Source organism: Acidithiobacillus ferrivorans, from assembly GCF_016250455.1.
GTDB lineage: Bacteria > Pseudomonadota > Gammaproteobacteria > Acidithiobacillales > Acidithiobacillaceae > Acidithiobacillus > Acidithiobacillus ferrivorans.
In genome coordinates this window covers 827,719-884,784 of record NZ_CP059488.1, presented here as the reverse complement: position 1 = coordinate 884,784, position 57,066 = coordinate 827,719, and the positions used below count along the sequence as shown (strand labels likewise).

At 58.3% G+C, this 57,066-nt stretch carries 54 protein-coding genes and 3 tRNA genes (2 of these 57 cut by a window edge); 17 read left to right on the top strand and 40 right to left on the bottom strand.

What is annotated here, in order from left to right:
• From rpoD to rpsU, 5 genes are all read right to left on the bottom strand, one after another.
• Positions 1–1,266 carry the 5' portion of an RNA polymerase sigma factor RpoD gene (rpoD, locus tag H2515_RS04530; RefSeq protein WP_304363960.1) on the bottom strand. It extends 603 nt beyond the left edge of the window, so 1,266 of the gene's 1,869 nt are visible here — the first part of the coding sequence; the start codon lies at positions 1,264–1,266; its stop codon lies off the left edge, out of view.
• Between the two features lie 132 nt (positions 1,267–1,398).
• The gene (gene dnaG / locus H2515_RS04525) at positions 1,399–3,141 is read right to left on the bottom strand and encodes a DNA primase (RefSeq protein WP_198660994.1); all 1,743 of its coding nucleotides are present in this window, start codon (positions 3,139–3,141) and stop codon (positions 1,399–1,401) included.
• 3 nt (positions 3,142–3,144) lie between these two features.
• Positions 3,145–5,481, bottom strand: coding sequence for an endonuclease MutS2 (locus tag H2515_RS04520; RefSeq protein ID WP_198660993.1), 2,337 nt, complete (start codon positions 5,479–5,481; stop codon positions 3,145–3,147).
• Positions 5,481–5,927 carry a GatB/YqeY domain-containing protein gene (locus tag H2515_RS04515; protein ID WP_014029731.1) on the bottom strand — a complete coding sequence of 149 codons (447 nt, stop codon included), beginning with the start codon at positions 5,925–5,927 and terminating at the stop codon, positions 5,481–5,483. The genes H2515_RS04520 and H2515_RS04515 overlap by 1 nt, the downstream gene beginning before the upstream one ends.
• A complete protein-coding gene (gene rpsU / locus H2515_RS04510; RefSeq protein WP_035195145.1) occupies positions 5,927–6,142 on the bottom strand; it encodes a 30S ribosomal protein S21 in 216 nt (71 codons plus the stop codon). Before rpsU ends, H2515_RS04515 begins: the two co-directional genes overlap by 1 nt.
• Positions 6,143–6,435: 293 nt before the next feature.
• On the opposite strand from rpsU, the gene H2515_RS04505 reads away from it, so the two are divergent.
• The gene (locus H2515_RS04505) at positions 6,436–7,293 is read left to right on the top strand and encodes a sigma-70 family RNA polymerase sigma factor (protein WP_035195147.1); all 858 of its coding nucleotides are present in this window, start codon (positions 6,436–6,438) and stop codon (positions 7,291–7,293) included.
• Here the strand turns inward: H2515_RS04505 and rdgB are convergent.
• Together rdgB and rph are read right to left on the bottom strand one after the other, a co-directional pair.
• A complete protein-coding gene (rdgB, locus tag H2515_RS04500; RefSeq protein WP_065413221.1) occupies positions 7,260–7,883 on the bottom strand; it encodes an RdgB/HAM1 family non-canonical purine NTP pyrophosphatase in 624 nt (207 codons plus the stop codon). The genes H2515_RS04505 and rdgB overlap by 34 nt on opposite strands.
• Complete coding sequence (gene rph, locus H2515_RS04495; RefSeq protein WP_065413222.1) at positions 7,880–8,608, bottom strand: ribonuclease PH; 729 nt, start codon at positions 8,606–8,608, stop codon at positions 7,880–7,882. The genes rdgB and rph overlap by 4 nt, the downstream gene beginning before the upstream one ends.
• A gap of 129 nt (positions 8,609–8,737) precedes the next feature.
• Here rph and H2515_RS04490 point away from each other — a divergent pair, with 129 nt between their 5' ends.
• Complete coding sequence (locus tag H2515_RS04490; protein WP_035195153.1) at positions 8,738–9,232, top strand: Crp/Fnr family transcriptional regulator; 495 nt, start codon at positions 8,738–8,740, stop codon at positions 9,230–9,232.
• 9 nt (positions 9,233–9,241) lie between these two features.
• Here the strand turns inward: H2515_RS04490 and H2515_RS04485 are convergent, their stop codons facing one another.
• Entirely contained in the window at positions 9,242–9,787 is a 546-nt protein-coding gene (locus H2515_RS04485) for an LON peptidase substrate-binding domain-containing protein (RefSeq protein WP_223306896.1), read from the bottom strand.
• 34 nt (positions 9,788–9,821) lie between these two features.
• Between H2515_RS04485 and hemW the strand changes: the two genes are divergently transcribed.
• On the top strand, positions 9,822–10,979 hold the full coding sequence (gene hemW, locus H2515_RS04480) for a radical SAM family heme chaperone HemW (protein ID WP_014029738.1): 1,158 nt from the start codon (positions 9,822–9,824) through the stop codon (positions 10,977–10,979).
• Positions 10,980–10,993: 14 nt separating this feature from the next.
• Here hemW and H2515_RS04475 read toward each other — a convergent pair whose 3' ends face one another.
• Positions 10,994–11,305 carry an encapsulin-associated ferritin-like protein gene (locus H2515_RS04475; protein WP_014029739.1) on the bottom strand — a complete coding sequence of 104 codons (312 nt, stop codon included), beginning with the start codon at positions 11,303–11,305 and terminating at the stop codon, positions 10,994–10,996.
• Positions 11,306–11,328: 23 nt separating this feature from the next.
• Between H2515_RS04475 and H2515_RS04470 the strand changes: the two genes are divergently transcribed.
• Together H2515_RS04470 and H2515_RS04465 are read left to right on the top strand one after the other, a co-directional pair.
• Positions 11,329–12,123, top strand: a complete 795-nt coding sequence (locus H2515_RS04470) for a pseudouridine synthase (protein WP_051984941.1) — start codon at positions 11,329–11,331, stop codon at positions 12,121–12,123.
• A gap of 231 nt (positions 12,124–12,354) precedes the next feature.
• Positions 12,355–13,881, top strand: coding sequence for a DHA2 family efflux MFS transporter permease subunit (locus H2515_RS04465; RefSeq protein ID WP_198660992.1), 1,527 nt, complete (start codon positions 12,355–12,357; stop codon positions 13,879–13,881).
• A 10-nt stretch (positions 13,882–13,891) separates the two neighbouring features.
• Here H2515_RS04465 and H2515_RS04460 read toward each other — a convergent pair whose 3' ends face one another.
• The gene (locus H2515_RS04460) at positions 13,892–14,845 is read right to left on the bottom strand and encodes a D-alanyl-D-alanine carboxypeptidase family protein (RefSeq protein ID WP_198660991.1); all 954 of its coding nucleotides are present in this window, start codon (positions 14,843–14,845) and stop codon (positions 13,892–13,894) included.
• A gap of 166 nt (positions 14,846–15,011) precedes the next feature.
• Between H2515_RS04460 and H2515_RS04455 the strand changes: the two genes are divergently transcribed.
• The 4 genes from H2515_RS04455 to H2515_RS04440 all read left to right on the top strand — a co-directional run bounded on the left by H2515_RS04455 (position 15,012) and on the right by H2515_RS04440 (position 17,395).
• Entirely contained in the window at positions 15,012–15,773 is a 762-nt protein-coding gene (locus tag H2515_RS04455) for a sulfite exporter TauE/SafE family protein (RefSeq protein WP_198660990.1), read from the top strand.
• 15 nt (positions 15,774–15,788) lie between these two features.
• Positions 15,789–16,796, top strand: coding sequence for a class I SAM-dependent methyltransferase (locus tag H2515_RS04450; RefSeq protein ID WP_014029744.1), 1,008 nt, complete (start codon positions 15,789–15,791; stop codon positions 16,794–16,796).
• A 71-nt stretch (positions 16,797–16,867) separates the two neighbouring features.
• Positions 16,868–16,943 (top strand) — tRNA-Ala (locus H2515_RS04445).
• A gap of 224 nt (positions 16,944–17,167) precedes the next feature.
• Entirely contained in the window at positions 17,168–17,395 is a 228-nt protein-coding gene (locus tag H2515_RS04440; RefSeq protein WP_198660989.1) for a hypothetical protein, read from the top strand.
• A 181-nt stretch (positions 17,396–17,576) separates the two neighbouring features.
• Here the strand turns inward: H2515_RS04440 and H2515_RS04435 are convergent, their stop codons facing one another.
• From H2515_RS04435 to H2515_RS04425, 3 genes are all read right to left on the bottom strand, one after another.
• The gene (locus H2515_RS04435; RefSeq protein WP_014029745.1) at positions 17,577–18,002 is read right to left on the bottom strand and encodes a type II toxin-antitoxin system VapC family toxin; all 426 of its coding nucleotides are present in this window, start codon (positions 18,000–18,002) and stop codon (positions 17,577–17,579) included.
• Positions 17,999–18,253, bottom strand: coding sequence for a FitA-like ribbon-helix-helix domain-containing protein (locus H2515_RS04430; RefSeq protein WP_035195166.1), 255 nt, complete (start codon positions 18,251–18,253; stop codon positions 17,999–18,001). Before H2515_RS04430 ends, H2515_RS04435 begins: the two co-directional genes overlap by 4 nt.
• Positions 18,254–18,343: 90 nt before the next feature.
• The gene (locus tag H2515_RS04425; protein WP_198661404.1) at positions 18,344–18,532 is read right to left on the bottom strand and encodes a BrnT family toxin; all 189 of its coding nucleotides are present in this window, start codon (positions 18,530–18,532) and stop codon (positions 18,344–18,346) included.
• Between the two features lie 379 nt (positions 18,533–18,911).
• Here H2515_RS04425 and H2515_RS04420 point away from each other — a divergent pair, with 379 nt between their 5' ends.
• The 3 genes from H2515_RS04420 to H2515_RS04410 all read left to right on the top strand — a co-directional run bounded on the left by H2515_RS04420 (position 18,912) and on the right by H2515_RS04410 (position 23,170).
• Positions 18,912–19,235, top strand: coding sequence for an HVO_A0114 family putative DNA-binding protein (locus H2515_RS04420; RefSeq protein ID WP_014029747.1), 324 nt, complete (start codon positions 18,912–18,914; stop codon positions 19,233–19,235).
• Between the two features lie 66 nt (positions 19,236–19,301).
• Complete coding sequence (locus H2515_RS04415; protein ID WP_198660988.1) at positions 19,302–22,034, top strand: type I restriction endonuclease subunit R; 2,733 nt, start codon at positions 19,302–19,304, stop codon at positions 22,032–22,034.
• 47 nt (positions 22,035–22,081) lie between these two features.
• Positions 22,082–23,170 carry a virulence RhuM family protein gene (locus H2515_RS04410; protein ID WP_198660987.1) on the top strand — a complete coding sequence of 363 codons (1,089 nt, stop codon included), beginning with the start codon at positions 22,082–22,084 and terminating at the stop codon, positions 23,168–23,170.
• Between the two features lie 97 nt (positions 23,171–23,267).
• Here H2515_RS04410 and purL read toward each other — a convergent pair whose 3' ends face one another.
• From purL to H2515_RS04330, 16 genes are all read right to left on the bottom strand, one after another.
• Complete coding sequence (gene purL, locus H2515_RS04405; RefSeq protein ID WP_198660986.1) at positions 23,268–27,119, bottom strand: phosphoribosylformylglycinamidine synthase; 3,852 nt, start codon at positions 27,117–27,119, stop codon at positions 23,268–23,270.
• A gap of 70 nt (positions 27,120–27,189) precedes the next feature.
• Positions 27,190–27,912 (bottom strand): phosphoribosylaminoimidazolesuccinocarboxamide synthase, encoded by a 723-nt coding sequence (gene purC, locus H2515_RS04400; protein WP_065413467.1) that lies wholly within the window; start codon positions 27,910–27,912, stop codon positions 27,190–27,192.
• Entirely contained in the window at positions 27,909–29,216 is a 1,308-nt protein-coding gene (gene purB / locus H2515_RS04395; RefSeq protein WP_014029752.1) for an adenylosuccinate lyase, read from the bottom strand. Before purB ends, purC begins: the two co-directional genes overlap by 4 nt.
• Positions 29,213–30,340 (bottom strand): hypothetical protein, encoded by a 1,128-nt coding sequence (locus H2515_RS04390; protein WP_198660985.1) that lies wholly within the window; start codon positions 30,338–30,340, stop codon positions 29,213–29,215. Before H2515_RS04390 ends, purB begins: the two co-directional genes overlap by 4 nt.
• 37 nt (positions 30,341–30,377) lie before the next feature.
• Entirely contained in the window at positions 30,378–31,253 is an 876-nt protein-coding gene (gene dapA, locus H2515_RS04385) for a 4-hydroxy-tetrahydrodipicolinate synthase (RefSeq protein WP_198660984.1), read from the bottom strand.
• Between the two features lie 151 nt (positions 31,254–31,404).
• Positions 31,405–31,480: transfer RNA gene (locus tag H2515_RS04380), tRNA-Glu, on the bottom strand.
• 55 nt (positions 31,481–31,535) lie between these two features.
• Positions 31,536–32,189: a PAQR family membrane homeostasis protein TrhA gene (gene trhA, locus H2515_RS04375; RefSeq protein ID WP_014029755.1), complete on the bottom strand. Its 654-nt coding sequence runs from the start codon at positions 32,187–32,189 to the stop codon at positions 31,536–31,538.
• A 64-nt stretch (positions 32,190–32,253) separates the two neighbouring features.
• Positions 32,254–33,582: an N-acetylmuramoyl-L-alanine amidase family protein gene (locus H2515_RS04370; protein ID WP_232821544.1), complete on the bottom strand. Its 1,329-nt coding sequence runs from the start codon at positions 33,580–33,582 to the stop codon at positions 32,254–32,256.
• Between the two features lie 48 nt (positions 33,583–33,630).
• Positions 33,631–34,056: a thioredoxin TrxC gene (gene trxC / locus H2515_RS04365; RefSeq protein WP_198660982.1), complete on the bottom strand. Its 426-nt coding sequence runs from the start codon at positions 34,054–34,056 to the stop codon at positions 33,631–33,633.
• Between the two features lie 36 nt (positions 34,057–34,092).
• Entirely contained in the window at positions 34,093–34,377 is a 285-nt protein-coding gene (gene grxC, locus H2515_RS04360) for a glutaredoxin 3 (protein WP_198660981.1), read from the bottom strand.
• Between the two features lie 2 nt (positions 34,378–34,379).
• On the bottom strand, positions 34,380–34,805 hold the full coding sequence (locus tag H2515_RS04355) for a rhodanese-like domain-containing protein (RefSeq protein ID WP_014029759.1): 426 nt from the start codon (positions 34,803–34,805) through the stop codon (positions 34,380–34,382).
• 3 nt (positions 34,806–34,808) lie between these two features.
• A complete protein-coding gene (locus H2515_RS04350; protein WP_035195335.1) occupies positions 34,809–35,030 on the bottom strand; it encodes a YgaP family membrane protein in 222 nt (73 codons plus the stop codon).
• Positions 35,031–35,036: 6 nt separating this feature from the next.
• Positions 35,037–38,312 (bottom strand): efflux RND transporter permease subunit, encoded by a 3,276-nt coding sequence (locus H2515_RS04345; protein ID WP_198660980.1) that lies wholly within the window; start codon positions 38,310–38,312, stop codon positions 35,037–35,039.
• Positions 38,305–39,387 carry an efflux RND transporter periplasmic adaptor subunit gene (locus H2515_RS04340; protein ID WP_198660979.1) on the bottom strand — a complete coding sequence of 361 codons (1,083 nt, stop codon included), beginning with the start codon at positions 39,385–39,387 and terminating at the stop codon, positions 38,305–38,307. The genes H2515_RS04345 and H2515_RS04340 overlap by 8 nt, the downstream gene beginning before the upstream one ends.
• Positions 39,384–40,805, bottom strand: coding sequence for a TolC family protein (locus H2515_RS04335; RefSeq protein ID WP_014029763.1), 1,422 nt, complete (start codon positions 40,803–40,805; stop codon positions 39,384–39,386). The genes H2515_RS04340 and H2515_RS04335 overlap by 4 nt, the downstream gene beginning before the upstream one ends.
• Before the next feature lie 268 nt (positions 40,806–41,073).
• Entirely contained in the window at positions 41,074–41,376 is a 303-nt protein-coding gene (locus H2515_RS04330) for an ArsR/SmtB family transcription factor (RefSeq protein WP_035195190.1), read from the bottom strand.
• Between the two features lie 114 nt (positions 41,377–41,490).
• Here H2515_RS04330 and H2515_RS04325 point away from each other — a divergent pair.
• A tRNA-Gly gene (locus tag H2515_RS04325) sits at positions 41,491–41,564 on the top strand.
• A gap of 110 nt (positions 41,565–41,674) precedes the next feature.
• Here the strand turns inward: H2515_RS04325 and ubiD are convergent.
• The 5 genes from ubiD to H2515_RS04300 form a co-directional block, all read right to left on the bottom strand.
• The gene (gene ubiD / locus H2515_RS04320) at positions 41,675–43,147 is read right to left on the bottom strand and encodes a 4-hydroxy-3-polyprenylbenzoate decarboxylase (RefSeq protein WP_014029766.1); all 1,473 of its coding nucleotides are present in this window, start codon (positions 43,145–43,147) and stop codon (positions 41,675–41,677) included.
• A gap of 24 nt (positions 43,148–43,171) precedes the next feature.
• The gene (locus tag H2515_RS04315; RefSeq protein ID WP_198660978.1) at positions 43,172–44,044 is read right to left on the bottom strand and encodes a phosphate/phosphite/phosphonate ABC transporter substrate-binding protein; all 873 of its coding nucleotides are present in this window, start codon (positions 44,042–44,044) and stop codon (positions 43,172–43,174) included.
• A gap of 12 nt (positions 44,045–44,056) precedes the next feature.
• Entirely contained in the window at positions 44,057–44,449 is a 393-nt protein-coding gene (locus H2515_RS04310) for an SCP2 sterol-binding domain-containing protein (protein ID WP_014029768.1), read from the bottom strand.
• Positions 44,450–44,566: 117 nt separating this feature from the next.
• Positions 44,567–45,316 carry a tRNA threonylcarbamoyladenosine dehydratase gene (locus H2515_RS04305; protein WP_014029769.1) on the bottom strand — a complete coding sequence of 250 codons (750 nt, stop codon included), beginning with the start codon at positions 45,314–45,316 and terminating at the stop codon, positions 44,567–44,569.
• Positions 45,313–46,083 carry a TatD family hydrolase gene (locus H2515_RS04300; RefSeq protein WP_198660977.1) on the bottom strand — a complete coding sequence of 257 codons (771 nt, stop codon included), beginning with the start codon at positions 46,081–46,083 and terminating at the stop codon, positions 45,313–45,315. Before H2515_RS04300 ends, H2515_RS04305 begins: the two co-directional genes overlap by 4 nt.
• A 173-nt stretch (positions 46,084–46,256) precedes the next feature.
• On the opposite strand from H2515_RS04300, the gene H2515_RS04295 reads away from it, so the two are divergent.
• The 4 genes from H2515_RS04295 to H2515_RS04280 are packed head-to-tail and all read left to right on the top strand — an operon-like array spanning position 46,257 to position 50,453.
• Positions 46,257–47,486, top strand: coding sequence for an FAD-dependent monooxygenase (locus tag H2515_RS04295; protein WP_014029771.1), 1,230 nt, complete (start codon positions 46,257–46,259; stop codon positions 47,484–47,486).
• Positions 47,476–48,663, top strand: coding sequence for an FAD-dependent monooxygenase (locus tag H2515_RS04290; protein ID WP_198660976.1), 1,188 nt, complete (start codon positions 47,476–47,478; stop codon positions 48,661–48,663). The genes H2515_RS04295 and H2515_RS04290 overlap by 11 nt, the downstream gene beginning before the upstream one ends.
• Before the next feature lie 11 nt (positions 48,664–48,674).
• Positions 48,675–48,938 carry an accessory factor UbiK family protein gene (locus H2515_RS04285; protein WP_014029773.1) on the top strand — a complete coding sequence of 88 codons (264 nt, stop codon included), beginning with the start codon at positions 48,675–48,677 and terminating at the stop codon, positions 48,936–48,938.
• A 3-nt stretch (positions 48,939–48,941) separates the two neighbouring features.
• Positions 48,942–50,453 (top strand): YifB family Mg chelatase-like AAA ATPase, encoded by a 1,512-nt coding sequence (locus tag H2515_RS04280; protein WP_198660975.1) that lies wholly within the window; start codon positions 48,942–48,944, stop codon positions 50,451–50,453.
• A gap of 125 nt (positions 50,454–50,578) precedes the next feature.
• Here the strand turns inward: H2515_RS04280 and H2515_RS04275 are convergent, their stop codons facing one another.
• The 6 genes from H2515_RS04275 to H2515_RS04250 form a co-directional block, all read right to left on the bottom strand.
• Positions 50,579–52,036: a catalase gene (locus tag H2515_RS04275; protein ID WP_269802060.1), complete on the bottom strand. Its 1,458-nt coding sequence runs from the start codon at positions 52,034–52,036 to the stop codon at positions 50,579–50,581.
• Positions 52,037–52,205: 169 nt separating this feature from the next.
• Positions 52,206–52,649 carry an SEL1-like repeat protein gene (locus H2515_RS04270; protein ID WP_065413483.1) on the bottom strand — a complete coding sequence of 148 codons (444 nt, stop codon included), beginning with the start codon at positions 52,647–52,649 and terminating at the stop codon, positions 52,206–52,208.
• A gap of 24 nt (positions 52,650–52,673) precedes the next feature.
• Positions 52,674–54,293 (bottom strand): peptide chain release factor 3, encoded by a 1,620-nt coding sequence (locus H2515_RS04265; protein WP_198660973.1) that lies wholly within the window; start codon positions 54,291–54,293, stop codon positions 52,674–52,676.
• Positions 54,294–54,299: 6 nt separating this feature from the next.
• Positions 54,300–54,770: a ribosomal protein S18-alanine N-acetyltransferase gene (gene rimI, locus H2515_RS04260; protein ID WP_014029778.1), complete on the bottom strand. Its 471-nt coding sequence runs from the start codon at positions 54,768–54,770 to the stop codon at positions 54,300–54,302.
• Positions 54,767–55,441 carry a tRNA (adenosine(37)-N6)-threonylcarbamoyltransferase complex dimerization subunit type 1 TsaB gene (gene tsaB / locus H2515_RS04255; RefSeq protein ID WP_014029779.1) on the bottom strand — a complete coding sequence of 225 codons (675 nt, stop codon included), beginning with the start codon at positions 55,439–55,441 and terminating at the stop codon, positions 54,767–54,769. The genes rimI and tsaB overlap by 4 nt, the downstream gene beginning before the upstream one ends.
• Positions 55,441–57,066, bottom strand: partial view of an ATP-dependent DNA helicase gene (locus H2515_RS04250; RefSeq protein WP_198660972.1) — the 3' portion only. 300 nt of this gene lie beyond the right edge of the window; 1,626 of the gene's 1,926 nt are visible here — the last part of the coding sequence; its start codon lies beyond the right edge, outside the window; the stop codon is at positions 55,441–55,443. Before H2515_RS04250 ends, tsaB begins: the two co-directional genes overlap by 1 nt.

Below are 57,066 nucleotides of genomic sequence, written 5' to 3'. Positions count from 1 at the left end.
TTCAAACTTGTCCACGGCCTTCATCAAGCCGATATTCCCTTCCTGAATCAGATCGAGAAACTGCAAACCACGATTGGTATACTTCTTGGCAATAGAGATCACCAGACGCAGGTTGGCCTCGACCATTTCCTTCTTGGCACGCCGTGCCTTAGCCTCACCAATAGACATCAATCGGCTGGCCTCTTTGATCTCAACAACCGGCAAGCCTGCACGCTTCTCAATGTTCGCCAGTCGCTTCATGATCGACACGATATCATCACGGAACTCGATCAAACGAGCACTGTAAGAAAATCCGCCGGAAATTTGCTGATCAACCCAGCCTACATCGCTTTCGTGACCAGGATAGCTGCGGACAAAATCCTTACGCGGAAAACGTGCACGTTCAATGCACAGTTCCATCAGCTCCCGTTCGCACTGACGTACCTCTTCGGTCAACCCGCGCAGCGCATCGGTCATGACATCGATCTGACGAACGTTGAGCTTGATTTCCAGGAAGCGCTCCGCAAGCTCACGACGCTGCTGCTGGTAAGCTTCCCCATGCATTTCACCATCAGCATAGCTGACGAGTAACATGGTGTAAGCAGCGCGAATCACTGCAAAACGTTCCAACGCTTCTTCGAGTTGCGGGCCTTTGTCTACTTCGACATCACCGTCTTCAGATTCTTCGTCGTCGTCCTCAACCTCAATCTCGTCGCCGCCCACCAGTACGGCATCCTCGTCCGCGCTAACCGCTTCCGCGTCCAGCGCATTAGGATCGATAAAGGCGTCGACCACTTCATCCAGGCGTGTCTCACCGCGCTCCACCCGATCGGCCGCGTCCAGCAAAAGAGAGATGGTCGTCGGACAGGTCGATACCGCCCGCAACACCTGCATCAGACCGTCTTCAATACGCCGGGCAATCTCGATTTCACCTTCACGGGTGAGCAGTTCGACGCTGCCCATCTCGCGCATGTACATGCGCACCGGGTCACTGGTCCGCCCGATATCCGCCTCGACCACAGCCAGGGCTTCTTCGGCGGCCTCTTCCGCTTCCTGGGCGGCGACCACAGAGCCGCCCTCCCCATCGAGCAGGGTCTCGCCATCGGGGGCTTCTTCGAAGACCTCAATACCCATGTCATTGATCATGGAGATGACATTTTCCATCTGCTCGGGGTCGAAGACCTCTTCGGGCAAATGATCATTGATCTCGCGATAGGTCAGATAGCCTTGCTCTTTACCGCGCGCAATAAGCCGCTTCAGCTCAGACCGCTGAGATTCATTATCCACTGCACTCTCACCGTCTCTCATAACCACCCTGCACTCGCGGAAAGCCGCATATTATATAAGAAAAACCACACGCCTGGAAAGGTGTTATCGTCACAGACCTGCATCCTCAGCCTTTTCCTGCATTTATCTGGCTCAAACATCCTTCCGCCTGCCGCGCCGGGACAAGCGTACCATCTCTGCTCGCTCCTGCTCGGAAAGTGCGCTCAAACCACCCTGATCCGCTGCCCGGCTGATAAAGTGGCTGCGCGCTGCAGCAAGACGCTGATTGATCCGCGCCACACAGCCCGAAATTTCAAGCTGCATCGGCGCACCATCTTCTACGCCGCCGGTATGAGTCATCACCAACGCATAGCATACTTCCGCATGTTCCGATGCCGACAATTTCGCGAACAACTCGTGAGAACTTAAATGGGTCATGTTGGCCAAAATATCAAGTGCCCCCGCCAGATTTTTTACCGTAGGCTCACTGTCGAAGAGAAACGGCAGCAAATCGCGATCCAGCGTCTGCCAGGCCGGGTCCTCCGGGTGATGCAGCAAGAGTCGCAACGCAGTTTTGTAAAGGGATGGCCCTTGGGTCGCGTTGGGCGACGCTTTGCGTACCACGCGCGACGCCGCCCGCCGGGTAACCGGGGCTAACCCGCAAAGATCCTGCACCCGTTGCTCATAGACCTCACGCAGGATCGGATCGCTCACCCGCTTCAGAAAATCGCGCGCTGCATGCAGGAAAAGAGCCTTCTCGTCTTCTGCTGCAAGATTGTGTCGGTGTTGCAGATCCTCCAAAAAGAAATCAATGGCCGGGCGTGCGCCCGGAAGTAATGATTCAAACGCCGCGGCCCCGTGCTGACGCACCAGTGAGTCGGGGTCCTCCCCATCGGGCATGAACAACACCCGCAGCAGACGCCCCTCGCGCAGATGCTCCGGCGCCATCTGCACCGCGCGCCAGGCGGCATTACGCCCGGCATTATCGCCGTCAAAACAAAGCAGCACCTCGGCCGCCGCCCGGAAGAGCATCTCTAACTGGCTATCACCCAGGGCAGTCCCACTCGCAGCGACGGCATAGTCAACGCCCACCTGGTGCAATGTGATGACATCCAGATACCCTTCCACCAGCAGAACCCGCCCAGCACGACGCACGCCTTCCTTCGCCTGATGCAGACCATACAGCACCCGGCCCTTGTGGTAGAGGGCACTTTCCGGCGAATTAAGATATTTGGGCTCGTGGCCGTCAAGACTGCGCCCTCCCAGCCCCACCATTTGTCCGCGCCCATCGCGGATCGGAAAAATCACCCGGCCGCGAAAACGATCATAGACCGAGCCATCGTCGCGACTGCTGACCAATCCCGCTCCCAGCAACTGCCGTCGCGATGACGCATCATTGCCAAGTTTTTGGCTCAGAAACCGGGCCGCTGGTGGTGCATAACCCAGCTCAAAGCGCGCGATAGTGTCGGCATCCAATCCTCTTTCACGCAGATATTCCTGGGCCGGTAGATGTTCTGCGACCATGGACTGGTAAAGGGCGACAGCTTTTTCGAGAATGGCACGCAGTGGCCGGAGGTCTTCCTGTTCGCCGGTCGGACTGTCTTCAGGCAGGGCAATGCCCGCCTCCTCGGCCAGCGTCGTCACCGCTTCAGGGAAAGAGAGCCGGTCATGGGCCATCAAAAATCCGATGGCATTTCCATGCGCGTGGCAGCCAAAACAGTAATAAATCTGCTTATCCGCGCTGACAGAAAATGAGGGGCTTTTTTCCTGATGAAACGGACAGCAGGCCCAGAAATCCTTGCCCTTTTTCTTCAGCGGCACGCGGCTGTCGATAAGGCGCACCAGATCGCTGTGCTCCAGTACGGCATTGACAAATGTGGGGGAAAAGTTGGCCATTCGTCAGCGTAACTCCAACTCGCTGACCCCGCCACCACCATGTTCTGGTCGCGCCATGCGCCATTGGCTGACCCGAGGGTCCTGTCCGGCAAATTCGCGCACCATTTCTGCAAGTACGCCATTACCCTTACCGTGCAGAATCTCGACCTGTTGGCGACCAGCAGCCACGGCACCATCCACATGCCGACACAAGGCCACCAAAGCGTCTTCCCGAAGCTGTCCGCGCAAATCCAGACGCCAGGGATGATCTCCCGGCGCTGCATATTGGGTGCTGCCCTTTTCCTTGGGCATCTGCACCGCCGCATCCACGGCGAATTGTGCGGCCGGCACCCAAAGCTGTTTACCCCGCAATTGAATCTGCACCCGTTGCTGGGCCGGATCCACACGCAATACCTGGCTCACCTGCCGGAGCGGCAGAAACAGACCCTTAGCCCCCACGGCAGGCAGACTATCCGCACGCTGCTCTTCCACCCGGAAAGGGGCTTCCAGGCGCTGCAAGGCCGCTGATGCGGCATGAGTATCCCGTCCCGACTTGAGCGCCGCGATGGTTTGCCGCACCTGCTGGCGTGCCGTCATCAGGATATTTTCCCACTCGGCATGCGCGGCGGCGGCGGCTTTTTCGCGCTCTTGTCGTGCCGCCTCCAGCTCGCGTTCCAGGCGCCGGGCGGATGTTGTGGCTTCGTTGCGCGCCAGCGCGGCCTCATCCAGGGCTTGCTGCGCGGCCCGCAGCAAGCCCTCCCGCTGCGCTTCCCAACGTTCCCAGTCTTCGCGATCATCGGCATAAAGCGCCTCGGCGCGGGCCATCAGCGGCGCTGGCATCCCCACCCGCCGGGCAATAGCCAAGCCCTGGCTCGCGCCACCCACACCCCACTGCAGGCGATAGGTGGGCGCCAGACGCTCGGCATCGAAACCCATACCCGCCAGCGCCACACCTTCATGGCTCAGGGCATAGCGTTTCATCACCTCCAGATGGCTGGTGAGCAGTGTGCAGGATTTGGCCGCCAGCAAAGCCTCCGCCACCGCCTGGGCCAGTGCACCCCCCTCCCGTGGATCGGTGCCATTGCCCAGTTCATCCAGAAGCACGAGACTGTTGGCATCGGCATGCCTCAGCACTTCCTGCAGGCGCTGCACCTGCGCCGAAAAGGTAGAAAGATCCGTGTGAATATCCTGGGCATCGCCAATAACCGCAAAGCACTTGCAGAAATAACCCAGAGTGCCTTCCGCCGTCACCGGCAACCCCATATAGGCCATCAGATGATTGAGCCCCACCGCTTTCAGGGTAGCCGTCTTGCCGCCGGTATTAGGGCCGGTAATCACCAGTTGGTGCGCGTCCGCCCCGAGATGTACCGAGTTACCCACGACCTGCCCCGGATGACGCAGACAGAGTAGCGGATGGCGCAGGGCCTGCAGATCAAAGGCCGCCGCCACGCCCACCTTGGGCAAAATCCCGCCATAGGTATCACCCAGTTCCAGCCCCGCCCGTACCGCATCCAGGCGACCCATATGCCCCAGGGCCACGACGATGCCCGGCACTTCTGCCCCTACCGCCGCGCTGAGGACGCGAAGAATACGCTCCTGTTCCTGCAACTCAGCACGCCGGTCCTGAACCAATTGGTTATTCAGCTCGACGGCAACCAGCGGTTCCACAAAAAGGGTTTCACCACTGGCCGAGCGGTCATGCACGATCGCTTTGATGCGCCCTTTATGACTGGCTTTGAGGGGCAGCACGTAACGCTCATTGCGCTGCACGATGATCTGATCCTGCCAGTACTCCTGCCAGTCAGGATTCCGCAGAAAGCTCTGCAGGAAACGCTGCAATTCGCCGCGGCTGGCCCGCAGGCGCTGACGCAGAAGCGCGAGATCAGGGCTGGCAGTGTCGAGGAGCTCGCCCTCCTCATCCAGCGCCATGTTGAGGCTGCGCGACAAAGCCACCGGCGGATCAATCTCCGTCGCCAGCCCGGTCAGGGCATCCGCGGTCTGACGCAAGGCTGCAGCGTAGCCTTTCTGTGCCATCAGCACGTTGAGCATCGCGCGCAAATCCCGCCCGCTGAGCACGGCACCAAGGCGCTGGGCCAGGTCCAGCAGGGTATTTACATCGGGAATATCAGCGACAGGGAGAGAAAAACCGGCGGTAATACGCTGTGACAGCCACTGCGACCAGTTCAGACGATCATGAATTTCCGCGAGCGTCACCCAGGGAGTGGTCACCGCAACATATCTGCGACCATAGATGTGACCACAATGCTGCGACCACGCGCTCTGCACATCACTGGCATCCAGAGCCCGCCAGAAGCTGTTCTGCCAGGAGGTAACCCCGGCCGCAGCCGCGTCTTCGTCCATTAGCTGCTAAGGCGGGCCTTTACTTTTTCCGCCACCACGGCCATGTCCGCACGTCCCTGCATCTGCGGGCGCAAGGCGGTAAGTACCTTACCCATATCTCTGGGACCACTGGCCGCTACGGCCGTTATCGTCTCAGCAATCAGCCCATCAATCTCTGCAGGCAGCAGAGCCTCCGGCAGATAGACCGCGAGAAAAACGATTTCTGACTCTTCCTTTTCCGCAAGATCCGGACGACCACCAGCAATAAATTGACTGGCAGAATCCTTGCGCTGCTTGATCAGCTTATCCACAATGCTCAACGCTTCAGTATCGTCAAGCTCGCGGCGCTCATCAATTTCGCGCTGTTTGATCGCTGCCAGAAGCATACGAATGGTCACCAGACGCTCGGCTTCCCGGGCGCGCATGGCCGACTTCATATCTTCCTGGAGGCGTTCGCGCAGCGTCATCAGTAGAGCCGGACCAGACGCATGGACTGACGACGCATACGCTTCAACGAACGTTTGCGAGCAGCAGCGGCCTTGCGCTTGCGCTCTTCCGTGGGCTTTTCGTAGAACTCACGACGCCGCACTTCGGTAAGGACGCCCGCTTTTTCACAGGAACGTTTAAAACGCCGCAGCGCAACTTCGAAGGGCTCATTTTCTTTGACGCGAACAGTTGGCATAGAAGGATTCCGACCTCTTTGGATATAGGTAACGACAAAGGGCGGGATTATAGGCAGATCAAGAGGCATAGTCAAAAAACCCTGGTCGCCCGTAAAGACACCGCAGCTTAAAGTACACTATTTTTCGTGATATCGGCGACACCATGTTGCTAAAATCACAAAATACCCGTTGCAGACCCTTGACAGCCGGATCAAAAAGAATCCTAATATTGAGGACAGTGAAACCGCTATTGAATTATATTATTAGATTGCAACGCCGCAGCACTTTGTGATCAAAATCAAGAGGCCAATTAATGTATACCGAAGCTAGGGAATCGAGGGACTCAGACATTCCTGATATGGGCCCCGCCATTGATCCGCCACCTCTTGATGATTTCATAGACGACGAAAACAGTGGACCGTTCCTCAGCCAGAAGCAGGAACTGCAACTCATCCATCGACTGCGCCAAGGTGATGAATGCGCTCGCGCCACCCTCATCTCTGCCCATATGCCCTTGGTGAAGGCGGTCGCCCGGGGTTATCGCAACAAAGGACTGAGTCAGGAGGACCTCCTTCAGGAGGGATATATGGGCTTGCTACGCGCCGCCGACCGATTTCGGGAAGGGCTCGGGACACGCTTTTCCAGCTACGCGACCTGGTGGATTCGCGAGGCCATGCAACGGGCACTCATCCGCTCTCGCTTCATACGCCTGCCTGACTATCTTGCCAAGTCCCTGCACGCTTATATGCAGCGCGGAGAGGAAAAAGACAGCGACATTGATGTGCGCCGCGAGCAGCGCCGCGAAGCTCTTGGAGTACGTGAGAGCACCATGCGCGCGCTGGATTTTGCCGATATTCGTGTCTTCTCTCTCGACGAAGAAATATCCGACGGGCCAAGCCGTATCGAACAGGTGGTCGGCGACATTGCTGGTCCTGATAACGAATACGACCGCGACGCCATCTGTAAAGCGCTGCGCGGGCATCTGACGGAACTCAACGAAAAGCAACGGGAGGTCATGGTGTTTCGCTACGGCATGCATGGCGATGCCCCGATGACCCTGGAAGCAGTGGCCGAACGGATGGGCGTCAGCCGCGAGGCGGTAAGACAATTGCAGGTGCGGGCCCTGTCCCGCCTGCGTCAATCCTTGAGTGATAGTGGCTGGGGCGCCTGACGTTCCGCCAGTAGCTCCAACAGTCTGCGTAGTGCCAGCGCACGATGACTGCAATCGTTTTTTTCTTCCAGGCTCCACTGTGCCGCGCTGCGCAGTCCGCCTGCGGGCCAAAATAGCGGGTCGTACCCAAAGCCTCCATCACCGACAGGGTGCTCACCAATAACTCCCTGCCAGAAACCCTGCGCCACCAGTGGCGAAGGGTCAGCAGCAGATTCCAGAAAGACCATGCAAGCCACATAATAAGCAGCACGAGCCTCGCCCTGCGCGCCAGCCAGCATCGTCAGCAACTTGGCGTTGTTGGTGGCGGCACTGGCCTCCGGGCCCGCATAGCGCGCGGAGTAAAGGCCGGGCGCGCCTTGCAGGTAGGGCACACAAAGCCCGGAATCTTCGGCGAGCGCCGCCATACCACTTTGTGAGGCGGCGTGGCGTGCCTTGAGCAACGCATTTTCGACAAAGCTGAGTCCGGTTTCTACAATACTGGAAATACCCAGCCCAGTTTGGCCGACCACCGCAAAGCCACGAGCGGCGAGCAGCAGTTGCAACTCACGCACCTTACCGGGGTTACCAGTGGCCAACAACAACGGTGTCATGAACGTGCTTCCGGACACTCCTGATGCTGACGCGCCACCAATTCAGCGATCCCCTTGCGCGCCAGCCCCAGCATTTCGGCCATTTGTTCCGCACTGAATACCGCACCTTCCGCTGTTCCCTGCACTTCTACAAACGCACCTGCACCGGTCATCACCACATTCATATCCACGTCGGCATTACTGTCTTCGGCATAATCGAGATCGAGGACCGCCCGCCCCTGGTAGATGCCCACCGAAACAGCCGCCACCCAGTCCCGCAAGGGATTGTTCTGAATCCGCCCGGCCGCACGCAGATGTTGCAGGGCATCGGCCACCGCCAGACAAGCGCCGGTAATACTCGCGGTGCGGGTCCCACCATCGGCCTGAAGCACGTCACAATCCACCCAGATGGTGCGCTCACCCAAGGCCTGTAAATCTACGGCAGCGCGCAGACTACGGCCGATGAGGCGTTGAATTTCATGGGTGCGTCCACCGATGCGTCCCTTGGCAGATTCCCGCGCGACCCGCTCCCGGGTTGCACGCGGCAACATACTATATTCTGCCGTCACCCACCCCTTGCCCATACCGCGCAGGAAGGACGGCACCTTTTCTTCGACGCTGGCGGTACACAGCACTTTGGTGTCGCCGCAGGCTATCAGCACCGAGCCTTCGGCATGTTTGGTAAAATTTCGGGTGACCTGTACCGGACGCAAGGCATCAGCACTTCTTCCACTGGGACGTGTCATGGGATTACTCGTTGGAGGTAATGTTGCATTATACCGCGAGGCGACGGCAGGATTCAAAATGCGGCACTGTCCCTCATCCCCCTTCCACCGTTATAATGATAGAAAATCCGCTTCCCAGAGGAACGCACCATGCTTGGCATTGCCCACGTAGAAATCACCCAATTTCTCAAACAGCATCACTTGGCGCAGTCGCTGACCATCAGCGAAGTCCAGACCCTTGCAGAATATGTCACCCATGCCCAATTTCATATGGATCAGGTGATTGCCGAATGGGGCACACTGGGAGAAGCGCTGTTCTTCTGCGTCAAAGGTGAAATGGCCATCGTTCACCACACCGCCGACGGCGACGAAGTAGAAGTGGTCCGGGTACGTGACGGGGAGATGGCTGGAGAGATGTCCTTTTTCGACCGTCAGCCACGTAGCGCCCGCATTCTCGCCAAAAGTGACGATACCCAGGTGCTGGTCCTCACCCGCGCCCGTTATCAACGGCTAAAGGTAGAAAAGCCTTATATTACGGTGAACATCCTGGAACAGGCCATTATCAGTCTCGACCACCTTTTCCGTAATCTTTCACAAAACTATACCGATTTTTCCACCTACATTTACGGCAAAGGGAAACGTTAAGATTTGTTCCTACGCGCCACGTTGATTGAGCAGATCCATAATACGGCGCAGTCGTTCCAGGGGATCCTGAAGGAGGAGAAGCTGTTGCTTTTCTTCTGGAGAGGCGGGCAGTGCCTGCGCCAGAATCATCCCGGCACTGCTGGCGTCCATCTCCGCAGCGGGCTCCTTGCCCACCAACTCTTCAAGAATAGAACGCAACACATCACTTTCGCGGCGCATGGGCACAATGGGTTCCGCGACCCAGCGCTGAATCACAGCTACCGCCAAAGGCCCATCGTAACGCCAGTCCTGAATGGTGAAGCGTTCCTGCCCCTGCACCTGTACCTGGAGAACACCCGCCTCACCACCCCAGTCCACAATGCGCGCCAGAGTACCCACCAACTCCGGCCCTGCATGGCCGTCGCCGCGAGGGTGGCTGAGGCAAATGCCAAAATCGCGGCCCTGCCGCAGGGAAGCGCTGATCATGTCCAGATAACGCGGCTCAAAAACACGCAATCCCAATAATGCCTTGGGAAAAAGCACAGTTCGGAGTAAAAATAAGGGCGTCCAATCCATTTTCGTCACCTATCGTTCCTCCCGCGAGTATTCGATGAACCTCACCCTCAAAGCATCTTCGTCGTTTTCGCTCTATGTACATCTGCCCTGGTGCAAAGCCAAGTGTCCTTATTGCGATTTCAATTCCCATGCAGCCAACAGCATTCCAGCAGAACGTTATCTGGCCGCACTGCTCGCCGACCTGGATCGGGAACTGCCACGCATCTGGGGACGTCGTGTACAGACTATTTTTATCGGCGGCGGCACCCCCAGCCTCTTTCCGCCGGAAATCATCGATCGCCTGCTCTCCGAGATCCGCGCCCGCCTGCGGCCACTGCCCGGTCTGGAAGTGACGCTGGAGGCCAACCCGGGAGCCATAGAAGCGGCATCTTTTCGCGCCTTCCGGGAGGCGGGCGTTACCCGGCTCTCTTTAGGCATCCAATCTTTCAATGATGTCTTTCTGCAACGGCTCGGCCGCATTCACGATGCAGCGGCAGCCCGCCGCGCGGTGGAGCTCGCCATCGCCGCTGAATTCGAAAGCTATAATCTCGATCTCATGTTTGCCCTGCCGGGGCAGGATCTCGCCGCTGCACAAGCAGACCTGCAAATCGCGCTGGACTATACCCCTCCTCACCTGTCCCTCTACCAGCTCACCCTGGAGGCGGGAACCCCTTTTGCAAGTCAGCCACCGGCAGACCTGCCGGACCACGACCAAGCCGCTGACATGGAAAATGCCCTGCGTCGGCAACTCCAGGAGGCCGGACTGCCGCGCTACGAGATATCGGCCCACGCCCTGCCCGGCCAACGCTGTCAGCATAATCGCAATTACTGGCTCTATGGCGACTACCTCGGCATCGGTGCCGGGGCGCACGGCAAAATCACCCTGCCCGATGGCATCTGGCGCAGCCGCAAACCCAGCCGTCCGGAAAGTTATATGGCCGACGCGCTGAGTGATGCCGACGCTATCGGCGACTATGAACCCGTGTTAACCGCCGATAGACCTTTCGAGTTCATGCTCAACGCCTTGCGCCTGACGGATGGCTTCCCCATGGCGTTATTCCCGGAACGTACCGGCCTGTCATGGCCTATGGTTCAGCCACAAATCCGTCGAGCCGAGCGCGCGGGTTTAGTCGAAATCAAAGGAGAATTCCTCCAACCCACGGCCCTCGGACTCAATTTTTACAACGACCTCTGTGCCCGTTTTGTCCCGTGACAATGCAATCCGTTTTACTCGCGTCCCATCGTCGCGGACTCGTGGCCGGTGATGGAGCCGTTGCTGAACAAGTACTCACGCAATTCTTTATCCAGCCGCGGCATTTTACGGCGCAGCCACTCCAGGACCATAGCAGCGTGCTCGATTTCTTCATCCCGATTGTGTTCCAGAATTTGCTTGAGCATAGGATCCTTGCAGGCGTCGGCGCGCTGCTGGTACCAGTCAATCGCTTCAAACTCCTCCATCAGCGAGGAAATGGCCCGGTGGATATCCACGGTTTCGGGGGACAAGGATTCGCGGGATTCATGCAAAGTTTCATGCGCCATAATCAACTCCTTTGGGCGAACGAGTGAAACAGCCTTCAAATCATAGTCCAAAGTCTGGACAAAACCAAAGTGCGCCCGGCTTTGGGCTTGCTCGCATCCTGTCCAAAGCCGGGCTGTGCTCGCGGACGGTGGCGGCGGAATGGATCCGCGCCGGGCGGGTGGAGGTAGATGGTCGTCGGGTACACGATCCAGAGGCACGCTTCGCCCTGTCCGGGCCGAAAATCTGTGTCGATGGTATCGAGGTCACCGCCAGTACCCGCCGGGTTTTGCTGCTGCATAAACCGCGTGGGGTTCTTACCACCCGTCGGGATGAGAAGGGGCGTGCCACTGTGTACGACCTGCTGCCCGAGACCCCATGGTTGGCTCCCGTAGGACGTCTGGATCAGGCCAGCTCCGGCCTGCTGCTCTTCAGCAATGATCCGCACTGGGCGCAACAACTGCTGGATCCGGATCAGCATGTGGCCAAGACCTACCATGTGCAGATTCGCCCGCCCCTCTCCACGAGCGCCGCAGCGCAACTGGCGACTGGCCCCACGCTTGATGGAAAACCTTGCTTACCATTGCAGGTCAGGGAGTTGCGCTGCGGTGGCAAAACCCAGTGGCTGGAGTTCATTTTGCAGGAAGGACGTAATCGCCAGATCCGGCGTCTGCTTGCCGCTGGCGACACGGAGGTGTTGCGTCTGCTCCGCGTAGCGGTGGGAAATCTGCCTCTCGGCGCGCTGCGTCCCGGCGAATGGCGTTGGCTGCGCAGTGATGAGGAAGACCTGTTACGTCAGACACCGTTTGCCCATGACAGGCCACGTTTCCCGCCAAAGTAAGTCTGACCATGGGGTATGGGCTGCATCGAGCCACAATCCTGGGTTTTCCTGGTTGCAGTCTATCCCGACATGGCGGCTTATCACCTTTCCCAACTTGCCAGAGAGGAGCACCGACTTTATACTGACCGAACGGTCAGTACCTGGACGTGCACATTTTCCCGGTCCACGCGTCGAAATGGGTGAAGGCTGATCCTACCATCAGGCTCATCCGTCACAGAGAGGAGCCCATCCGTGGCGCAAGAGAGCCCCGCTTCACGTCTTACCATTACGGTCGCGGTCATGCTGGCGGTAGTCATGCAGGTACTCGACCTGACCATTGTCAACGTGGCACTGACCTACATGCGCGGCTCTCTGCATGCCAACAGCGATCAGATCACCTGGGTGCTCACCAGTTACATGGTCGCCAATGTGATCATCCTGCCCCTCACCGGGCTCCTGGTGGAACGCTACGGCCAGCGCAACATCATGCTCTGGAGTGTGGTCGGCTTTGTGATTTCCTCGGTGCTCTGCGGGCAGTCCCATAGTCTGCTGGAAATCGTGCTCTGGCGCTTCCTGCAAGGCATATTTGGCGCGTCGCTGGCGCCCGTGGGGCAGACCATCATGCTCGGCGCCTATCCATCCAACAAGCGTGGCCAAGCCATGGCCATTCTCGGCATGGGCATCATGCTGGGTCCGATTCTGGGTCCCACCCTGGGCGGTTATCTGACGGACACACTCAGTTGGCGTTGGGTATTCTATGTGAATATTCCCTTTGGCATCCTCGCGTTCCTGCTGATGCAGACCATTCCCGACGGCGGCAAGAGCAGCACCCCCCGTCCGGTGGACTGGACAGGCTTTGCGTTGATGGCCCTGGGGCTGGGCAGCCTGCAGGGCGTATTGAGCCTCGGCGATCAGGATAACTGGTTCAGCTCGCGGACCATCATCATTCTGACTATTGGTGCCGTATTGGGAATGCTCTTCTTTGTCTGGCGCTCTTTGAGCGTAAAATATCCGGTGGTGGATTTGCGCCTGCTCAAAGACCGTAATCTCTCCATCGGCAGTATGGGTATCGGTATATTCGGTCTCGCCCTCTTCGGTACCATGGTGATTCTGCCGATCATGCTGGAGACACTGATGCACTATGAAGCGTTCACTGCAGGGCTGGTGATGGCACCGCAGGGCATTGGTGCGATGTTGGCCATGATGTTGGCGGGACGACTGCTGGGGCGCGGCGTCAATCCACGTAACATCGTACTGGTCGGCGTCATTTTTGGCGCCGTTGGCACCTATTTCACGACACTCTACAGCCTGGACATCAGCATGGCCTGGCTCATCTGGCCCAGCTTCATCCGCGGCATTGGTTTTGGGCTGGTCACCATTCCGCTCTTCACCCTGGCCTTTTCGACCCTGAAAAAATCACAGCAGGCCGAAGGCTCGGGCATTTTCAACCTGATGCGAACCTTGGGTGGCAGCATCGGCATCGCCATCGTTTCTACGGTGGCGAGTCAGGAAACGCAAGTGGGTTGGAACCAGATGGGCGGCTTTATCAACCCGTTCAATCCTGCCTTTCATCACTATCTTGCCGCAGCGGGTATGACCCAGAATCCGACCACCTGGCAAGTGCTGGGTAACGTCGTGCTATACAGCCAAGCGAACATGCGCGGGATGCTGGATGCTTTTGTGCTCGTTTTTTACGGCTTCCTCGTTATGATTCCGCTGATCATATTCCTGAAGAAACCACCCGCCGACTCAGCACCGCCCACGCACCTTAGCGAATGAAGGTTGGCAGTTACGGTGCCGAGGTCCGCTCCAGATGCGGTGCTGCAGGCAGCCAGAGAGTGCGTGCAAATCCCCAGTCCAGCAATTTGAGGCTCTGCCAGGATGCCTTCCAGAAACCCCGCCTTTCATTGTGGAAGGACGGTACGCCGAGGATCACGGCAATCAGCTTCACGCCATCCTGAGTTCCTGTAGCAACGAGACAATGCCCTGCTGCGTCGGTATAGCCACTTTTCATGCCGGTGATAAAAGGCACCCGCCCCACTAACAGGTTGGGGTTAGGACTGGTGATGCCCGCGTAGGTGAAGTTTTTGTGGCCGAAAAAAGGCATGAACTGCGGAAACTGGGTCATGATCGTGCGGGTGAGGACGGCAACATCATAGGGACTGGACATGTTATTAGGATGCGGCAGCCCATCGGGATCATAATAGGTGGTGGAAAGCATCCCGATTTTACGCGCCGTCTGGTTCATTTCGGTGACAAAGGCGGGTACGCTGCCGGCCACCAGATGTGCGGCTTCTACCGCAGCATCATTGCCGGAAGGCACCGTCATTCCGAGAATCATCTGCGCGACGCTAAAGGGCAGGCCGGGATGCATGAACATGCTGGAGCCCCTCGTCTGTAGCGCCGTGCGACAGGGCACGAAGTGCTGGTTCATCTGCAAATGCCCACTGTCAATGTCCTTGAACAGCAGATATAGCGTCATCAGCTTGGTAATGCTGGCAATAGCATAGGGCTGATAGGCATTTTTTGTCGCAATGATGGCGCCTGTATCCGCATTCATCAGGATATAAGCCCGCGCATCTATGGGTGGGAGGCCGCTGATCTCGGCTGCGGCGCGCGGCGCGCAAAATAGAAAAATCGCCACTAACGAAAGCAAGGGAAGGAGCCACCACCCTATGGAAGGGAAATATTTTACCGTCGAGGGTCCAAAATCTGTGTCGGGTACAGGAACGGAGGCCAGCATGGGAACACCTCGTCGCATCGGCTATATCAGGTTAAAGCTATTTCTCAGGATGCTTCGATAATAGGCTATTTTTTTACGGTTGCCTATAGACCAACGCTCGACTCGGATAATTCAATCTTACCAGCCTATATGGAAGGTCATCCACAAAGCATATAGACTGGTCGGTATGATAATGCAGGCTTCTCTTTCCTATGCCACTCTGATCCAAAATCCGTTGCTCTGGGCCATCGCCGGGGGGATCATTCTGGTCGCCTTTTATGTCCGCGCGGCGATTGGCTTTGGCTCTGGATTAATTTCGGTGGCTTTGCTGACGCTTATTTTCCCCATCAAAGAAGTGGTACCCGTGGTACTGCTGCTGGATCTGCTCGGTTCCATGCTGCTGGGCGCCTATGACTTTCGGGAAATATGCTGGCCGGAGTTGCGCTGGCTGATTCCCGGCAGCGTGATCGGGCTGGCCATCGGCTCCTTTATTCTCGCGGATACCAATGCCCAGAATCTTACCCATTTTCTCGGCGTCTTCATTCTCGCCTACGTGGTCTACGCGCTGGTCATGAAGCCAGAGCGACTACCGCGGGTCGCCTTGCCCTGGGGAATGCCGCTGGGCATTTTCGGTGGCGTAGTGGGCAGTTTGTATGGCGGCGGAGGTCCACCCATTGTCGCCTACCTGCAAATGCGGCATCTCGACAAACGCGCCTTTCGCGCCACGTTTCAGGGCATTGCCCTCACTGACAATATTTTACGGGCTGTTATGTACATAGCACTGGCCCTGCTGACCTGGCAACTGACGGTGGGTTTTCTCCTGCTGATTCCACCGGTGCTGCTCGGCTTGTGGGCAGGTAATCACTTGCATATGCGCATCAATCAAAGGGCTTTTCTCATGGGGACCCTCGCGGTACTCGCGGTGGTCGGTCTAAAATATCTTCTCTGAACGAGGGAATGTGATATGGCTTTACGTAGCATGGATGAACTTCGGCAGCAGGCTCAGGGTGCATTATCCCTGAACATCGCTTTCATTGGCGTCGTCAACGGGCTTTTTAGCACCCTTCATACCCTGGGCGATGCGGACACTCCCACACTGGCGTCTGCTGCCGGAATGGATGCTGGCTATGTGCTGCGCTGGTGTGATGCCGCCTATGCCTTTGGTTGGTTGGAGCTGACCGATAATGAGCAATGGCGGCTGAGTGAGGATGGCGACAGCATGCGTCCGGAAGCCGCAAACAGCCGCGTGGGCGTAGCGGTGGGCGCCGTGCTCGCGGCACACATGGCGGAGCGGGCAGCGGGTCTCATGCGCACGGGTGAGCGTCCCGGCGAACAGGTCCTGGCCGAGCGCGAAACCATTCTGCCCTGGTTCGGGCTAATGCTGGAGAACAATTTTCGCAAGACCTTCGAGGAAAAAATCTGCCCGGCCGTCCCCATCTTTGCCGAAGTCGATGCCCGCGGTGGGCTGGCGGTGGACCTGGGCTGCGGCAATGGCTGGTATTTGCGAGCCCTCGCCGCACGCTGTGGACATCTGCACGGTCTGGGGCTAGATGGTTTCGCCGAAAACATCCGCCAGGCTACGGAAAAAGCCCAAAGCGAGGGGCTTGCAGATCGCCTGCACTTTGATGAAGGCGATATCCATCAGTTTTCCCTGCCAGAGCCCGCCGACCTCATCGCCATGAATCGCGCCCTGCATCATGTCTGGGAAAACCGTGGTGAGATTTTTCAGCGACTGCACGCCAGCCTGAAACCCGAAGGCGCCATCGTCATCTGGGAACCGGCCTGGCCCGACGATCACCGCGTGCTGCGTGAGCCGCCGCTACGCGGCATGGCCTTTCAGAATTTGACCGAGCATGTGCAGGGCAACCATTTCCTGCATCCGGAGGAAATTGCCGCAGCCCTCAGCGAGGCCGGCCTCAAGCCGGAGATTTTTCCCTTCGGCAGCGATGTCGTGGTGGTGGGCCGGGCGTAGCGCTCGGCATTTCCAGCACCCTATGCCACCCATTGCATTACGGGGGAGTTGCCTTTATCCTACGCGGCAATGGGGCGGTAGCTCAGCTGGGAGAGCGTCGCGTTCGCAATGCGAAGGTCGGGAGTTCGATCCTCCTCCGCTCCACCAAATAAAACAATTTGGTTATGGCATCAACCTAGGCCATTTTTCTTGCCAAATTGACTTTCCGCGGTAAATAATACGCTACAAACCATGCTGATCGCGCGACAATGCGGGGTACAAGATGGCGGCAATCAATCCCAGATTTGACAAAGACGGCAACCGAATCAGGTGGCAACTCAGAGTCCGCAAGATAAGGTGCCGTGCAGGAGTAATCCATTATTAACAAGCTGTTGGAATCCACGCTTGCCAACATGTTTCTTGCGTCCATACAGGGCAAAGACATCGCCGAGTACCGGGATACGATACTGGCCGATGGATATAGCCCGATTACCGTGCGCCGCCGCCTATCCCTCCTCTCCCATATGCAAGTGGCCGCCATCACGGGACACAAAACGCTGCAAATGTTGAAGCGTTATCCGCATTTGAGAGCGGAAGATCTGGTGAAGATGCTGGGGTAATTAGTATCCTCGGTCTGGCTGGAACCGGAAGTGTGGTCTGGACTGCCCTGGTACTTCGGCTCTATGGCTCCGAATGCTAGGTTGTTTTGGTAACCAAACAGTTGGATTTGCTGAAGCACGCTGAAACACAAAAATGCGGCCCACGATGATTGGTCGCGGATTCATCGGGGAAGACCTGCCGTTACGCCGATAATGCCCATGGATTGATGACTGTTATCCCGGCAGACAGGAACGGGCCAGTATCCCTCGTGGCTACAGTCATTTTATTGGCGGCAGCAATCGCTGCGATGTAACCATCCGCCCTGCCAATGGCAAAACCGGCACCCCGAGATTTTGCCATTAAATGCGCGAAAGCCTGCGAGGCAGCCAGGTCAAATGCCAGCACCCGCCCGACAAACATGGGCAGCACACGGTCTTCCAGATTCTCGTGGAGGATATCCCGGCGCCGACCAGTCGGCAGCATTGCAATACCCAGTCGTAACTCAGCAATGGTGACAGTTGAAAGATAAAGAGTCTCAATGGGTTGCGCATCGATCCAGGTGACAACGCATATCTCGGGCGCTTTTCGCAGGGGTTCCGAAATGACATTGGTATCGAGAAGAATCATTCAAAAAGTACCGGCTCTTCAGGAGTCTTATCGCGCACCCGCTCGAATACCGCAAGATCTTCATCGGTCAGATCGGCGCGACGGCCAATCTCAGTCAATAGTGACCCCAGCTTCACCCGCCCCTGTGGCTTCACTACTTCTTCTAATATCGATCGGACCTCAGCCTCAGTGCTTCGCCCATGCTGTGCGGCACGCATACGCAATGCACGCCGAACTTCTTCAGGAAGATTCCGTATAGTCAGCATCGCCATAAGCCACCCCATTAACATGCCGTCATTGCATGCATTTTATGATAGCGCAGTCAAAAACGCAATTTCCTTCCAGGATCACTGATCCATTCATCATTCGTCAGTTTGCGGGCCGAAATAATGCGGATGGATTCGCCCCCGATCTACAATATGTACTACGAACAGCAGGTGCCCCGCCGCGCTGGAGCCAAAGGCCGCATCTCTGGCCTCATGATCGCTACTGGCGTCCACCAGGCGAAAGAAGGGATCGAAAAACACGGCCGCCCCTTTCTCGAACGTCACCCCGTCATATTTTCTGGGATTGCTGGCGGCTTTCCTGTCGTCCCGGACAAAAGTAAAATCCGTTCAGTGCGTAATGGATGTCCATAGTGGTCAGCATGGGCAATGATTTACATTGTCAACACATCCTGTTTTTACAGAGGCACGGATTTGGATATGATTTTAATTCGCAGTAGAAATAGAGTTAATTATATACCCCCATCCAGCGATGGATTTCACCCGCTCATGGTCTACCTCAAGAGCACGGAGACCCGCTACCAACTGTTCCTCCAGAGCCCCCAGCCAAGCGCTTGAACGCTCATTCAGATAATGAAAAACTGGCTGTAGTTGCGCCACATTGATACAATCATCGGCTTATGCCAACTCAATCAGGTCGTCAGCAATGGAGCGCTGTGTTGTCGGTACCCGCCGCCCCTGTGCATCGGAAGTTGCAGTCAAGGGCAAGGATGTTCCCACCGTCTGGTTTCCGTCGATAGCCACGATGGCAGCCGTGCTGTCGGAGGACAACCGGGAACTGTTGCGCATTATCCGTGATACCAAGCCCAAGACGCTGACCGAGCTGGCTGCATTGTCCGGGTGGCAGGTGCCAAACCTGTCGCGCACGTTGCGAATGATGACGGGCTATGGGCTGGTAGAACTCAAACGTAATGTGCGGGAAATTGAACCGATTACGCTGCCGACGGAATTTCTCGTCGTGCTGGGCTAACGTGGAGGTAGATATGATTCACAAGAGCAGCACACAGCATAAGCAGCCAGGTCGGGAGATTCGTTGATGACGCTTTCAGAGCGCAACGAAACCTCTACGCGTACAGAGCTCATTAATACGCAGCTCGCGCGTGCGGGTTGGTCGCGCAATCGGCGCACGCTCATCGAAGAGTTTTTACTAAAAGCTGCCGAACCAGATAGCACTTACGGCAATGATCAGTTTGCTGACTATGTGCTGCTCGGGTCGGATGGCAAACCAACTGCTGTAGTTGAGGCTAAACGCTCCTCCCGAGACGCGATCGCGGGAAAACGTCAAGCGGCTGACTACGCCGACGCCATCAAGGCCAAGTTCGGCGACGATCCATTCATCTTCCTCACCAACGGTAAAGAAATCCAGTTCTGGGATCGCGACCGCTACGCGCCCCGGAAAATTGCTGGTTTCTATACCCGCGATGACCTTGAACGCCTGCGTCATCAAAGGCAATACGCGCAGCCTTTGCACGAGGTAACGATCAACGCCGACATCGCTGGGCGCGATTACCAAAACGAAGCTATTCGTCGTGTCACGGAAGGGATCGACGCAGCAAAGCGTAAGTTTCTGCTGGTAATGGCCACCGGCACGGGCAAGACGCGAACCACCATCGCATTGGTGGATACGCTACTGCGCTCAAAGCGCGTACAGCGCGTGCTGTTCCTGGCAGACCGCCGCGAGTTGGTTCGCCAGGCCATGTCCGAGTTCAAGTCCCACCTACCCAACGAGAGCCTGGCCCGCATTGAGGCGGGAGAAACATCCGGTGCACGCATCCAGTTCTCAACTTATCCGAGCATGATGCAGGTGTATGAGCGCCTGTCGGTCGGCTACTACGACCTCATCGTTGCCGACGAAAGCCACCGCTCGATCTACCAGCGCTACAAGGCCGTGTTCGATCATTTCGATGCCATCCAGCTGGGATTAACCGCGACGCCTACCGATTACATCGATCACAACACCTTTGATTTGTTTGACTGCGGTGATGGCGCGCCCAGCTACTACTACAGCTACGAGCAGGCCATCGCGGACAAGAACCTCGTCAACTATCGCGTGCTGGACGCCCAAACCAACTTCCAGTTGCAAGGCATTCAAGGCGACACGCTGCCAGAACCCCTCAAACAGATGGCGCGCGATCAAGGCGTGGAACTCGACGAACTCAACTTCGACGGTAGTGACATCGAAAAAGGCATCATCAACCAGGGCACCAACGATGCCATGGCGCGCGAGTTCATGGATAAGTGCCGTAAGGACGTTCGCGGCCTGCCGCACAAATCCATCGTCTTTGCGGTAAGCCACGCGCACGCCAAGCGACTGTATGAGAGCTTCAACCGGCTCTACCCCGAACTACAGCGCCAAGGCATGGCCGAAATTATCGACAGCCATATGGAGCGTGCCGACGCCACGCTGGACGACTTCAAATACAAAACCATGCCGCGCGTCGCCATCTCCGTGGACATGCTCGATACCGGCGTGGACGTGCCCGCCATCCAGAACCTCGTATTTGCCAAACCGGTATTCAGCCGGGTTAAGTTCTGGCAGATGATCGGCCGCGGCACGCGACTGCACACCGACAAAACCACAGGTGAGATCAAGAAAGATTTCCTGATCATCGACCACTGGAAAAACTTTGCCTACTTCAAGCTCAAACCTGATGGTGAGGTCGATCACCCCACAGAACCACTGCCGGTGCGGCTGTTTCGTTTGCGACTGGAAAAATGGCTGCTGCTCCATGCGCAGCAGCAAGACGTCCAACTTGCTATCGAAGAACTGCGCGCCATGATCGCGGCCCTGCCACGGCTAAGTATCAACGTGCGCCCGCACTGGGACGAGCTCGATGCGCTCATGCAGCACTGGCCCGCGCCAAGCCAAGGCACGCAAGAGCACTTGTCTCAAACGATTGCCCCGCTCATGCGGCTCGCGCCGCTAGCGGGGCTGGACGAATTGCAGTTCCGCATTTGGTGCGAACGCCTCACCGTTGCCTGGCTCAAGGCCGATGCCGGTGAACAAGCCAAGGTCAGCGAGCACATCAGGGAAGCAGTGACCAGCCTAGCCGACAACATCCCCGATGTGCAGCGCGTGGCAGAACAGCGCGCCTGGGTGCTATCTGCTGGGTTTTGGCAACATCTGGATATGCCGCGGCTGGCTACGCTGCAAACCCTGTTCGCTCCACTCATGCGTTATCGCACCAGTACACCGAGCCACACCGTCGAAATCAACTTGCCCGACAGCATTACCCAGCGCAGCTGGATCATCTACGGCCCCACTGGCGAAGGCGCATTCGCCGAAAGCTACCGTGAACAGGTCGAAGCTCTGGTGCGCCGCATGGCCGAGCAACTGCCCGAACTCGCCAAACTCAAACAGGGCGGCACCCTAAACGACGAAGAGATCGACCACATCAGCGTAACCCTGAATCAGGCCGATCTGTTTGTCACCGAAGACACCTTGCGCAAAGCCTTTGAAGCACCCGCCGCCTCATTGGCCGATTGCCTGCGCCACATCCTCTGCGAAGACGCGCAACTGCCCAACCGCGAAGAGCGCATCAATACCGCTTTTGACGCTTTCATCGCCGCGCATGGCTACTTGCGCGCCAACCAACTCAATTTTTTGCGGGCTGTGAAAGCTGCCGTGCTACGCCATGGCCGCATCACCCGCGCGGCACTCAGCGAGCCGCCGCTATCGCGCATCGGTCGCGTCGAAACGCTATTTCCGTCGCAAGACATCGAAGAACTCATTCACCTCGCCAACCAGTTGTTGGACGAGGCCGCCTGAATCCAGAAGCGCCGTGATTGCGGGTCATCTACTAAAGGGGTAACTCAATGACCAATAAAGATAACCCTGTCGAAATGCAAAGTCTCGAAGGCACTGAAGCACCGTTCCTGCTCTACGCTGGCGATGACGAGAAAGTCCATGTCCGCGTGCTCATCCACGCCGAAACCCTCTGGCTGCCCCAGCGCCTTATGGCCGAGCTGTTCCAGACCACCCCGGATAACATCGGTCTACACCTCAGGAACATCTACGCAGAGGGCGAACTGGCGGAACAGGCAACTGCCGAGGATTTCTCGGTAGTTCAAAACGAAGGCGGGCGGGCCGTTCGGCGCACGCTCAAGCACTACAGCCTCGATGCCATCATCGCAGTTGGCTACCGCGTCAGCTCCAAGCGTGCCACCCAGTTCCGCATTTGGGCCACGCAGATTCTGAAGGAATATATCCGCAAGGGTTTTGTGCTGGACGATGAACTCCTGAAGCAGGGCAAGCAGGTGTTCGGCGAGGACTATTTTCTGGAGTTGCTGGAGCGGGTCCGTTCGATCCGTGCCAGCGAACGCCGTATTTATCAGCAGATCACCGATATTTTCGCTGAATGCAGCGTGGACTACGACCCCCGGTCAGACGTCACGCAGACCTTCTACGCCATGGTGCAGAACAAGTTCCACTATGCCATCACGGGCCAAACAGCCGCTGAGATTATCCACAGTAAAACCGACCACACCGCCCCGCATGCTGGCCTGCTTACCTGGAAAAATGCCCCGCATGGTCGCGTTCTGGCCTCGGATGTTACCATCGCCAAGAATTACCTCTCCGAGCAGGAGATCAAGCGGCTGGAGCGCACCATTTCAAGTTTTTTTGACTACATCGAAAACATCATCGAAAACCGCGTTCAGATGAACATGGCCGATATGGTAGCCAGCGTGGACAAATTCCTGAGTTTCAATGAGTACGAGGTGTTGACCCACAAGGGCAACATCAGTAAGACGCAGGCCGATCAGAGGGCGCTGGCGGAATATGCAGAATTCAACCGGACGCAGAAAATCGAGTCGGACTTTGATCGGGTACTAAAGGCGACGAAGGCGCTGGGGGATAAAAGCCAGAAGTCAGTGCGTAAAGGCCGTGAATCGAAAAAACAATGAGCGTCACTGATTCCTTACCTCGCAGCATTCCAGCGAATAGTTTGGTAGTAAACTGAAAACCACCAGACAGGGAAATATCTTAATTTTGCTCCAAACATTACCCCAACGCCTTCCGCGCGTTCATAAAAACCTGCATCCATGGTGTAGCCTCACCCCACTCCGGTGGCCGCCAGCTCATCTGTAAACTGCGCACGACCCGCTCCGGGTGCGGCATGAGGATGGACACCCGGCCGTCCTCGTTGCAGAGGCCGGTAACGCCTTGCGGGGAGCCGTTGGGATTGGCTGGATACTGCACTGCGGGCTGTCCCTGGGCATCCACAAAACGCATGGTAACGGGCGCCACAACCGGCTGATCTCCGGCGAAGCGCGCCCGCCCTTCGCCGTGAGCGATAACGATGGGCGCGTAAGTGCCTGCCATACCCGCGAACAACAGCGACGGCGAATCCACGACCTCGACCATGGCCAGCCGCGCTTCGAACTGCTCCGAACGGTTGCGCGCGAAGCGCGGCCAGTGCGCTGCGCCGGGGATAATGTCGCGCAGCTCCGCCAACATCTGACAGCCATTGCACACGCCCAGGGCCAGGCGCGAGGTATCGGCAAAGAAGGCGGTAAAATCATCCCGCAGACGATCATGGAAAAGGATCGATTTAGCCCAGCCCGCACCGGCGCCCAGCACATCTCCGTAGGAGAAGCCGCCGCAAGCAACCATCGCCTGGAAGTCTCCCAAGCAATAACGTCCGGCCGCAAGGTCGCTCATATGCACGTCCACGGCGGTAAAACCGGCGCGATGGAAAGCCGCCGCCATCTCGATCTGGCCGTTTACACCCTGCTCCCGGAGGATCGCTACACGGGGCTTGACCCCGGTTTGCATCATCGGCATCTGCGGGGTGAAGGTCAGACGGGAGAACAATGGCGTTTCCTCTGCGGCCACCACAGCAAAAGCCTCTTGGGCGCAAAGCGGATCATCACGCAGGGCCTGCATCCGCTTACTGGTCTCCGCCCAGGTGCGCAGCAGGTCAGCGACAGCTTCGTTCAGGATGGATTGGCCGCCCTGTTGCACTTGCAAACGCCAGTGGTCGGTCTTTACCTGACCAATGACCTGAGCCCGTCCAGCAAGGTCGGCATCGGCAAAAATCTGCGTGATTTGCGCGCGCTGGGCGGCCGGGGTCTGAATAAGCACTCCCGGCTCCTCGGCGAAAAGGAAGGACCAGCTATCCGCCCCCGAAGGCAGTTGAATGTCCGCCCCGCAACGGCTGGCGAAAGACATTTCGCAGAGGGTCGCCCAGAGGCCGCCGTCGGAGCGGTCGTGATAGGCGAGCACCTGATCCTGCATGCGCAAAGTCTGCAATGCGGTGAACAGGCTGCGGAGCAACTCCGGGGCATCCAGATCAGGCGTACTGTCGCCCATCTGCCCCAAAGTCTGGGCCAGAATGGAAGCTCCCAGACGGCCACGCCCCAAGTCCACCAGCCAGAGATCCGTATCGGGTTGCGCAGACCACTGAGGGGTCCAGCTCTTCCGCAAATCCGCCACGGGCGCAAAGGCCGAGATGATTACCGACAGGGGTGACACGACGGCCTTCTCCACGCCCTCCTCCCGCCAGATGGTGCGCATGGACAGGGAATCTTTGCCCACCGGGATGGCAAGGTCCAGCGCCGGACAAAGTTCCAGTGCCGCGGCACGTACCGCGTCATAGAGCGCCGCATCCTCTCCGGGATGATCTGCCGCCGCCATCCAGTTGGCCGAGAGTTTGATATCGCCCAGCGCGGCTATATCGGCGGCAAAAAGATTGGTGAGGGCTTCGGCGATGGCCAGCCGGGCGCTGGCTGCGGGATTCAACACCGCTACCGGGCCGCGCTCACCGATGGCCATGGCCTCGCCGTGGGTATTCCAGAAATCCGCTGCCGTGACCCCGCAATCGGCCACCGGCACCTGCCATGGCCCCACCATCTGATCGCGATGAATCAGGCCACCGACACTGCGGTCGCCGATGGTGATGAGGAATTCCTTACTGGCTACCGAAGGGTGGCGCAGGACGGCATATGCGGCAGCGCGCAGGTCGGCGCCAGACAGGTCCAACGGCCGCAAATCGGGCGGCACATGCCGACTATCCCGTTCCATGCGCGGCGGGCAACCCAGCAAGGCGCTGAGGGCCATATCCACCGGCCGGTCGTGAAGCAGTGAATCTTCCAGAATCAGCGCATCCCCCGCCGTGGCTTCTCCCAAAACTGCCCAGGGACAGCGCTCGCGGGTGCAGATCTCCGTGAAACGCGGCAGATCTGCCGCTGCCACGGCCAGCACGTAACGCTCCTGCGCCTCATTACTCCAGATCTGCATGGGCGACATGGCCTGTTCTTCATTGGGCACCGCGCGCAGTTGCAGATGGCCGCCGCGACCACCATCGTGCAACAACTCGGGAATGGCGTTGGAAAGCCCGCCCGCCCCGACGTCATGGATGGACAAAATAGGCGAATCCTCTCCCAGAGCGATACAACGCTCGATCACTTCCTGGGCCCGGCGCTGCATCTCCGGGTTGCCGCGCTGCACCGAGGCAAAATCCAGTTGTTCATCCCCGGCCCCGCTGGCCACACTGGAAGCGGCACCACCACCCAGACCGATAAGCATGGCCGGACCGCCGATGACCAGTACCCTGGCGCCTTCCGGCAGGGGCTTCTTCTCCACCAGCAGGGGACGAATCTGACCCAGGCCGCCGGCCAGCATGATGGGTTTGTGATACCCACGGTGCAGTCCGTCCTGATCACACTCAAAAACCCGGAAATAGCCAGCAATGGCCGGGCGGCCGAATTCGTTGTTGAAGGCCGCAGCACCCAGGGGGCCGTCGCGCATGATGTCCAGCGCCGAACGGATACGCGCCGGCTTTCCGTAAGGATTCGACTCCCATGACTGGATATAGCCGGGAATCCGCAGATGCGATACCGAGAAGCCAGTCAAACCCGCCTTGGGCTTGCCGCCTCGCCCGGTGGCCCCCTCGTCGCGAATCTCGCCGCCACTCCCCGTGGCCGCTCCGGGAAAAGGCGAAATGGCCGTCGGATGGTTGTGGGTTTCCACTTTCATCAGAATGGCGGTGCGCTCTTCCGCTACGGCATACGCTCCCGACACATCCACCGCGAAAGGCTGGCTCAGCGCGCCACCTGCCATGACCGCGGCATTGTCCTTATAGGCGGATAGCGTGCCCTGCGGATGCAGGCGGTGAGTTTCGCGAATCATGGCGAAGAGGCTGAGGGCTTGATCCTGGCCATCCAGCCGGAAGGCCGCATTGAATACCTTGTGCCGACAGTGCTCGGAATTGGCCTGCGCAAACATCATCAGCTCGGCATCACTGGGATCGCGGCCCAAGCCGGAAAAATAATCAAAAAGATAATCCAGCTCCGCCGGAGCGAGAGCGAGACCCAAGCTGGCATTGGCCGCACGCAAAGCGGCACGCCCCTCTTGGTGCAGGGGAATGCGGATCAGTGATGCGGGTTCCGGGTGGGCAAAAAGTGCCTCTGCCGCCGCCCAGTCCGGCAACACCGACTCGGTCATGGGATCGTGCAGCAGCTGGCTCATCGCCTGTAACTCCGCTGTGCTGAAGGCCGCATCGCCAACTTTGTGCACGTGATATGAAACGCCCCGTTCAATACGCCGCACTGCACCCAATCCACAGTGTCCGGCAATATCCGTCGCCTTGCTGGACCATGGCGAGATGGTCCCGAGACGCGGCACCACGCAAACTTCCGCGGCATCCTCTGCATATCCTTCAACAGCTTCCCCGTAATGCAGCAAAGCCGTTAGTATTCCTGTTTCTGCCGCCGTCAGGGGGGCGCCGAGATCCACCAGATGAATATACTGAGCGACTGCACTCTGGACGGGAACCCCCCCGGCAACGAGGGTGCGTAGCAGGTGTTGCACACGAAAAGCGGACAGCGCCGCAGGGCCGCGAAGCAGCAGCATGGGATGATCCCTCATTCAAGAAACGCGGCAGGACGAGCCCACAGGCTATCCCGCTGGAAAGACACCGACCTTATGATACTGCTGGGAGCGGCACGCCCAGGCGGCGTGCGACTTCTACATACGCTTCTACCACCCCGCCCAGATTGCGACGAAAGCGATCTTTATCCATTTTTTCCAGATTCCGGGCGTCCCAGAGTCGGCAGCCATCAGGGCTGAATTCATCGCCGAGATAAAGCTCACCGTCAAAACGCCCGAACTCCAGCTTAAAGTCCACCAGAATCAGATTCGCTTTTGCAAATAGTGCGGACAGCAATATATTGACCCGCATGGTCCAGCGGCGCATGGCCTCTACTTCTTCTGCCGTCGCCCAACCAAAAGTGCGAATATGGGAGGTGTTGATCATGGGATCGTGCAGCGCATCGTTCTTCAGAAAGAATTCCAGCGTCGGCGGCTCCAGAATCCGGCCCTCCTCGATACCCAGGCGTTTGGACAAAGACCCTGCCGCCCGATTCCGCACCACACACTCTACCGGGATCATCTCCAGACGGCGCACCAGACTTTCTCGCGCATTGAGGCGGCGGATAAAATGAGTCGGCACCCCCTCACCCTGCAAATACTCCATGATGAAGGCATTGAAGGCATTGTTTATCTCGCCTTTATGGGCGAGCTGTTCGACCTTTTCACCGTCAAAGGCCGAAGTGTCATCCTTGAAATGCAGAACCAGTTCATCGGGTGATTCGCTGGCATAGACGATCTTGGCTTTGCCCTCGTAGAGGGCAGTGCGTTCACTCATCGGGGTTGTCCTTCCGGAAAGACCCGGGCGAAAATGGCGTCAATATTGCGAGTGTGATAGGCGAGATCAAACAACGCTGCCAGTTCCTGCGCGCTCAGGTAAGGCTGAATCTGTGGGTCCGCTGCCAGCAGCGATTTAAAATCCGCATTCGCCTCCCAGACCTGCATCGCGTTATGCTGCACCACCCGGTAGGCCTCTTCACGCAACATGCCCTTCCCGGTGAGCGCCAGCAGCACCCGCTGCGAGAAAATCAGGCCGTGCATTTTATGCAGGTTTTCCAGCATCCGTTGCGGATAGACCACCAGCCGTTCCAACAGACCACTCGCCCGATGGAACATGAAGTCCATGACGATGCAGGCATCGGGGCCGATCACCCGCTCCACACTGGAGTGAGAAATATCGCGCTCGTGCCAGAGGGCGATGTCTTCCAGCGCCATGCCCGCATAACCGCGCAGCAGGCGGGCGAGACCGGTCAGGTTCTCGGAGAGAATGGGATTGCGCTTGTGGGGCATGGCAGAACTGCCCTTCTGCCCGGCGCTAAATGGCTCCTCCACCTCCAACACCTCGGTGCGCTGTAAATGGCGAATTTCCACGGCGATCTTTTCAATGGATCCGGCAATCACCGCCAGGGTGCCAAAAAACTCGGCGTGACGATCCCGGGAAATGACTTGCGTGCTGGCGAGTTCCGGGGTCAGCCCCAGTTCCGCACAAACTGCATCTTCGACACCGGGGTCGATATTGGCGAAAGTGCCCACAGCCCCCGACAACATGCCCGCCGACACAGTGGCGATGGCACTGACCAGACGTTGCCGGTTGCGCTGCGCCTCGGCACACCAGACCGCCACTTTCAAGCCAAAAGTGATGGGCTCCGCGTGAATGCCGTGGGAACGGCCGATCATCACCGTATCCTTGTGCTTCCAGGCCAACTTTACCAAGGCCTGGTGCAAACGATCCATCCCTTCCAGCAACAGCGCCCCGGAGCGCTTCAATTGCAGCGCAAAACCCGTATCCACCACGTCTGAAGAAGTCAGGCCCAGATGGACGAAGCGGCTGGACGGCCCCACATGCTCCGCCACGGACGTCAGAAAGGCGATGACGTCGTGTTTAACTTCCAGCTCGATTTCCTCAATACGGGCGCTGTCAAAAGCCGCCTTGGCCTCAATGTCGGTCAGGGCATCGGCGGGAATCTGGCCGCGCTCCGCCAGTGCCCGGCAGGCTGCCAGTTCCACGTCGAGCCAGGCCTGATATTTGGCGTCCTGCGTCCATAAGGCACCCATTTCCGGGCGCGTATAGCGCTCGATCATGCCTTACCCCCATTTTTGGGAGACAAACCCGACTGCAGCTTGTCGAGAATCTCTGCGGACCATTTGGGGGCATCCTTGCCAACGCCCGGTGTCGTCTCCAGTACGCTGCCCGCGTTGTCTTTCATGCGCAGCAGCGCCACGCGCACCGAGATGGGTTTCTGCTTCTCCGGACTGCTCCAGATAGCCTTGATATTATCCCAGGTCCGCTGGAAGATGCCGCCGATAAAGCCCTGTTTCTGAGCTGCCTGTGCACCAGCTTCCTGCACCTGAACATTCCATACCCCCATGCCCGCACTTTGCACGGGATAACCCAGATCCTGCAAAACCACCTGTACCGCTGCCTGTGCCTTGGCGGGGACCACGTTCAACACCAGATAAGGACCGCGATTATCCTGGTAACGGGTAACCTTAATGTTCGGCATTTCCGCGACGAGTGATTCATGGCTCAGACGCTTTAGCAGCGCTTCCATAATCTGCCGGTTGTGCCCGGCATCGGCAGGCACTTTCGTCCATTCCACGCTGCCGCCGGTCGGGTTATTCCAGACGCGATCCTGCTGTATCGTCAGGATTTCGGATCCATTTTCGCCAGCATTCAGGTGAAAGGTGTATTTCTCCCGATGGGTAGGTGCTACGGTGCTCCCCAGTACAAAGGCCAGACCGCTGCGGAAATCCCGCCAGTTGGTGACCAGTTCGTCCTGTTGCGGAGAGAATTTCGCCACCGTGGTCTCATCCGCTGCCAGCGTCGCTTTCAAGGCAGCCCAAATCTGCGCCGGCTTCGCGGTTGTGCTCAACCGCAAATCTGCGCCGGTACCCAGGATCTGGGCGCTCACACCCGGCAGCATTTTCTCTTCGACTGGCTGCTGCCCAGCCGCCGCGTGGGGCTGAAACAACCCGTAACCACCGGAGGCGCTATACTTCGACAGCGCGCTGGAAGTTACCGCCCCTCCCGGTATGGTAACTCCCGGTTGCGGCGCCTGAGCCAGCAGATCCGGTGGGATCTTCAGGGGTTCCATCACCTTGGAATCCTGGTATTTTGGGCCACTATTAGACTTGAAGAAGGGGATGTAGGAACACCCCCCCAAACCCAGACTGGCAACCACGGCAAGAGCTACGTAACGGCGCATGCAAGACTCCACTAAACGCGACTAGGCGCGAGAATAATTAGACACACTGCGCCCGACGCAAACTTTCACGCAGACGCTCATGATAAACAGACGAAAAAGGGGTCAGGGGCAGACGCAGAGCCGGTCCCATGCGACCCATCTCGTGCAGGGCCCATTTGACCGGGATGGGGTTGGACTCCAGAAAGAGATCCCGGTGTAACCCCACCAGTTGCGCGTTGACCGCACGGGCACCAATAAAGTCACCGACCAGCGCCAGATCACACATCCGCGCCATCAGCCGGGGCGCCGCATTGGCGGTGACCGAGATCACGCCACGTGCGCCCAATGCCAGGGCGGCGAGGGCAGCACCATCATCGCCGCTGTACACCTGCATCTGATCCCCGCACAAGGCCAGAATTTCAGCGACCCGCTCGACTTTGCCGCTCGCTTCTTTGATGCCGACGATATCGGCACGCGGCGCCAGACGCGCTACAGTCTCGGGTAGTATATCCCCAGCGGTGCGGCCAGGGACATTGTAGAGAATCATGGGAAAGTGGCATTGCTCGGCGACCGCCGAATAGTGCTGGAACAGGCCTTCCTGAGTGGGCTTATTGTAATAAGGGGAAACCAGCAGGGCCGCATCAGCTTTGACTTCCATGGCCGCCCGGGTGAGCTCTATGGCCTCATAGGTCGCATTGGCTCCGGTCCCGGCGATCACCGGGATGCGCCCTTTGGTCTGCTCCACGACGGTCCGAATCACCGCCACATGTTCCCTCATTTCCAGGGTGGCGGATTCTCCCGTGGTACCGACGGCGACCAGTGCGTGCGTCCCTTCGGCGATATGCCACTCCACCAGATCGCGGAGCGCAGTGTCATCTACCACGCCGTCCGCCCGCATGGGCGTCACCAAAGCTACCATACTGCCATGAAACATGATCCAGCTCCCGCTTTAACCCATGCCTTTTCTGCTAGGGATGGTACTTGCCCGACGGCGGGCTTGGCAAGGCAAGAATCACCCACACCGCCACGCTACTGGCATAGACGGCTTTCAGCGCGTTCAGAATGGGGCGATCAGAGAGAAAAAGTGGTGCTCCCAAGGGGGTTCGAACCCCTGTTACCGACGTGAGAGGCCAGTGTCCTAGACCACTAGACGATGGGAGCAAGCGGGCAGATTATATGCACTTTGGTCAAAAAAGCAAGATAAGCGGGCGCACAATCAGCCAGCGTACTGCAGAATCGCCCAGAATTGCAGCGCGGTACCCGCGATGACAAAAATGTGCCAGATGGAATGAAAATATTTCCAGCGATCCAGCAGGAAAAAGAGGACACCCACGGTATAAGCCAGCCCGCCACCAGCCAGCCACCATAAAAACCAGCCAGGTGCAGAATTATAGAGTGGCACGGCGGCAAAGATCGCCAGCCAGCCCATGACGAGATACAGCCAGAGAGAAACCGATTGAATGCGCGTCCCACCCACAGCCAGCAGGGCAATGCCCAGTGCTGCCAGACCCCACTCCAGTGCCAGCAGAATCCAACCCCACGGGTCATGGAGCACCATCAGCGTCACCGGGGTGTAAGTGCCTGCGATAAGAAGATAGATGGCGGAACGGTCCACCAACTGAAAGACCTTCTTGAGTCGCCCCGATGGCAAAATATGATAGATGGTCGAGGCCCCATACAGCATCACAATGGTGACCACAAATATACTGACACTGGCTACCGCAAGACGGGTGCTGTGGAGACCCGCGCCAACCATCCATAGTATGAAAACCAGCAGTGCGCCGACTGCGCCAGCGCCATGCAGCAGGCTGTTAATCCATTCCTCGACGCGGGTTTGATCCCGCACCATACCGTCTGGGTCTTGTTTCATCACCGTTCCGCTCTATCCGCTCAAGCAGTTATAACATAAGCGCCCAAACACTCGCCATGGTGAGTCAGGCTCCCATAATGGGAACGCGCAGAGCTTCTCCGGGCTGTCTCTCTCCGCGCGGCAGATTATTGGCCAGACGCAAGGCCTCTACACTCAGTCCATAATGGAGCGCCACATCCGCCAGATTTTCCTTTTTGCTCAGCACATGCCGGGTCACCGACCAGGTGCTATCTGCAGGTGGTGCCTTCACAAAATGGGCAACAATGGCATCATGCATGGTGCGCGCGAGTAACCGACGGAAATCCGGATCGCGCAAGCGTTGTTCCTCTTCCGGATTAGAAATAAAAGCGGTCTCTACAAGCATGGAAGGCACATTCGGGGCACGCAGCACTACGAAATTGGCGTGCTGCACGGCAGCATTGTGCAAATCCTCCACTGCGGCCAATCCCCGAATCATGACATCCGCTGCGGCCACCGCCGAATTCATTGCAGCCGTCTGGGTCATATTGATAAGCACCGCGTTGAGCATGGGGTCATGGACACCCGACTGGACGTCGCCAAGAAGAGGATCGGCGGCATTCTGCGTTTTGGCCAGCCAGCGTGCCGCCGCATTACTCGCCCCCGTTTCCGATAACGCCCATACCGTCGAGCCCCGCACCGCACGCTCCGGAAAGGCATCGGCATGAATGGAGACGAAGAGATCGGCACGCTGCGCCAAGCCTAAATGCATGCGCGCCATGAGCGGCACGTAGTGATCCGTATTGCGGGTCATGACCAGATGCATTCCGGGGGTGCTGCGGATCAGTCGGGCCAGCGACAAACCGACATCCAACACCACATCTTTTTCGCGGGTCCCTTTGGCGCCGATGGCACCCGAATCGTGGCCACCATGGCCGGGATCGAGGCAGACCACAATGGGCCGGCCGGCCCTACCCTCGGGATGCGCACGGGGGGATGCCACCGCAGTTCCGGCGACAGGCATCAAGTCCAGCACCAGGCGATGTGCGGCACGCCCATCGGGACCCAGAGAAAAACTGCGCCAGCGCACCGCTTCCCGTAAAGGCAAACGCAGCACCAACCCGGCGGCGCCTTCATGCATCTCCGCACCGCCTTGCAGGGGACCCAGCGTCGGCACTGCGGGACGACCAAGCCCATGTTCTATCCCCGGCAACTCAATATGCAACACTTCACCCACGCTGCGGATCACCGGCGCCGCGGTCAAACGCCGATCCAGATCAAATACCAGACGCACACCCTGTTGATGGCTGCCTACCCGTAGCGCGTAGAGCTGCCCGGCGGCGGCCACATCCCAGCCATACAGCAATACCCCACCCAGCGCCGCTTGTCGCAGGAACTGCCGCCGCGTGGAACGCTCACTGAATTTCCTGACCACCACCCCCCCTACTACTTAACTTATGAAATATCGGGGCACTCGGCAATCTCAGACACCCTGCCCCGCCAGCCAGCGCTGAAGTTCTGCCGCAGCCATGGCGCCGCTGACCCGCGCCAGTTCTTTTCCTGCCTTAAAAAGCACCATGGTGGGAATGGAACGAATCTGAAAGCGGCCACCGATTTGCTGTTCCTCTTCAGTATTCACCTTGGCAAAGAGCACGCGCCCACGCATCGCCCGACCGGCCTGCTCAAACTGCGGCGCCATCGTTCGGCAAGGCCCGCACCAGGGGGCCCAGAAATCGACCAGCACCGGTAATTCGTTTTTCTGAATATATCCGGGAAAACGGCTATTGCTGAGATTGACGGGGTGCTCAGGAAAAATCAGTGCGTGGCATTTACCGCACCTGGGGTTCTCCCCCAGACGCTCTTGGGGCACCCGATTGGTGGCACCACAGGCAGGGCAAAGCAATATCATGGACGTCCTTTTTTCCTTCGATTCCGCATTGAACCATTATCCACCACCACGCTCCCGGCCCGCTTCCTGCAATAGGAGATCCAGGGCTCCGCGCCGATCCAGGGCGGCGATATCATCATAACCACCCACATGCTGGCCGTTGATAAATATTTGCGGGACGGTATGCCGCCCGTGGGCAAGCTTTTGCATGGTCTGGCGTTGCACAAGATCCCGGTCCACCCGAATAATCTCGGGGGTAATGCCCTTATTGCGTAAAAGGGCTTCGGCCCTGCGGCAATAAGGACAGGCGCCGGTCGCGTACATCCGCACCGCCGCCTTCATGATCACTTCTCTACCGGCAGCCCGGCACTCCGCCAGGCATTGATTCCACCTTTCAGGCTGTAAATCTTATCAAAACCGGCTTTTTTCAGGCTGGCTGCGGCACGTGCCGAACGCATACCACTCGCACACTGACAGATGACATGATGCCCGCGATGCTTCTCCAACTCCTGCATATACTTGGGTAAATCAGCCAGCGGAATGTGCCGGGCACCGGGCAGATGCCCCTGGGACCACTCACTCTGCTCGCGCACATCAATGATTACGGCATCTTCGTGGTTGATCAACTGCACTGCGGCGACCGGATCCACCTCATGGATACCCGCCACCCTACGCGTTAACGGTCCCTTAAGAATCATGGCAAGCAAAGCGCCCGCTCCCAGCAGCAACGGCCATTCGGACTCTATAAAAAAAAGAATTTTATGTTCCATAGCTTAGCGTCCGCAGCCTCCGGAACCCGGCACTCCAAGCTTCAGCAGGATGCGATCCAGCGGGCAAATAGAGGTGAAACCGCTTTGCAGCAGGTTAAAGCCCACAAAAAGGGTAAATGCCAAGAACCACTCACTCACAAATACCGGGCTGGCCGGAGTGCCCAACATCACACTTGCCAGCACAAAAAAGCCGGCAATCACGCGTACCCAACGTTCAGTATTCATCTGCAATCAAACTCCTTGTGTCTGTTTTTCCAAGCGCCGCTCCCAGAGGAAATAGAGCAATGGAATCACGATCAATGTCAGCAGTGTGGAGGCGAAAGTGCCAAAAATCAAGGAAACGGCCAGGCCGCCAAAAACCGGATCGGTTATCATGATGGCAGAGCCAAACATGATGGCTAATGCGGTCAGCAAAATGGGGCGGAAACGCACCGCACCGGCCTGCAACACCGCCTCTTCCAGAGAGTAGCCCTGGCGCCGGTAATCGATAATGAAGTCAAGCAGTAACAGGGAATTGCGCACCACGACGCCCGCCAGCGCAATAACCCCGATCATGGAAGTGGCGTTAAACGGTGTATTCAACAGCCAGTGTCCAGGAAAAACCCCGATCAACGTCATGGGAATAGCGCCCATGACGATCACCGGCATCACGAAAGACTGGTAATACGCCACCAGCATCAGGTAAATAAATACCAGCGCAATAATAAAAGCAGCGCCGAGATCACGGAATACATTGAGGGTCAGGCGCATATCACCGCCCCAGAGAATCTGGTAATGGCTAATATCATCGGGCTGCGCTGGTGAAAAGCCCAGATTGGCCGTGCTGAGCGGTACACCATCGATGGTCTTGCCATCCAGCCGATGGTTCAGGGACAACACGGCATAAACCGGGCTGGAACCTATGAGATCCCCGGTCACATACACCACGGGATGTTGATCACGATCGTAAATCGGCCTGGTCAGTGTCGTCCGCTCAATCTGCACGATACTCGCCAGAGGCACCTGCTGCCCGCTCCGGCTCTGCACCTGCAAATCGAGGATCTGCTGGCGCCAGGCACGATCCGCTGGAGGCACGCGGAGCATGATATCCACCGGCTCACGGGCATTTTTCACATGCAGGGCGGCCAGCTTGGTACCCGCCACATAATCATGCACCAGCACGGCCACCTGCGCTGGTGCGACACCAGCGAGCATCGCCTTCTGCCGATCCACATGCAGCAGATACTCAGGTACGGTAGCCGTCACCGAGTCATCCACATTGATCATGTCATAATCTTTGCGGAAATATTGTTCGACCGTACCCGCCACCCGGCGCAGCTTGTCATAGTTGGGTCCGTAGAGCTCGGCCACCACCTGAGCCCGTACCGGGGGCCCCGGCGGCACCTCGAACATCTTGATAACGCTACCCGGGAAACGTTCCCGGACCGATCGCAATGCCTTATAGACTTGCACGGAAACCGTGTGGGACATGGGCCGCTCATCCCGCGGCACCAGGTTAACCTGAATCTGCGCGTAATTGCTGCCTTGGCGCATCAGGTCACCACGCACCAGACCCGCGAAATCCACCGGCGCCGAGCGCCCCAGATAGGTCTGGAAGTTTTCGATATAGCGATTCTGGCTGAGCACATTGCTCACCGCTTCGGTAACCCGTCCGGTTTCATCCAGGGCGGTCCCTGCCGGAGTGTCTACTTGAATCATGAAATCGCTGACATTGCCTTCTGGAAGCATCTTCAGATTGACGCCAAGCGCACTGAGGGGCCCATTCATGCCTTGGGGCCGGATGAACTGCCACATCGGCATCAGCAGCGCCAGCAGGAGCAGCACCATAACCACGCTGAAAAAGAGATTGCGGCGCCCCGGGAATTTCAGCAGCGGCTTGAACACCCGGATGTATCCCCGCTGCAGGGCGTCCGGTCGCGCCGCATGCACGCCGTCCTCACTGTCAGCCTGCCTGGCCGCTTTGCCGCCCAGAAAACGGTAGGCCCCCCACGGCACCACCGTATAGGCGAGCAGCACCGATGCCAGCATCGCAATGGGCACAAAAATGGGGATGGGCAACATGAAGGGTCCCATCATCCCCGTCACGAAAGCCATCGGCACAAAGGCGAGGATGACCGCCAACGTCGCAATATTCGTCGGATTGCCAATCTCATTGGTGGCGTTGATGATGCAGCGGGCAAAGCCATCCTTACCGCAGTCATGCAGGTGGCGATGGATGTTTTCGATGACGACAATACCCCCGTCCACCAGTAGCCCCAATGAGAGGATCAGGGCAAAAAGGGTAATCCGGTTGATCGTCTGCCCAAGCAGCCAGCCCGTGCCCAGCACGACGCCCAGAGTCAGCGGCACGGTCAGAATCACGATGCCCGCTTCTCGCCATCCAAGGAAAATCATCAGGATGATGGCGACCACTCCGACAGCGATGCCCAGATGCTCGAAGAGGGTACTGACGGCGTCATCGGCGCGCGCGCCATAATCACGGGTGATGGAAACATGCACCCCCTGTGGTAATGCCTCCCGCTCCAGGCGCCCCAGCTTTGCCTTGATCGCATCCCCCACGGTCACCGCATTGGTCCCCGGACGCTTGGCGAGGGTGATGGTGACTGCCGGCATGGTGGTACCCGCGGGTACGCCGATCCGGTTGGCACGCCCGGCGGTATCACTGGTCACGATATTGCTTTCTGCGGCGCCCGCTGCGACTCGTGCCACCTCTTTCAGCAATATCGGTTGTCCGTCATGACTGCCGATAATGAGATCGCCAACCCCCCGTGCCGAGCCCACAGCCCCATTGATGCGCAGCGGAATTTCTTGGTTGTTATGCACCAGATTGCCGCCGGGGAGAATGACATTGCTCCCCTTCAGCGCCTGCTCAATATTTTCCAGGCTCAGGCCGACACTGGAGAGCTTCGCCGGATTCAGCCAGACATTGATGGCCAGAGGACTCCCGCCGATCACCTCGGCGTTCGCCACGTCCGGCACACTCTGCAACTGCTCCATGAAACGCATGCCAACCTGACGCAACGCCAAAGGCGTCAACTGACTGGAGCTCAGGGTCACCGACATCATCGGGACGTCATTGACGCCTATGGATTTCACCAACGGCTGCGCCGTACCGGGAGGCATTTTGTCCATATTCCGGCTGAGTTGGTTGTAGACCTCGAGCAGACTCTTCTCTTCGTTGGCACCGACCTGAAACTCGACGGTGACCATACCCATATCATTGACGGCATATCCAAAGGTGTGATGGACGCCTGGCAGGGATGCCATCAGGGCTTCCAACGGGCGTATCACCAGATGGTGAATCTCCTCGCTGTCAGAGCCGGGGCGCATGATGAAAATTTCGGCGGCAGGTACCACGATCTCAGGATTATACAGGCGCGGCGTAACAAGCATGGCCAAAGCCCCGAACAGGGCGATGGCCACCATGATCAGGATCGTGATCTTGGATCGGTAAAAAGACTGGGCAAGCCGCCCCGCCAAGTTGTGCCGCTGCCCTGATTCAGCCATGAACGGCTCCGGTTGGCGCAATATGGTCACCATTATTCACCGCAGCGAGATCACCCATGACTACCGTCTCACCCACACCCAGACCGGAAAGAATTTCCACGCCCTCCGGCATACGTTGCCCCGGCCGCACCATGCGATAGTGCGCGATGCCTCGCGCATCCACGACGAAAACACCCGGAATACCAGCCCGATCCAGCAAGGCAGCCGCTGGCACCACCATCACCTGCCGCTGCGTGACCGGCACTTCCACGCGCACGTAATCACCGGCCTGCAGTGTACTGTCTGCGGGCAAGCCGAGTTTGACCATGTGCGTATGGGTCATCGCGTCTGCGGCTCCGACCAGATCCAGAACCGTTGCGGAAACGCTTTTTCCGTCGGCGATGACAGCGACTTTCTGACCGATGTGGAGGCTGCGGTACAAGGTTCCGCTAACACTGCACTGGACTTCCAGTCGGGATGTGTCCGCCAGGGCCAGGATGGGCTGGCCAGGCGATGCAAGGTCCCCGTTCTGCATGAACTTGCGCGTGATGATTCCGGAGAACGGCGCCGTCACCCGAGCATAACGCAGTTGCGACTGCGCCGTGCTGATACCCCCCCGTGCCGCAGCGGCACGGGCCTGCGCCATGGCATAGGCCGATTTCACCTGATCCCACTGCTTCTCGGGAATAGCCTGCTGAGCATATAAGGCCTTGAATCGATAATAATTGGAGCGGGCCTCCGTAAGCGCGGATTCGGCTTCAGCCAAACCAGCCTGGGCCTGCTGCACCTGTCCCAGCACCGCCGTCGGGTCGACCTCGAAAAGCAGTTGCCCCGCCTTTACGGCCTGTCCGTCACGTACACGCAGGGCGCGGATATAGCCACTCAGGCGAGAACTGAGCTGTATCTGCTGATGGGCGGTGACCGTGCCCGGAACGTGGGCAAAGGCGACCACGCTCCGGCTCTCCGTCTGCATGACCGGCGCCGTAACTTTACGCTGGACTTGCCGCGCGTCAGGGGGTGATTTGCTGCAGGCGGCAAGGCCTGTCGCAGAGCATGCCAAAGCCGCGATCAGCACGGTCCGCTTCCATGTGTTCATTGGGGGACTCCTTCTGCGGCGGGCCTATTGCGCACACCGACGATTTCTTGAGGGTTCAGTTTGCCGATAGCCAGCAACAGAGCACCGCGGTCTACCGCTTCCGCATAATGGGCGGTGACCAGCTCGGCACGAGCCTGATCCAGTTCCGCCTGTCCATGCAACAAGCTGGTTACGGTCTCTATACCATTTTCGTAACGCAAACGTACCAGACGCTGCGCCTCCTCCATCTGCCGGACCGCGAGCACGCGCATTTTGACGCGCAGCGCGGCTTCCCGGGCGCTTCGCCACACCTGCGCCACCCGCAAACGCAATTTATCCTGCGCCTCCTGCAATACGGCCATAGCCTGCTCGCGCTCCGCGCGGGCGCGGTCCATCCCGCCCCCGCGCGCGAAGTCCAGCGCATTCCAGGTCACTTCTCCGCCGATGGTATAAGACGGTGCCGCGTTGCCCGGAGTGCTGCCATTCCATTCCTGATTAGCCATAGCGTTGACGTGGGGCAGATAAGCGGCACGGGCAACGCGAATGCCATCCTGGGCTGCCCTGACCTTGTGACGGAGGGCACCGATACCGGCATTCCGGGTCAGCGCGTCGCCCTGTAGACTGGCGAGAGGCAGCGTCGGCAGTATGGGCTGGACGGGACCATCCACGGTCAGGGTCTGTCCTGTCGGCCAGCCCACGAGCATGGCGAGATTGTCCAGGGCATTGGCCTGAGCGTTGTGGGCACTTTCGACGGCCAGTTCGGCTTTTTCCAAATACACTTCCGCAGACAGCAGATCGCTTTTCACCAGCACACCATGCGCCAGCAGGGAGCGACTGGTCTTGACGTAAGCGGCGGCCGCCCGCTGGGCTTTATCCGCCACCGCCATACCGGCATTGGCGGCGATGACACTGTCATAGGCCTGCAAAACAGCAAAAATCAGCTTCTGACGCGCCATGACGTCGCCACTCTGAGCCGCCTCCAGCATGGCCCGCGCCTGACTCAAACGTCCCCAGGTTGCCCCGCCAGTCCAGATCGGAATCTCCAGTTGCAATCGGGTGCCAAAATTGTGGTAACTCCCCGGTTGATTCAGCCCTGTCGGTGCCACACCCAGCGCATCAGGGTTAAATTGGCTCGCGCCAAAATCATTGAAGGTCGCTTGCCGCTGCGATAGCTTCATACCGAAAACGGTCAGGGCGTTGTTCGACTGGCTGGCGGAGAAAGAGGCCGCGAGACTGGGGAGCAGGTGACCACGCGCTACAGAGACGGCGCCTTTGGCTTCTGCCTGCCGGGCATGTGCCAAGAGCATCTGCGGATTTTGCTTGAGGGCGAGATCAAGACACTGATTAAAATCCAGAGCGGCGACTGGTTGCGAGGCACTGGCGCCCATCAGCAGCGCGATCAAAACGGAGTATGTTTTTTTGTGAGGACGCAGGGACATGTCTTTCCTCGCCGTGGCGGGCAACACAAATTGAGGAACTGGACGACCTTGCAAAGCGCCCATGTCATCCAGCGATGACATGGGCAAATGTAGCTGAGGCAGCGATTCCATGTACGGCTACATGAACCAGCCCCTGCCGAGCCACAGCAAGACCAGCCCAAGGAATAAGCGTATTATTATATACAACAGATGGAGCATTCAAGCCTTATTTTGCCGGAAAATGCCCCCAGAATCACGCCGCCCATCGTCTGGAGCTAAACCTCGGCACTTACCGGACGTGGCAAAAAACATCGCTCATCATGGCAATCAAACGCAGGGTACGGGGATCACCCACGCGGTAATAGACCTTGTTGGCGTCTTTACGAGCGCGGAGGATGTCTTTTTCACGCAAAATAGCGAGGTGCTGAGAAATATTGCTCTGAGTGGTGCCAACAGCGGCTACGATATCCTGCACGCTCATTTCTTCTGATCCCAATACGCACAACACTTTGAGACGCAACGGGTGCGCCATGGCTTTCAGGGAGCGGGAGGCCTGTTCTATATCCTCTTCCCGGGTTGGTAACTGATCCATAATCAATCCTCTTGGTCTATTAAGCATCTTATTGACTTTGTTTATAATACCAGAAATCGCGGCGCCTGCAGTCACCTTGCCTTTTTAGGTACATCCGCATAGAATTTGCCACATGCGGGTGTAGTTCAATGGTAGAACCTGAGCTTCCCAAGCTCATGGCGTGGGTTCGATTCCCATCACCCGCTCCATTAAAAAACAATGGCTTAGGCTAACGCTTAGCCATTTTTCTCTGCCCAGAGTATCGCTGAAGTACCGACTTGTTCATCATCAGTGATTAAGAATAACCCCATATGCGCGTTTAGAACAGCGGCCGCTCCAACGTGGCCAATAGGTCATCCACCCGTTTGCGCAACCCATCAGGCATATGAATGGGACGACCCCATTCTCTGGCCGTCTCTCCAGGCAATTTGTTGGTGGCGTCCATACCCAGTTTACCGCCCAGCCCGGCAACCGGCGAAGCGAAGTCGAGATAATCTATGGGCGTATTTTCAATGAGGGTAATGTCGCGCACCGGATCCATCCGGGTGGTCATCGCCCAGATCACGTCCTCCCAGCGGCGCACATTGATGTCTTCATCCACCACAATGATGAACTTGGTGTACATAAACTGCCGCAAAAAGCCCCAGATGCCGAACATGATTCTTTTCGCGTGACCGGGATAACCTTTACGAATACTGACGACGGCCAGGCGGTAAGAGCAGCCCTCCGGTGGCAAATAAAAATCGACAATTTCCGGAAACTGCTTTTGCAGCAAGGGCACGAAAACTTCATTGAGCGCGGCGCCGAGTATGGCGGGCTCATCGGGTGGACGGCCGGTGTAAGTGCTGTGGTAGACGGGGTTTTCACGGTGACTGATGGTCTCTACGGTGAACACCGGAAAGCGCTCGGTCTCGTTGTAGTAGCCGGTGTGATCTCCGAAAGGCCCTTCCACCGCCATGTCATCGGGATAAATATGCCCTTCCAGCACAATCTCCGCACGCGCGGGTACCTGTAGCGGGACGCTCAGGGCGTTGGCGAGCTCCGTACGTCCGCCGCGCAGCAGGCCGGCGAACTGATGCTCAGAAATGGCATCGGGAATGGGGATGACCGCGGCCAGGATGGTTGCCGGGTCAGCGCCATAGGCCACGGCCACGGGAAATGCCTCACCGGGATGTGCTTTCTGAAACTCCCGCAGGTCTTGAGCGCCGCCCCGGTGCGCCAGCCAGCGCATGATCACCCGGTTACGGCCGATGACCTGTTGCCGGTAGATACCCATGTTGGCCCGCCGCTTGTGCGGCCCCTTGGTGATGGTCAGGCCCCAGGTCATGAGCGGGGCCGCATCCTCGGGCCAGCAGGTCTGCACCGGAAAAGCAGCGAGGTCGACCGCCGCTCCGCGCCGGACAGTTTCCTGACAAGGCGGGCGGCTCATGGTCGTCGGCGCCATGTAAAGGATTTTACGCAGGGTGGGCAATTTCTCCCAGAGGTCGCGCAAGCCGCGGGGTGGGTCTGGCTCCTTGAGATAGGCCAATAATTGACCGATCTGCCGGAGATCGGCGAGCGATTCGCCCCCCATTCCCAGTGCCACCCGTTCCGTCGTGCCAAAAAGGTTGCCCAGCACGGGCATATCATAGCCCGCAGGCTGGGTGAACAAAATGGCAGGGCCTGCGGCGCGCAGGCTGCGATCGCAAATCTCCGTCATCTCCAACGCGGGCGAGACGGGTATGTTCAATCGGCGCAATAAATCGCGTTTTTCAAGGTCGGCCATGAAGGCCCGCAGATCACGGTAGCTCATGCGGGCATTGTAAGCACAGGCACGCTACTTTGTCCCGCTGTCCGGATCCTCGCGGGCGACCACGAAGGCACTGTCATCGATAGCCAGAGAGGATGTCGCGCGCAGATCGATAGCCTCGTGGCCGCTGATGTATTCATCGGCAAGCATGGTCAGACAAGCCACCTCGTCATCGGTCACCGGCGCAAAGCCGGAAAAACCGATGTCCCGCAACAGCATCTGTCCACCCGCTTCCTGCTCCATCTGGCAGAGCACCTGAGTAAGTCGCTCCTGCTGCGACAACAAGCGCGGTCCAACACAGAAGGCATGGAAAGCGAAAGCATCATCGGAACGATCAATAATGCGCAGTCGATCACGGATCAGGCCACTCGCACAGGCATACACTTCATCAAACAAAAAACCTACATCGACCCGCCCCTGCAAGATAGCTTTCAGTACGCCCTGATAACTGCCGGTGAATATAAATTCGAGACGGGCCCGGTCAACATCTGCTTTATCCAGCAGAAACAACCCTACCATATGGATCAGCGTGGCGGGATGGGCTGAAGCGACACGGATGCGCCTCGGCAAATCCGCAATCTCTTGTATCTGGGTAGTCGCCGAAGTGCATAAATACACCTCATCAAAATGGTTACGAGGCTTGGCGATAGGCACAAAACCCAATTTCTGAGCATATTGTACCCAGTCGAATGGGTTTGCATAAACCAGGTCATATTGATTGGCGAGAACCGCTGCACGACAGCCATCAAAACCATCATGGGACTGAAAATGTATCGCCTGCCCGAGGTGGCGCTGCAGATAGGTATTCATCAAAAACCACCCCGGAAGATTTTTTCCGGAATAATTAGGATCCACCGTAAAATGCAGGACGGACTCTCCCGCTGTGTTGGAGGTAGGCATATTTCATAGCCCTCAAATATTAAAATCCACCGGTATTTCACCGAGAATATTGAGGTGAATATTAAATGGCGTCATGTATTTCATGGCCGTCATCATGGATCCCTTGAATTTGAGTCGCCGAGTCATCAATGCCGATTTTCCACTGATCTCCCCGGACAGAATTTTTTTCCAGTGGTCCAGGTTCGTCCACATGATGAAATCGCGGTGCCGCCCGTCAGAAGGTCCGGCGTAGATAATTTTCCCCGCCTTGCAGAACAGCATGACATGAGGGATATCCGGGCGATCTTCAATGTAGTACTCCCAGGTGGCATTGAAGTTTTTCAGATCCTTCTGGATTTCCTGATGCGTATCCCACTGTTTGCCCACCAGACGAATCCACTCCGTACTCATAAATTTTTCTGTCATAATCAGAGCCCTCGTCCTCAATAACTTGATTATCAGATTATCAAGCCCCACAAAATCACCATCATTTTAATATATTGTTATATGCCAAGTTAGTGGTGGCTACCACTTTATCTCTAATTAGGCGCTATTGCGATTTTCGCCAGTCGCTAACAAATGCTGGAGAATAATACCGGACAATAATACGCCGAAGATCGCGGGCATAAAGGAAATGGTGCCATTAACTGTTTTGGCCCTCCCGCCCGGCGCGGACACTTCTTCCGGAGGGGCTGCCCGGCGCGGTGACTCATCGGAAAAGACGGTTTGCACATCCAGGGACGCACCACTCTTGCGCAGCAGGGCGCGTAACTCACGGGCCAGCGGACATTTTTCCGTCTGATTGAGCCGCGCGACGCGAACCCGGCGGGGATCAAGACGGTTGCCTGCCCCCATGCTGGAAAAGACGGGCAAACTCAGGGTCTGCGCCGTCTGGATAAGGATCGCTTTGCAGGCGATGGCATCAATGCAATCCGCCACCACTTCAGCACCGCTGCCCGTCAGCAAACTTTGGACATTGTCCGTGTTGATGAACTCCTGACGGGTTTCGAGCACGCAATCGGGATGAATATCACGAATCCGTGCGGCCATCACCGCCACCTTGGGCTGATCCAGCGTGGAATGCAAAGCGACGAGTTGACGATTGAGGTTGGAAATACTGACCACATCGTGGTCAACGAGGGTGATATGCCCAACCCCAGCGCGGGCAAGGTTTTCTGCGACATAACCTCCGACCCCACCGACGCCGGCAATAAGTACATAACGATCCCGCAAGGTCGCGGCAGCAGGTGCACCCAGGAGAATCTCGGTGCGGGCAAATGGATGGGACATCATGGCGCGTCCTGAAGATGAAATAAGGTAAGGGCGTTTTGCGCAGTGACCTGCGCGATTTCCTGAGCCGGAGTATGCCGCAACTGTGCCAGGCTGGCGATAATTTCGCTGAGATACGCCGGTTCATTGCGGATACCAGGATGCCCATGGGGTGTTTGCCATGGGGCATCTGTCTCTGCCAGCAGCGATTCCACAGGGAGATTAGCTACTGTCGCCCGCAGACGCTGGGCACGCGGGTGGGTGAGTGCGCCACCCAGCCCCAACAAAAATCCCAAATCCATCAATCGCTGTGCTTGTACGAGACTGCCGGAGAAGCTGTGTAGCACGCCGCGCAATCCAGGAAAGCGGCGCAAGATCAGAATCACCTCTTCCAGGCTCTGCCGGGCATGGAGAATAACGGGCAATCCCAATTGCTGCGCCATGGCGAGTTGAATCGTGAAAACGGCCTGCTGGCGGGCGGCGTCAGGTGCCCCATCGCTCGCATCAAGCCCGATTTCTCCCAGAGCGACTGCTTGCGTCAGGTGGGTAGCCAAGGTCGCTTCCCATCGGTCATCCCGATCATCCAGATAGAGGGGATGCACACCATAGGCCGGATACAGTCCGGGGTGATGACGGCAGGTTTCTTTGAGTCGGCACCAATGCTTCGGGGTATAAGCGGGGACAATGATCTTGCAGACACCCGCCATCTCTGCACGGCGCAAAATCGCATCACGATCTTCGTCGAAGGACACATCATCCAGATGGCAATGGCTATCTATCAGACCATACACAGGCAACTCTGCGACATTTCCAGCGCCCGTAGTGAGAGGAGAGACCCGCTGATCTTACGGTAACAAAAATCCGCGGTAAACGTGTATTCTGTGCCGGGTAATCGGCTCGGCACTTGCTGCAAAGGGCATCTTGGTCTTAAATGGCCGGACATGGAGACCACGCTGGAGGAATTATGCGTACGATGACGGCAGATCTGGCCATTTTGGGTAATGGTCCAGTGGCGCGCAGCCTGGTTCTCGCACTGGCGGGCAGCCCGCTGCGCGTATTGCTGCTGGACACTTACCCCCTGGTGCAGGCACGACCGCGGCTAACAGAGCGCACTGTCGCGCTGGCCTTGGGTAGCCGTCGCCTGCTCAGCCGTCTGGGGGTAGCCATGCCGCTGGCGGATGCCGCCGCTATTCAGACCGTGCAGATTAGCCAGCAGGGCATCCGCGGGCAGGTGCGCCTGGAACACGGCCTGCTGAACGCACCGGAGCAAAGACTGGGTGAAGTCGCTGGTCTGGAGACCCTGAATGATGCCCTGGCCGTGCCGCTGGCGCGTTGTCACACCCTTCAGCAGGAATCACCGGGACCGTTGCAGGCCCTGCAATGGTTTCCGGACCGGGTGCAACTGGACTGGCCTGATTTGCGGGTCGAGACAGCGCTGACGGTGGTTGCCGATGGCGGCCATGGCGAACTGGCACGGCTAGCAAGTCTGCGACGCATGGGCTGGGATCATAACCGCCATGCCATCATCGCCACAGTGACCCCGCGGCAGGCTCTGCCCGGCATCGCCTTCGAGCATTTTCTGGAGAGCGGACCGCTGGCCTTCCTGCCTATCGGCAATAAGCAATTCTCCATTGTCTGGAGCCTGCGCCCCGGCGATGCCAGCCGCGTACTGGACCTTTCTGATGCAGAATTTGTAGAGGCCCTGAACCGTCAGAGACCGCCGCAACTGCCACCACTCGTCATGACTGGCCCGCGCAGTGTCTATCCCCTGTTTTTCCAGCGGCTTTGGGCCGAGTCCGGTCAGCGTTTGGCCTTGGTAGGCAATGCCGCACAGACCCTGCATCCTCTGGCTGGTCAAGGGTATAACCTGGGATTACGGGATGTGCTGACTCTGGGTGCCCTGCTGCGGGAAGCGGCACGGCGCGGTGATGATCCGGGGAATAAATCGCTACTCAACGACTATGTCCGCATCCGTCGCCGCGACCGGTTGGAAACCATTGCCTTTACCGAGACGATGAACCGTCTGTTCGGCAGCCCACGCCTGCCGCTGCGCCTGGCACGGGCCGCGGCTCTGGCACTACTGGATCAGATGCCACTAGGGAAGCGGGAACTCGCGGCGCGGCTGGCTGGCATTCATCTCCCGGCGCAAAGCGCCATCCCGGATTTGGCTATGGACAGGGCCTATGTCGGATAGTACCAGCTACGATCTCATCATTTCCGGCGCCGGCATGGTCGGTGCCAGCCTCGCCTTGGCCGCCCAACAGGCGGGGCTGCGCGTTGCCGTGTTTGAAAAACGCAGCGCCGCGGCATGCGCGGCGGCGGATCCCTTTGATCGCGCCAGCTTAATCGCCACCGGGTCCGGGCGTTTTTTGGCCAGTCTGGGCATTGATCCCGCGCTGCTGGGCAGTGCCGTGGAACGCATGCGGGTCTGGGATGGGGAAGGCTCGGGCAGTATTCATCTGGATGCCGAAGAAGGTGGAGCAGACCGGCTCGGGCACATTGTCGAGAATCGTCGCCTGGAACAAGCCCTGCATGCGGCGCTGGAAGGCGCCGGACTACACATTTATTACGGACGGGAAATCACCAGCGCCGTTGCCGATAGCAGAGCCATGTACGTCGCCGATGCCGCGGGGATAGAGTCCCACGGCACCCTGCTGGCCATTGCGGAGGGCCGCCAGTCGCCGTTGCGCAAAGCGCTCATTCGGGCACCGGTTTTCCGTGAAGATTATGGACAGGATGCCATTACCGCCACGGTCTGGATTGAAAAAGCTCATCGCCACATCGCCTATCAGCGCTTCCTCTCCACCGGTCCGCTCGCGGTGCTGCCCTTCAGCGATGATGCCGACGGTAAAGCCCGCGCCTCCATCGTCTGGAGTGCAAAACATGCCCGTGCGCGGCACCTGATGGCCCTGGATGATGCCCGGTTTCTGCGTGAACTATATCAAGCGTTCGGGCCACAACTGGGACATTTCCAACACATCGGACGACGCGGTAGCTATCCGCTCGCGGCCCTGCACAGCAGCCGTTACGTCGGGGAACGCAGCGTGTTGCTGGGGGATACCGCCCACGGCGTTCATCCGCTCGCGGGCCTGGGGGTAAATCTGGGATTTCGTGATGCTGAACAATTGCTGACGGTCATTACCGCAGCCCGTCAGCGTCATGAGGATTGGGGCGAAACCGCCGTGCTGCGTCGCTATCAAAGTGCGCGGCGGCCTGATAATCTCGTCACCGTACTGACTTGTGGCGCCCTCAGTCATCTTTTCTCCAACCGCAGTCGCGGTCTCGCCCGGCTACGCGACTTGGGGATGCTGGGGACGGGAGTCATCTCTCCGGTCAAACGTTTTCTCATCCGTCAGGCCATGGGCCTTTAAGGAGATTGTAGATGCAACACCGTATTGCTGACGATATCGCCGCCGCCATTGGCGACACCATCGCCCGTTTAGGAACGGTCAAGGAAGATGTGGACAAGCAGGCGCGCGCCATGCTCTCCAATGCGCTGGATCGGCTGGATCTGGTCACTCGCGATGAATTTGATGTGCAGCAGGACCTGCTCTCCCGCCTCGCTGCGCGGGTCGCCGTGCTGGAAAATCGCGTCGACGCCCTGGCACCCCAGGCCACTGTAGACGAAGACGCCAGCAAGGACTGAGCTTTGCCGCTGGCGATAGTCCATAGCCGCGCCCTTACCGGGGTGCAGGCGGCGGGCGTCACCGTGGAATGCGATCTGGGCCCCGGCCTGCCCACCTTCGCCGTCGTCGGCCTCGCCGAAACGGCGGTCAAGGAAGCCCGGGATCGGGTACGCTCGGCTATTCAGAACAGTGGTTTTGAGTTCCCGGCGCGGCGTATGGTTGTCAATCTGGCCCCCGCCGACCTGCCGAAAGAGGGTGGCCGCTTCGATCTGCCCATGGCCATCGGCATTCTTGCCGCCAGCGGGCAGCTGCCTGCAGCCGCACTGGCAAAACTGGAGATGATTGGCGAACTGGCCCTGGATGGCGGCCTGCGTCCGGTGACGGGCACGCTCTCCAGCACACTGGCAGCGGGACAAGCCAATCGTGCCATTCTGGTGCCGCAAGGCAATGCCCAGGAAGCCGCTTTTGCCCAAAGCACCCCGGTCTTTGCCTGCGCGAATCTGGCAGAGGCTGTCGCCCACTTGCGCGGCACGGATCGCCTGCCCGAAGTCATCGCCGATGCGGAGGCTCAGGAATCCGCCATTCCCTACCCCGATCTGCATGACGTACGCGGTCAGGAATCGGCCAAGCGGGCGCTGATTGTCGCAGCGGTAGGCGGTCATCACCTGCTCCTGTCGGGCCCACCGGGCACCGGCAAAAGCATGCTGGCGGCGCGACTGCCCGGCCTGCTGCCCCCCCTGCGCCGCAGCGAGGCGCTGGAAGTGGCCGCCATCCACAGCCTGCAAGAAAACGGCTTCGATATTCGTCATTGGGGTAGACGCCCGTTCCGTAGCCCCCACCATAGTGCTTCTTCTGCGGCACTGGTGGGCGGGGGTTCGCACCCGCGTCCCGGCGAAATCAGCATGGCGCACCACGGTATTCTTTTTCTGGACGAAATGCCCGAGTTCCCCCGTGCGGTTTTGGAAGTACTGCGGGAGCCGTTGGAGTCTGGAGAAATCCATATCGCCAGGGCGGCGCGGCGGGCTATTTTTCCGGCCCGTTTTCAGTTGGTCGCAGCGATGAATCCCTGTCCCTGCGGCCATTTCGGTGATCCGCAGCAGATGTGCCGCTGTACCCCGGCGCAGATCAGCCAATACCGCAGCCGGCTCTCCGGCCCACTGCTGGACCGCATCGACATCCAGCTGGAGGTGCCCACCCTGCCGGTCAGCGCCTTACAAGAGGCAGCACAAGGTGAAAGTTCCACCTACTGGCGCGAACGTATAGCTCAGGCCGTTGATCGCCAGTGGCAGCGCCAGCAGGCGCGCAACGCGCAACTTCAAGGCGAACGGCTGGCGCAGTTTTGCGCCCTGGATGCGGTGGGCACCCGCCTGCTCAGCCGCGCCACCGAGACCCTGCACCTCTCCGCACGCGGTTACCATCGCGTGCTGCGTGTTGCCCGCAGTATTGCCGATCTGGAAGGGAGTGATCCGATCAGTACCCAGCATCTGGCGGAAGCCATCCAGTATCGACGCTTGGCACAGACACTGATGCGGTAATTTTTATGGAACTGCGGTGAATTCTTGCCTCCCTGGGGCCTGAGCCCTATCGGCCATACCATAGCCGCTGCATGTTGTATCAGCGGCTTTGTCGGAAGCATTCCCGAATAGAAATTTATTTAGTTTTACAGCGCTATTTCATCCATACCAATATCCAGCCCTTCCGCCACACCCTTTCCGTAGGCAGAATCGGCCTTCATAAAATGACCAATCTGCCGGAGTTGAATAGACTTAGGTACTTCGCGCATAGCACCGACAATATTGCCAATCAATTGCGCTTTTTGATCTGCGTTCATCAAGCGAAACAAGTCGCCTGCCTGCTGGTAGTCCTCATTGCCTTGGCGATGATCATAACGATCGGCATCCCCGGATATCTTCAGAGGTGGTGCACGATATCCAGGAGCCTGTACGGGTCCAGAGAAGCTATTCGGCTCATAATTTACCGCTCCTCCGGAGTTGCCGTCGAAACGCATATGGCCATCGCGATGGTACGTATGCACGGGACAATGAGGCTGGTTCACCGGCAGGCTCGCATAATTAATGCCGATACGGTACCGATGCGTATCCGCATAGGATAACAGGCGTGCCTGCAAGACCTTATCCGGCGACACGCCCAAACCCGGCGGCAAATTACCTGGTTCAAAAGCCGCCTGTTCCACCTCGGCAAAAAAGTTTTCCGGGTTTCGATTCAAGGTAAGAATGCCTACTTCTTGGGGCGGATAATCCTTATGCGGCCAGACTTTGGTTAAGTCAAATGGATGAATCCCATAAGTCTCCGCATCTTTTTCCGGCATGATCTGTATCTGCACTTGCCAGCGCGGGAATTCACCACGGGCAATGGCTGCATGGAGATCACGGCGATGAAAATCGGGGTCCTCTCCGGCAATGCGCGCCGCATCTTCTGCCCGTAATGTTTTAATCCCCTGCATGGTTTTGAGATGCCATTTTACCCAGTAGCGCTCACCCTGATCATTCCAGACGCTGAAGGTATGGCTACCATATCCGTTCATATTCCGGTAAGAGGCAGGAATTCCGCGATCAGAGAACAAAATAGTGACCTGATGCAAGGATTCTGGAGATAGACTCCACCAGTCCCATTGCATGGTATTGTCGCGCAGGCCAGTATCTGGACGACGCTTTTGGCTATGAATGAAATCCTGAAATTTAAGCGGATCCCTGATAAAAAAAACCGGCGTGTTATTGCCGACAAGATCCCAATTGCCTTCTTCCGTGTAAAATTTGATGGCGAAACCGCGCGGATCACGCACGGTGTCCGCATAGCCTTGCTCTCCGGCCACGTGGGAGAAACGCAAAAATAAGTCACAACGATTACCGATGGCAGAAAACAGATGAGCGCGGGTAAAACGGGAAATATCGCTGGTCACTTCAAACTGCCCATAGGCACCTGCGCCCTTGGCATGCACCACGCGCTCCGGCACCCGCTCGCGATTAAAATGCGCCATACGTTCAAACAGTTGATAATCTTCCATTAAGAGCGGGCCACGCGGTCCGGCGGAGAGACTGTTCTCATTGTCAGCAACTGGAACCCCGGCGGACGTAGTCATTACAGGACATTTGCTCACGTTACACCTCCTCCAAAATTGTGAATGCGCTCCGAACGCTCCGACCCGATCTCCTGGGGAAGCGCTCGTCTGTTTCTAGACATTATTTGGACCAATGTCAAACATATAGCGTGCCACTGATTTGGATAATTCTTATATTTTGAGTGGTATCGACGGCTGCGGACCCGCCCTAGTCCCTATGGATACCCGTGTGCTGCCCAACTGCTGAACTTGCCGAAGAGGGCGGCGCCGTCTTTATACGGGCTATGGCCGCCATCCGGGAAAAATACACTGCGGCGCGTTGCGTATTTTTGGCGACACCCAGGCCCTCTTCATAAACCAGACCCAGGTCGAAATCCGCCCGGGCGCAGCCGAGGCGAGCCGCCTGACGGTACCAGTGCAAGGTCTCCGGCCAGCCTTTGACGACGGTACTTTCCTGGCGGGTGATCAAGGGCGAGTAGAGGGTGCCGAGGTAGAAGGCGGCCTTGGCATCCCGCGCTGATGCTGCCTGCTGCAACCGCGCCAGCGCAGCGGGGTCCTGTTCGGCCCGATTGCGCAGGGATTCCAGATCCTGCGCCAGCGCCGCGAAGGGCCACAGGCCGCCAACCAGCATAAGTATCACGCATCGAAGCATGGCTTCTTCCTCCTTCGCTTTCGATCAGGTTCCCGCATGCTCCCGAGTAGCGTGGAACACCACCTGTGGCCAGCGCTCCATAGTAAGATCGAGATTAACGCGGGAGGGCGCCAGATAGGCGAGGCGATTCCCCGCGTCTTCGGCGAGCTGCTCTTCATGCTTGCGAATAAATTCGGCGAGTATTTTGGGATCATCACACTGAATCCAGCGTGCCGCCTGTACCGTCACCGGCTCGAAAATCGCATCGACGGCATATTCGGTTTTCAGCCGTTCCGCTACCACATCAAATTGCAGTACGCCGACCGCACCGAGAATCATATCTCCGCCTTGCAGTGGTTTGAAGACCTGGGTAGCGCCCTCCTCCGCCAGTTGTTGCAGCCCCTTTTGCAGTTGCTTGGCCTTGAGAGGGTTACGCAGACGCACCCGGCGGAACAGTTCCGGCGCAAAGTAGGGAATCCCGGTGAACTGCAGTGCTTCACCCTGACTGAAACTATCGCCAATCTGAATGCTACCATGATTATGCAGGCCAATAATGTCGCCAGCGAAGGCCTCTTCCACCAGTTCTCGCTCCTGGGCGAGAAAGGTGATGGGATTATGCACCTGAATATCCCTACCCAAACGCAAATGTTTAATCTTCATGCCGCGCTGAAAGTGCCCGGAGCAGACCCGGAGAAAGGCCACCCGGTCGCGGTGCTGGGGGTCCATATTAGCCTGAATCTTGAACACAAAACCGCTGAAGGCTTCTTCTTCGGGCTGCACTGTCCGGCCCGTGGTGGGACGGGGACGAGGCGAAGGCGCCCAGTCGATAAGGGCTCCCAGCAATTCTCGCACCCCGAAGTTATTGATGGCCGAACCGAAAAACACCGGCGTCTGCTGTCCCTCTAGAAAATCCTCCAGCGCGAAGGGGTGGGAGGCACCGCGCAGTAATGCCACCTGTTCCCGCAACTCAGACATTTCTTCGGCAAAGCGACGGTCCAGCTCCGGATTGTTGATCCCGGCAATCCGCTCCACCGTCTGCTCCCGGGTTTCCTCACCAGCGGCGAAAACCAGAACCTCATCGCGCAACAGGTGATACACCCCGCGAAAACGTTTACCCATGCCGATAGGCCAGGTTACCGGCGCGCATTGGATACCCAGCACCGACTCCACTTCATCCAGTAATTCGGTAGGATCGCGACTTTCGCGATCGAATTTGTTCATGAAGGTGATGATGGGGGTATCACGCAGACGGCAGACTTCCAGCAGTTTGATAGTCTGCGCCTCAACACCATTGCCTCCGTCGATCACCATCAGCGCCGAATCCACCGCTGTCAGTACCCGGTAAGTATCTTCGGAGAAGTCCTGATGACCCGGCGTGTCTAGCAAATTGATGACATGCTCGGCATATTCAAACTGCATCACCGAACTGGCGACAGAAATGCCGCGACTCTTTTCGATAGCCATCCAGTCGCTGGTGGCGTGACGACTGCTTTTGCGCGCTTTGACCGTCCCTGCCAACTGAATCGCGCCCCCGAAGAGCAGGAGTTTTTCAGTAAGCGTCGTCTTACCGGCATCAGGGTGGGAGATGATGGCAAAGGTGCGGCGACGCTGAATTGCGTCAATAAACGCGTCGGCCGGGGCCGCAGCAACAGGGGATGACGACATAAAAGATTAACCTTCTCTGAGTTGATTTACGGACGGCAGGAGCGACAAGGACAAGACCAGCGCATCTTCCCGACCCTCTTCATTGCGATAATAATTCAAACGCACCCCGATTTCATGGAAACCCTGGGAACGATACAGATCCTGCGCACCGATATTGGACACCCGCACTTCGAGAAAGGCCCTTTGCGCACCCAGTTGCCCAGCCCGGCAGAGAAGATGTTGCAGCATGTGCCGCCCGAAACCACGTCGGCGCAAGGTAGGCGCCACACCGAGATTAAGGATATGCGCCTCGGCCGCGCCCGTGGACAAGACCCCAAAGGCCACCAACACACCGGCGTCGTCCTCCATAATCCAGGCATCATAGCCCGCCTGCATGCAGTCGCGGAAAATACTCCGCGTCCAAGGTCCCGGCGAAATGTGCGACTCCAGCGTCGCCACTGCATCCAGATCACCTGCCCGCATGGGGCGCAGATTCATTTTTGTTGCTCCTCCGGCAGGGAAGGACGGATATAGTGCGGCTCCAGCGGCACCGGGGAAATGCCACGATCCCCTGCCTGGTAGCGCGCCTGGGCAAGGCGCAATACGGCCTCGGCCCGCGGAAAACTGTCGCCACTCCAACCGAGTATACCAGCCCCCTGCCAGTGGGCATGATAAGCTTGCCAGCCGGTACCCAGCCCCCACCACTGACCAGTAGCAGGCCAGTCCACGGCATCGGGTACACAGACTTTTTCCGCACCTTGCAACTGCGGGATCCCCTGCGCATCCTGACAGAACACCCCGGCGTAAACTTCACCCCTGCGCGCATCAAGCGCCGCCAACATCTGCGGCTGCGACACCGTCGCAGCCAGTGCCTGCAAACTGGAGACGGGATAGACAGGCAACCCCCGGGCCATGGCCAACGCCTGCGCGGTGCTGACGCCAATGCGTACCCCGGTGAAACCACCCGGACCTACGCCGCAAGCGATAGCCTCTATATCGGCGAGGGTAACACCAGCACGATCCAGCACCCGTTGAATCATGGGCAGCAACAACTGACTGTGGCCGTTAGCCGCCACGACAAACTCTTCCTCCACCCCATCTGCCGTACTGACAGCCACCGAGCAGGCCTCGGTAGCTGTATCCATGGCCAGGAAACGGCGCGCGTCCATCAGGCTTTTTCCCGCCAGAAGGCCTGGACTGCATCGAGGCCGGAAACACGCCGCATGGGCGGCAGACTATCGAGAAATATCCGTCCGTAGCCCTTCGTGCGCAAGCGTGGATCGCAGAGCATGAGCACTCCGCGATCCGCCTCGGAGCGAATCAGCCGCCCAACCCCCTGGCGCAAGGCAATAACCGCCTGGGGGATCTGCAATTCCCGGAAAGGCTCGCCGCCCGCTGCCTGACACTGCTCCGTGCGGGCCCGCAGAATCGGGTCCGCGGGATTGGCAAAGGGCAACTTATCGATAATGACACAGGAGAGTGCTTCACCCTGCACATCCACCCCCTCCCAGAAACTCGCGGCCCCCAGCAACACTGCATTACCCAGACTGCGAAAACGATCCAGAAGACGGGGCCTGGGCATACTCCCCTGCACCAGAATGGGAAAGGACAGCCGCTGGGGCAAGGCCGCCGCCGCTTCTTGTAAGGCGCGGTGACTGGTAAAGAGAAAAAAAGTCCGTCCCCCGCTGGCTTCAATGACCGGGACTGCCGCTTCCAGACAGGCATGGGTGTACGTGGGATGATTAGGCTCCGGCAGCGCCGGTGGCAGATACAGCAAGGACTGCCGGGCATAATCGAAAGGTGAGGCGGCGGTAAAGGTGCTTGCACCCGTCAAGCCCAGGGCCCGCTCGGTGCTGGCGAAACTGTCACCGACCCGCAAAGTCGCGCTGGTCAGAATCACGCTTTCCACCGGCTCCAGCAAATGCCTCTGCAAGGATGCTGCGACATCCAGCGGGGTAGCATGGATCTGCACCGTACGTGCCTTCTTTTCCTGCCAGAACACCATGTTCGGAGCGCTGTGCGCCGTAAAAAAATCGACCGTCGCCAGCAGGGCAGCGCCGCGTGCCGCACATTGCTCCAGGCCCTTGCCACGGGTTGCGGCCGCGGTCAGGGCCTGGTTCAGCTCCGCCACAGCCTGACGCAAACGGGCAAAGGCAACACTTTGCACTTTATCCGTATGCAAGGTCCAAGACCCGCGCTCCTCACCAGGACCCAATGCGGTTCGCCACGCGGTAGTGAGAGTTTCCACCTGTGCCGCCGCCACCAGCAAGCATTCATCATCCCCCGCTTCGGTCAGGGTTTCGGTACGGCTGTCCCGGGCCCAGTCCCAAAGCTGATGACTACTCAGTTGCTGACCGAAATAACGGCCGGCCAGCTCCAACAATTGATGTGCCTCATCCAGCACCATCGCTTCGACCCGCGGCAATAAGTCCCCCATGCCGTTCGCCTTCAATGCCAGATCGGAGAAAAGCAGGTGATGATTCACCACCAGAATATCCGCCTCCTGCGCCTGCCGTCGCGCCTCTATGACATGACAGCGCCCATATTCTGGGCAATCGCTGCCGAGGCAGTTGTCCCGGGTCGAGGTCACCAAGGGCCAGACCGGCGAATCCTCGGGTACCGAAGTCAGCTCGCCAACATCCCCCTCCCGGGTCTGTCCAGCCCAGTCCACCACCCGCGCCAAAGGTGCAGCAAGAGCGGGTGCTACGCCCTCGGCACTGAAGCGCTGCAAACGATGCCGACAGAGATAATTAGCCCGCCCTTTGAGGCGGCTGACCCGCAACGGCTTTCCAGT

Excerpts from the sequence above, each read along its gene's own strand:
- dnaG (WP_198660994.1), bottom strand. The coding sequence starts at position 3,141 with ATGGCCAACTTTTCCCCCACATTTGTCAATGCCGTACTGGAGCACAGC.
- H2515_RS04520 (WP_198660993.1), bottom strand. The coding sequence starts at position 5,481 with ATGGACGAAGACGCGGCTGCGGCCGGGGTTACCTCCTGGCAGAACAGC.
- H2515_RS04515 (WP_014029731.1), bottom strand. The coding sequence starts at position 5,927 with ATGACGCTGCGCGAACGCCTCCAGGAAGATATGAAGTCGGCCATGCGC.
- rpsU (WP_035195145.1), bottom strand. The coding sequence starts at position 6,142 with ATGCCAACTGTTCGCGTCAAAGAAAATGAGCCCTTCGAAGTTGCGCTG.
- H2515_RS04505 (WP_035195147.1), top strand. The coding sequence starts at position 6,436 with ATGTATACCGAAGCTAGGGAATCGAGGGACTCAGACATTCCTGATATG.
- rdgB (WP_065413221.1), bottom strand. The coding sequence starts at position 7,883 with ATGACACCGTTGTTGTTGGCCACTGGTAACCCCGGTAAGGTGCGTGAG.
- rph (WP_065413222.1), bottom strand. The coding sequence starts at position 8,608 with ATGACACGTCCCAGTGGAAGAAGTGCTGATGCCTTGCGTCCGGTACAG.
- H2515_RS04490 (WP_035195153.1), top strand. The coding sequence starts at position 8,738 with ATGCTTGGCATTGCCCACGTAGAAATCACCCAATTTCTCAAACAGCAT.
- H2515_RS04485 (WP_223306896.1), bottom strand. The coding sequence starts at position 9,787 with ATGGATTGGACGCCCTTATTTTTACTCCGAACTGTGCTTTTTCCCAAG.
- hemW (WP_014029738.1), top strand. The coding sequence starts at position 9,822 with ATGAACCTCACCCTCAAAGCATCTTCGTCGTTTTCGCTCTATGTACAT.
- H2515_RS04475 (WP_014029739.1), bottom strand. The coding sequence starts at position 11,305 with ATGGCGCATGAAACTTTGCATGAATCCCGCGAATCCTTGTCCCCCGAA.
- H2515_RS04460 (WP_198660991.1), bottom strand. The coding sequence starts at position 14,845 with ATGCTGGCCTCCGTTCCTGTACCCGACACAGATTTTGGACCCTCGACG.
- H2515_RS04455 (WP_198660990.1), top strand. The coding sequence starts at position 15,012 with ATGATAATGCAGGCTTCTCTTTCCTATGCCACTCTGATCCAAAATCCG.
- H2515_RS04450 (WP_014029744.1), top strand. The coding sequence starts at position 15,789 with ATGGCTTTACGTAGCATGGATGAACTTCGGCAGCAGGCTCAGGGTGCA.
- H2515_RS04435 (WP_014029745.1), bottom strand. The coding sequence starts at position 18,002 with ATGATTCTTCTCGATACCAATGTCATTTCGGAACCCCTGCGAAAAGCG.
- H2515_RS04430 (WP_035195166.1), bottom strand. The coding sequence starts at position 18,253 with ATGGCGATGCTGACTATACGGAATCTTCCTGAAGAAGTTCGGCGTGCA.
- H2515_RS04420 (WP_014029747.1), top strand. The coding sequence starts at position 18,912 with ATGGAGCGCTGTGTTGTCGGTACCCGCCGCCCCTGTGCATCGGAAGTT.
- H2515_RS04415 (WP_198660988.1), top strand. The coding sequence starts at position 19,302 with ATGACGCTTTCAGAGCGCAACGAAACCTCTACGCGTACAGAGCTCATT.
- H2515_RS04410 (WP_198660987.1), top strand. The coding sequence starts at position 22,082 with ATGACCAATAAAGATAACCCTGTCGAAATGCAAAGTCTCGAAGGCACT.
- purL (WP_198660986.1), bottom strand. The coding sequence starts at position 27,119 with ATGCTGCTGCTTCGCGGCCCTGCGGCGCTGTCCGCTTTTCGTGTGCAA.
- purC (WP_065413467.1), bottom strand. The coding sequence starts at position 27,912 with ATGAGTGAACGCACTGCCCTCTACGAGGGCAAAGCCAAGATCGTCTAT.
- purB (WP_014029752.1), bottom strand. The coding sequence starts at position 29,216 with ATGATCGAGCGCTATACGCGCCCGGAAATGGGTGCCTTATGGACGCAG.
- H2515_RS04390 (WP_198660985.1), bottom strand. The coding sequence starts at position 30,340 with ATGCGCCGTTACGTAGCTCTTGCCGTGGTTGCCAGTCTGGGTTTGGGG.
- dapA (WP_198660984.1), bottom strand. The coding sequence starts at position 31,253 with ATGTTTCATGGCAGTATGGTAGCTTTGGTGACGCCCATGCGGGCGGAC.
- trhA (WP_014029755.1), bottom strand. The coding sequence starts at position 32,189 with ATGAAACAAGACCCAGACGGTATGGTGCGGGATCAAACCCGCGTCGAG.
- trxC (WP_198660982.1), bottom strand. The coding sequence starts at position 34,056 with ATGATATTGCTTTGCCCTGCCTGTGGTGCCACCAATCGGGTGCCCCAA.
- grxC (WP_198660981.1), bottom strand. The coding sequence starts at position 34,377 with ATGAAGGCGGCGGTGCGGATGTACGCGACCGGCGCCTGTCCTTATTGC.
- H2515_RS04355 (WP_014029759.1), bottom strand. The coding sequence starts at position 34,805 with ATGGAACATAAAATTCTTTTTTTTATAGAGTCCGAATGGCCGTTGCTG.
- H2515_RS04350 (WP_035195335.1), bottom strand. The coding sequence starts at position 35,030 with ATGAATACTGAACGTTGGGTACGCGTGATTGCCGGCTTTTTTGTGCTG.
- H2515_RS04345 (WP_198660980.1), bottom strand. The coding sequence starts at position 38,312 with ATGGCTGAATCAGGGCAGCGGCACAACTTGGCGGGGCGGCTTGCCCAG.
- H2515_RS04340 (WP_198660979.1), bottom strand. The coding sequence starts at position 39,387 with ATGAACACATGGAAGCGGACCGTGCTGATCGCGGCTTTGGCATGCTCT.
- H2515_RS04335 (WP_014029763.1), bottom strand. The coding sequence starts at position 40,805 with ATGTCCCTGCGTCCTCACAAAAAAACATACTCCGTTTTGATCGCGCTG.
- H2515_RS04330 (WP_035195190.1), bottom strand. The coding sequence starts at position 41,376 with ATGGATCAGTTACCAACCCGGGAAGAGGATATAGAACAGGCCTCCCGC.
- ubiD (WP_014029766.1), bottom strand. The coding sequence starts at position 43,147 with ATGAGCTACCGTGATCTGCGGGCCTTCATGGCCGACCTTGAAAAACGC.
- H2515_RS04315 (WP_198660978.1), bottom strand. The coding sequence starts at position 44,044 with ATGCCTACCTCCAACACAGCGGGAGAGTCCGTCCTGCATTTTACGGTG.
- H2515_RS04310 (WP_014029768.1), bottom strand. The coding sequence starts at position 44,449 with ATGACAGAAAAATTTATGAGTACGGAGTGGATTCGTCTGGTGGGCAAA.
- H2515_RS04305 (WP_014029769.1), bottom strand. The coding sequence starts at position 45,316 with ATGATGTCCCATCCATTTGCCCGCACCGAGATTCTCCTGGGTGCACCT.
- H2515_RS04295 (WP_014029771.1), top strand. The coding sequence starts at position 46,257 with ATGCGTACGATGACGGCAGATCTGGCCATTTTGGGTAATGGTCCAGTG.
- H2515_RS04290 (WP_198660976.1), top strand. The coding sequence starts at position 47,476 with ATGTCGGATAGTACCAGCTACGATCTCATCATTTCCGGCGCCGGCATG.
- H2515_RS04285 (WP_014029773.1), top strand. The coding sequence starts at position 48,675 with ATGCAACACCGTATTGCTGACGATATCGCCGCCGCCATTGGCGACACC.
- H2515_RS04270 (WP_065413483.1), bottom strand. The coding sequence starts at position 52,649 with ATGCTTCGATGCGTGATACTTATGCTGGTTGGCGGCCTGTGGCCCTTC.
- H2515_RS04265 (WP_198660973.1), bottom strand. The coding sequence starts at position 54,293 with ATGTCGTCATCCCCTGTTGCTGCGGCCCCGGCCGACGCGTTTATTGAC.
- rimI (WP_014029778.1), bottom strand. The coding sequence starts at position 54,770 with ATGAATCTGCGCCCCATGCGGGCAGGTGATCTGGATGCAGTGGCGACG.
- tsaB (WP_014029779.1), bottom strand. The coding sequence starts at position 55,441 with ATGGACGCGCGCCGTTTCCTGGCCATGGATACAGCTACCGAGGCCTGC.